General features: G+C 54.7%; 55 protein-coding genes and 2 pseudogenes (1 of these 57 cut by a window edge). 40 read left to right on the top strand and 17 right to left on the bottom strand.

The features are described 5' to 3' along the window. The 7 genes from NP590_RS08060 to NP590_RS08030 form a co-directional block, all read left to right on the top strand. Positions 1–272: the 3' portion of a secondary thiamine-phosphate synthase enzyme YjbQ gene (locus NP590_RS08060; RefSeq protein ID WP_256601812.1), read on the top strand. The gene continues 148 nt to the left of window position 1, outside the view; 272 of the gene's 420 nt are visible here — the last part of the coding sequence; its start codon lies off the left edge, out of view; its stop codon occupies positions 270–272. A 72-nt stretch (positions 273–344) separates the two neighbouring features. Beyond that, positions 345–791 (top strand): DUF411 domain-containing protein, encoded by a 447-nt coding sequence (locus NP590_RS08055; protein ID WP_256601811.1) that lies wholly within the window; start codon positions 345–347, stop codon positions 789–791. A gap of 43 nt (positions 792–834) precedes the next feature. Continuing rightward, positions 835–1,842 (top strand): anthranilate phosphoribosyltransferase, encoded by a 1,008-nt coding sequence (trpD, locus tag NP590_RS08050; RefSeq protein WP_256601810.1) that lies wholly within the window; start codon positions 835–837, stop codon positions 1,840–1,842. Between the two features lie 90 nt (positions 1,843–1,932). Beyond that, a complete protein-coding gene (locus NP590_RS08045; protein WP_256601809.1) occupies positions 1,933–2,127 on the top strand; it encodes a RelB antitoxin-like protein in 195 nt (64 codons plus the stop codon). Beyond that, positions 2,127–2,393: a type II toxin-antitoxin system RelE family toxin gene (locus NP590_RS08040; protein ID WP_256601808.1), complete on the top strand. Its 267-nt coding sequence runs from the start codon at positions 2,127–2,129 to the stop codon at positions 2,391–2,393. Before NP590_RS08045 ends, NP590_RS08040 begins: the two co-directional genes overlap by 1 nt. 967 nt (positions 2,394–3,360) lie before the next feature. Beyond that, positions 3,361–4,161 carry an indole-3-glycerol phosphate synthase TrpC gene (trpC, locus tag NP590_RS08035; RefSeq protein WP_256601807.1) on the top strand — a complete coding sequence of 267 codons (801 nt, stop codon included), beginning with the start codon at positions 3,361–3,363 and terminating at the stop codon, positions 4,159–4,161. 18 nt (positions 4,162–4,179) lie between these two features. Continuing rightward, a complete protein-coding gene (locus tag NP590_RS08030) occupies positions 4,180–5,007 on the top strand; it encodes a PP2C family protein-serine/threonine phosphatase (RefSeq protein WP_256601806.1) in 828 nt (275 codons plus the stop codon). Between the two features lie 4 nt (positions 5,008–5,011). Here NP590_RS08030 and NP590_RS08025 read toward each other — a convergent pair whose 3' ends face one another. The 4 genes from NP590_RS08025 to rsmI all read right to left on the bottom strand — a co-directional run bounded on the left by NP590_RS08025 (position 5,012) and on the right by rsmI (position 8,532). Continuing rightward, positions 5,012–5,692, bottom strand: a complete 681-nt coding sequence (locus NP590_RS08025; RefSeq protein WP_256601805.1) for an FHA domain-containing protein — start codon at positions 5,690–5,692, stop codon at positions 5,012–5,014. Positions 5,693–5,788: 96 nt separating this feature from the next. Continuing rightward, positions 5,789–6,694: a D-hexose-6-phosphate mutarotase gene (locus NP590_RS08020; RefSeq protein ID WP_256601804.1), complete on the bottom strand. Its 906-nt coding sequence runs from the start codon at positions 6,692–6,694 to the stop codon at positions 5,789–5,791. An 89-nt stretch (positions 6,695–6,783) separates the two neighbouring features. After that, positions 6,784–7,527, bottom strand: coding sequence for a methylenetetrahydrofolate reductase (locus NP590_RS08015; RefSeq protein ID WP_256601880.1), 744 nt, complete (start codon positions 7,525–7,527; stop codon positions 6,784–6,786). Positions 7,528–7,638: 111 nt separating this feature from the next. Further along, positions 7,639–8,532 carry a 16S rRNA (cytidine(1402)-2'-O)-methyltransferase gene (gene rsmI, locus NP590_RS08010; RefSeq protein ID WP_443192667.1) on the bottom strand — a complete coding sequence of 298 codons (894 nt, stop codon included), beginning with the start codon at positions 8,530–8,532 and terminating at the stop codon, positions 7,639–7,641. 1 nt (position 8,533) lies between these two features. Between rsmI and NP590_RS08005 the strand changes: the two genes are divergently transcribed. The 4 genes from NP590_RS08005 (at position 8,534) to NP590_RS07990 (ending at position 13,562) form a co-directional block, all read left to right on the top strand. Further along, complete coding sequence (locus tag NP590_RS08005) at positions 8,534–10,324, top strand: penicillin-binding protein activator (RefSeq protein ID WP_256601803.1); 1,791 nt, start codon at positions 8,534–8,536, stop codon at positions 10,322–10,324. Further along, entirely contained in the window at positions 10,324–10,692 is a 369-nt protein-coding gene (locus tag NP590_RS08000; RefSeq protein ID WP_256601802.1) for a YraN family protein, read from the top strand. Before NP590_RS08005 ends, NP590_RS08000 begins: the two co-directional genes overlap by 1 nt. A 5-nt stretch (positions 10,693–10,697) precedes the next feature. After that, entirely contained in the window at positions 10,698–11,285 is a 588-nt protein-coding gene (locus tag NP590_RS07995; protein ID WP_256601801.1) for a phosphoheptose isomerase, read from the top strand. Between the two features lie 384 nt (positions 11,286–11,669). Beyond that, entirely contained in the window at positions 11,670–13,562 is a 1,893-nt protein-coding gene (locus NP590_RS07990) for a thiamine pyrophosphate-binding protein (RefSeq protein WP_256601800.1), read from the top strand. A 388-nt stretch (positions 13,563–13,950) separates the two neighbouring features. Here the strand turns inward: NP590_RS07990 and NP590_RS07985 are convergent, their stop codons facing one another. Further along, positions 13,951–14,961 (bottom strand): asparaginase domain-containing protein, encoded by a 1,011-nt coding sequence (locus NP590_RS07985; RefSeq protein WP_256601799.1) that lies wholly within the window; start codon positions 14,959–14,961, stop codon positions 13,951–13,953. A gap of 47 nt (positions 14,962–15,008) precedes the next feature. Between NP590_RS07985 and NP590_RS07980 the strand changes: the two genes are divergently transcribed. From NP590_RS07980 to phoU, 6 genes are all read left to right on the top strand, one after another. After that, entirely contained in the window at positions 15,009–15,491 is a 483-nt protein-coding gene (locus tag NP590_RS07980; protein WP_256601798.1) for a dihydrofolate reductase, read from the top strand. A gap of 140 nt (positions 15,492–15,631) precedes the next feature. Beyond that, positions 15,632–16,621 carry a PstS family phosphate ABC transporter substrate-binding protein gene (locus NP590_RS07975; protein ID WP_256601797.1) on the top strand — a complete coding sequence of 330 codons (990 nt, stop codon included), beginning with the start codon at positions 15,632–15,634 and terminating at the stop codon, positions 16,619–16,621. Positions 16,622–16,825: 204 nt separating this feature from the next. After that, positions 16,826–19,105, top strand: a complete 2,280-nt coding sequence (locus NP590_RS07970) for an ABC transporter permease subunit (protein WP_256601796.1) — start codon at positions 16,826–16,828, stop codon at positions 19,103–19,105. Continuing rightward, positions 19,102–20,757, top strand: a complete 1,656-nt coding sequence (pstA, locus tag NP590_RS07965; RefSeq protein WP_256601795.1) for a phosphate ABC transporter permease PstA — start codon at positions 19,102–19,104, stop codon at positions 20,755–20,757. The genes NP590_RS07970 and pstA overlap by 4 nt, the downstream gene beginning before the upstream one ends. A gap of 37 nt (positions 20,758–20,794) precedes the next feature. Next, entirely contained in the window at positions 20,795–21,628 is an 834-nt protein-coding gene (gene pstB, locus NP590_RS07960) for a phosphate ABC transporter ATP-binding protein PstB (protein ID WP_256601794.1), read from the top strand. A 10-nt stretch (positions 21,629–21,638) separates the two neighbouring features. Continuing rightward, a complete protein-coding gene (gene phoU, locus NP590_RS07955) occupies positions 21,639–22,358 on the top strand; it encodes a phosphate signaling complex protein PhoU (protein WP_256601793.1) in 720 nt (239 codons plus the stop codon). 45 nt (positions 22,359–22,403) lie between these two features. Here the strand turns inward: phoU and NP590_RS07950 are convergent, their stop codons facing one another. Further along, positions 22,404–22,712, bottom strand: coding sequence for a chaperone modulator CbpM (locus NP590_RS07950; RefSeq protein ID WP_256601792.1), 309 nt, complete (start codon positions 22,710–22,712; stop codon positions 22,404–22,406). Between the two features lie 2 nt (positions 22,713–22,714). Continuing rightward, the gene (locus NP590_RS07945; RefSeq protein WP_256601791.1) at positions 22,715–23,662 is read right to left on the bottom strand and encodes a DnaJ C-terminal domain-containing protein; all 948 of its coding nucleotides are present in this window, start codon (positions 23,660–23,662) and stop codon (positions 22,715–22,717) included. A gap of 110 nt (positions 23,663–23,772) precedes the next feature. On the opposite strand from NP590_RS07945, the gene NP590_RS07940 reads away from it, so the two are divergent. After that, complete coding sequence (locus tag NP590_RS07940) at positions 23,773–24,795, top strand: hydrolase (RefSeq protein WP_256601790.1); 1,023 nt, start codon at positions 23,773–23,775, stop codon at positions 24,793–24,795. Between the two features lie 276 nt (positions 24,796–25,071). Here the strand turns inward: NP590_RS07940 and NP590_RS07935 are convergent, their stop codons facing one another. Continuing rightward, entirely contained in the window at positions 25,072–25,989 is a 918-nt protein-coding gene (locus NP590_RS07935; RefSeq protein ID WP_256601789.1) for a hypothetical protein, read from the bottom strand. 405 nt (positions 25,990–26,394) lie between these two features. Here NP590_RS07935 and NP590_RS07930 point away from each other — a divergent pair, with 405 nt between their 5' ends. From NP590_RS07930 to NP590_RS07850, 17 genes and pseudogenes are all read left to right on the top strand, one after another. After that, the gene (locus NP590_RS07930) at positions 26,395–26,739 is read left to right on the top strand and encodes a DUF2069 domain-containing protein (protein WP_256601788.1); all 345 of its coding nucleotides are present in this window, start codon (positions 26,395–26,397) and stop codon (positions 26,737–26,739) included. A gap of 11 nt (positions 26,740–26,750) precedes the next feature. Then, a complete protein-coding gene (gene hda, locus NP590_RS07925; protein WP_256601787.1) occupies positions 26,751–27,443 on the top strand; it encodes a DnaA regulatory inactivator Hda in 693 nt (230 codons plus the stop codon). Further along, positions 27,347–28,372, top strand: a pseudogene (locus NP590_RS07920) (ketopantoate reductase family protein). Before hda ends, NP590_RS07920 begins: the two are co-directional and overlap by 97 nt. Before the next feature lie 143 nt (positions 28,373–28,515). Then, positions 28,516–30,627, top strand: a complete 2,112-nt coding sequence (gene fusA, locus NP590_RS07915) for an elongation factor G (RefSeq protein ID WP_256601786.1) — start codon at positions 28,516–28,518, stop codon at positions 30,625–30,627. 147 nt (positions 30,628–30,774) lie between these two features. Continuing rightward, on the top strand, positions 30,775–31,098 hold the full coding sequence (fdxA, locus tag NP590_RS07910) for a ferredoxin FdxA (RefSeq protein WP_256601785.1): 324 nt from the start codon (positions 30,775–30,777) through the stop codon (positions 31,096–31,098). A 523-nt stretch (positions 31,099–31,621) separates the two neighbouring features. Beyond that, the gene (locus NP590_RS07905) at positions 31,622–32,041 is read left to right on the top strand and encodes a DUF2170 family protein (protein ID WP_256601784.1); all 420 of its coding nucleotides are present in this window, start codon (positions 31,622–31,624) and stop codon (positions 32,039–32,041) included. Positions 32,042–32,066: 25 nt separating this feature from the next. Then, positions 32,067–32,768, top strand: a complete 702-nt coding sequence (locus NP590_RS07900; RefSeq protein ID WP_256601783.1) for a PspA/IM30 family protein — start codon at positions 32,067–32,069, stop codon at positions 32,766–32,768. A 34-nt stretch (positions 32,769–32,802) separates the two neighbouring features. After that, positions 32,803–33,402: a hypothetical protein gene (locus tag NP590_RS07895; protein ID WP_256601781.1), complete on the top strand. Its 600-nt coding sequence runs from the start codon at positions 32,803–32,805 to the stop codon at positions 33,400–33,402. A 12-nt stretch (positions 33,403–33,414) separates the two neighbouring features. Continuing rightward, entirely contained in the window at positions 33,415–35,457 is a 2,043-nt protein-coding gene (locus NP590_RS07890; protein WP_256601780.1) for an SPFH domain-containing protein, read from the top strand. 313 nt (positions 35,458–35,770) lie between these two features. Further along, entirely contained in the window at positions 35,771–40,957 is a 5,187-nt protein-coding gene (locus tag NP590_RS07885; protein ID WP_256601779.1) for a DNA repair ATPase, read from the top strand. A gap of 239 nt (positions 40,958–41,196) precedes the next feature. Continuing rightward, positions 41,197–41,535, top strand: coding sequence for a hypothetical protein (locus NP590_RS07880; RefSeq protein ID WP_256601778.1), 339 nt, complete (start codon positions 41,197–41,199; stop codon positions 41,533–41,535). A 113-nt stretch (positions 41,536–41,648) separates the two neighbouring features. Next, the gene (locus NP590_RS07875; RefSeq protein ID WP_256601776.1) at positions 41,649–42,203 is read left to right on the top strand and encodes a metal-dependent hydrolase; all 555 of its coding nucleotides are present in this window, start codon (positions 41,649–41,651) and stop codon (positions 42,201–42,203) included. Between the two features lie 78 nt (positions 42,204–42,281). Next, positions 42,282–42,956 (top strand): phytanoyl-CoA dioxygenase family protein, encoded by a 675-nt coding sequence (locus tag NP590_RS07870; protein ID WP_371927275.1) that lies wholly within the window; start codon positions 42,282–42,284, stop codon positions 42,954–42,956. Positions 42,957–43,072: 116 nt separating this feature from the next. Beyond that, positions 43,073–43,462, top strand: coding sequence for an MAPEG family protein (locus tag NP590_RS07865; protein ID WP_256601775.1), 390 nt, complete (start codon positions 43,073–43,075; stop codon positions 43,460–43,462). Between the two features lie 55 nt (positions 43,463–43,517). Beyond that, on the top strand, positions 43,518–44,186 hold the full coding sequence (locus NP590_RS07860) for a hypothetical protein (RefSeq protein ID WP_256601774.1): 669 nt from the start codon (positions 43,518–43,520) through the stop codon (positions 44,184–44,186). Between the two features lie 13 nt (positions 44,187–44,199). Next, the gene (locus NP590_RS07855; protein ID WP_256601772.1) at positions 44,200–44,493 is read left to right on the top strand and encodes a hypothetical protein; all 294 of its coding nucleotides are present in this window, start codon (positions 44,200–44,202) and stop codon (positions 44,491–44,493) included. Between the two features lie 34 nt (positions 44,494–44,527). Continuing rightward, positions 44,528–45,535, top strand: a complete 1,008-nt coding sequence (locus tag NP590_RS07850; RefSeq protein WP_256601771.1) for a CE1 family esterase — start codon at positions 44,528–44,530, stop codon at positions 45,533–45,535. A gap of 329 nt (positions 45,536–45,864) precedes the next feature. Here the strand turns inward: NP590_RS07850 and NP590_RS07845 are convergent, their stop codons facing one another. Next, positions 45,865–46,740, bottom strand: a complete 876-nt coding sequence (locus NP590_RS07845; RefSeq protein ID WP_256601769.1) for an AraC family transcriptional regulator — start codon at positions 46,738–46,740, stop codon at positions 45,865–45,867. A 139-nt stretch (positions 46,741–46,879) separates the two neighbouring features. Between NP590_RS07845 and NP590_RS07840 the strand changes: the two genes are divergently transcribed. The 3 genes from NP590_RS07840 (at position 46,880) to NP590_RS07830 (ending at position 48,385) form a co-directional block, all read left to right on the top strand. Continuing rightward, complete coding sequence (locus tag NP590_RS07840; protein WP_256601768.1) at positions 46,880–47,461, top strand: carboxymuconolactone decarboxylase family protein; 582 nt, start codon at positions 46,880–46,882, stop codon at positions 47,459–47,461. Between the two features lie 28 nt (positions 47,462–47,489). Beyond that, positions 47,490–48,092, top strand: a complete 603-nt coding sequence (locus NP590_RS07835; protein WP_256601766.1) for a cysteine hydrolase family protein — start codon at positions 47,490–47,492, stop codon at positions 48,090–48,092. A gap of 83 nt (positions 48,093–48,175) precedes the next feature. Continuing rightward, positions 48,176–48,385, top strand: coding sequence for a tautomerase family protein (locus NP590_RS07830; protein WP_256601765.1), 210 nt, complete (start codon positions 48,176–48,178; stop codon positions 48,383–48,385). Positions 48,386–48,434: 49 nt separating this feature from the next. Here the strand turns inward: NP590_RS07830 and NP590_RS07825 are convergent, their stop codons facing one another. The 5 genes and pseudogenes from NP590_RS07825 to NP590_RS20705 all read right to left on the bottom strand — a co-directional run. Continuing rightward, positions 48,435–49,061 (bottom strand): TIGR04282 family arsenosugar biosynthesis glycosyltransferase, encoded by a 627-nt coding sequence (locus tag NP590_RS07825; RefSeq protein WP_256601764.1) that lies wholly within the window; start codon positions 49,059–49,061, stop codon positions 48,435–48,437. Positions 49,062–49,064: 3 nt separating this feature from the next. Next, on the bottom strand, positions 49,065–49,856 hold the full coding sequence (locus tag NP590_RS07820; RefSeq protein ID WP_256601763.1) for a sterol desaturase family protein: 792 nt from the start codon (positions 49,854–49,856) through the stop codon (positions 49,065–49,067). Continuing rightward, positions 49,856–50,545 carry a TIGR04283 family arsenosugar biosynthesis glycosyltransferase gene (locus NP590_RS07815; protein ID WP_371927273.1) on the bottom strand — a complete coding sequence of 230 codons (690 nt, stop codon included), beginning with the start codon at positions 50,543–50,545 and terminating at the stop codon, positions 49,856–49,858. Before NP590_RS07815 ends, NP590_RS07820 begins: the two co-directional genes overlap by 1 nt. 12 nt (positions 50,546–50,557) lie before the next feature. Then, positions 50,558–51,622, bottom strand: a complete 1,065-nt coding sequence (locus NP590_RS20710; RefSeq protein WP_504222745.1) for a dihydrolipoyl dehydrogenase family protein — start codon at positions 51,620–51,622, stop codon at positions 50,558–50,560. 166 nt (positions 51,623–51,788) lie between these two features. Beyond that, a pseudogene (locus NP590_RS20705) lies at positions 51,789–52,706 on the bottom strand (TVP38/TMEM64 family protein); the annotation flags it as partial. Between the two features lie 329 nt (positions 52,707–53,035). Between NP590_RS20705 and NP590_RS07805 the strand changes: the two are divergent. After that, entirely contained in the window at positions 53,036–53,482 is a 447-nt protein-coding gene (locus NP590_RS07805) for a MerR family transcriptional regulator (protein ID WP_256601762.1), read from the top strand. A gap of 27 nt (positions 53,483–53,509) precedes the next feature. Here NP590_RS07805 and NP590_RS07800 read toward each other — a convergent pair whose 3' ends face one another. Beyond that, positions 53,510–54,418 carry a methylenetetrahydrofolate reductase gene (locus NP590_RS07800; RefSeq protein ID WP_256601761.1) on the bottom strand — a complete coding sequence of 303 codons (909 nt, stop codon included), beginning with the start codon at positions 54,416–54,418 and terminating at the stop codon, positions 53,510–53,512. A gap of 156 nt (positions 54,419–54,574) precedes the next feature. On the opposite strand from NP590_RS07800, the gene NP590_RS07795 reads away from it, so the two are divergent. Next, positions 54,575–55,432 carry a 3-methyl-2-oxobutanoate hydroxymethyltransferase gene (locus NP590_RS07795; protein ID WP_256601760.1) on the top strand — a complete coding sequence of 286 codons (858 nt, stop codon included), beginning with the start codon at positions 54,575–54,577 and terminating at the stop codon, positions 55,430–55,432. Between the two features lie 113 nt (positions 55,433–55,545). Here the strand turns inward: NP590_RS07795 and NP590_RS07790 are convergent, their stop codons facing one another. Further along, complete coding sequence (locus tag NP590_RS07790; RefSeq protein WP_256601759.1) at positions 55,546–55,845, bottom strand: hypothetical protein; 300 nt, start codon at positions 55,843–55,845, stop codon at positions 55,546–55,548. Between the two features lie 231 nt (positions 55,846–56,076). Then, positions 56,077–56,953 (bottom strand): arsenosugar biosynthesis radical SAM (seleno)protein ArsS (gene arsS, locus NP590_RS07785; protein ID WP_256601758.1); only part of this gene is annotated, 877 nt, incomplete at its 5' end.

The raw sequence follows: 56,953 nt of genomic DNA, 5'->3' as shown, positions 1-56,953 counted from the left end.
CGCTCAACGAAAACGCCGACCCCACGGTAAGAACGGACTTCGAAAGCTTCTTCAACCGGGCCGTGCCGGAAGACCCACCTTATTACAAGCACATGGACGAAGGCAGCGACGACCTGCCGGCGCACTTGAAAAGCAGCCTGCTCGGTTGCGGCTTGACGCTGCCCATCAATAGCGGCCGCCTGAACGTGGGCATCTGGCAGGGCATTTATCTGTGCGAACATCGCAACCACGGCGGCAGCCGCAGCTTGGTGTTAACCCTGCATGGCGAATAGGCCGGCAGTGCAATGGTGGTGGTGGCAGCGTACAATACGCGGCTATTTGAAAAGCCGAATACGGGGGTATTTATGAAACGCTTGAAATGTTTACTCAGTGCGCTACTGCTAGCATCCAGTATGGCCGCGGTTGCCGAGAAGGAAATGACGGTTTACCGCAGTCCGACCTGCGGTTGCTGCGGCAAATGGATAACCCATGTCAAGCAACATCACTTTGCGGTCAAGGATATCGTCAGCGACGATATGCAGGCGATCAAACAAAAATTCGGCGTGCCGGCGGAATTGTCTTCTTGCCATACCGCCATCGTCGACGGTTATGTAATCGAAGGCCACGTGCCGGCGGCCGATATTGAAAAACTGCTGCAAACCAAACCCGCCGTGGTAGGTATTTCCGCGCCAGGCATGCCCATGGGCAGCCCCGGCATGGAAATGGGCGGCCGGCGGGACGATTATACGGTGGTTTCGTTCGATAAAGACGGCAAGGCTGAAGTGTTTTCCGAACACAAAGCTGACCAATAATCCTGTTTCACGCTCAATTTAGTTTTACCCGATTCGATACTTTATGCAGATCCAAGCCACCTTGCAGAAATTGCTCGACAAACATGACCTCACGGCCGCCGAAATGCAGACGGTGATGCGGGCCATGATGAACGGCGAACTCAGCGACGCCCAGACCGCCGGCTTTCTGATCGCCCTGCGCTGCAAGGGCGAAACCGTCGAGGAAATCGCCGCGGCCGTGTCGGTGTTGCGGGAACTGGTGCGCCCGGTACCGGTCGGCGGCGATCACGTTATCGACACCTGCGGCACCGGCGGCGACGGCGCCAACACGTTCAACATTTCCACCACGGCGGCCTTCGTCGTGGCCGCGGCCGGAGGCAAGGTCGCCAAACACGGCAACCGCTCGGTCTCCAGCAGCTGCGGCAGCGCGGACGTGCTGGAAGCCGCCGGCATCAACCTGGACATGCCGGCCGAACAAGTGGCGGACTGCGTGAACCGGATTGGCGTGGGTTTTTTGTTTGCCGCCAAACACCACAGCGCGGTGCGGCATACGGTTGGCCCGCGTAAGGAAATGGGCGTCAGAACCCTATTCAATCTGATCGGACCGATGTCCAATCCGGCCAATGCCCCGCATCAATTGATCGGCGTGTTCGACAAACAATGGCTGGTGCCGGTGGCGGAAGTGTTGAAAAAACTCGGCAGCAAGCATGTGCTGGTGGTGCACGCCCGGGACGGGCTGGATGAAATCAGCATCGCCGCAGCTACCGACGTGGCCGAATTGAAAAACGGCGAGGTCTCTAGCTATGTCGTCACTCCGGAACAATTCGGCCTGCAACGCGCCGGCCTGGACAGTCTTGCAGTCGGCAATGCCCAGGACAGCTTGGCAATTATCCGCCAGGTATTGAATAATCAAGCCAGCCCGGCGCGGGACATTGTGGCGCTGAACGCCGGCGCGGCGATTTACGCGGCGGATCTGGTAGATTCGCTAGCGGCCGGTGTGAACCGTGCGCATGAAGTGTTGGCGGATGGGAGTGCGTTGGCTAAATTTGAGGCGTTGGTCGCGTATTCTTGACGTTTTGTGCCGCACGCGCGACCGGGTGCGCTAGCCTAAATTGTTCGATTTTCGCTATCGCAGCAACTCTGCTTTTAAAGGGGAAAAATAATGGAATTTAAAAGGCAATATATCGTTAACGAAAGCAATCAAAAAATCGCCGTACAGCTTGATATCGATACTTTCGAAAAAATCGAAAATGTTTTGGAAAACTATGCGTTGGTGCAACTGATATACGCCGATGACAGCGACGCTTTAAATATCGAACAAGCCAAAAAATACTATGCCAGCCTGGATAAGGCTTGATGCAGATTGAATATCGCAAGAAATTTCTGAAACAATTGGCCGATTTGCCGGCATCGGTTCGTCCGAAGATTGAGCAATTTGTATTTGAGGATTTAACGAAAGCAACGAGTATTTTCGAATTAGGGAAATTCGAAAAAATGCAAGGATATGATGGGTTTTATAAGGCTCGGTTTGGCGATTATCGGGTGGGATTGCTGGTTAAGGATGACGTGGTGGTTGTGGCTACGGTGATGCATAGAAAGGAAATTTATAAGTTTTTTCCTTAAGTTTTTAGCTGCCCTCTCTTCAGGGTTGGTGTAAGGTATTTTTGTGTCGCTATCGCGACGGTTTTTTTGTATGTCGGGTCTCGGCCCGACAGCCGAGATACTTTTCTTTGCTTGTCCAAAGAAAAGTATCCAAAAGAAAAGACACCCCATGCCGCGTTTATCCTGCGCTCCTCGGGTTTGAGCGGGGTTTTCCGAAGGGGCTTCCCAGCCCCTGCGAAAAACGCGATGCATCCCTGCATCGCCCCTATCGGGCAAATCCACTCAAACCCTCCGGTGCTCGGCGCGGCATCAGGGGAGAAAACCCGTTGCGGGATTTGAAGTGGTTGGATAATTTGACAACGACAGGAATTTGAAGGATGTGCCGACGTTAGGAGGCGCATCATTCGCGGCCGATGCGCTTCACTTCGTTCAGCACATCCTACGTGCTTATAAAGATTAAACGAATGCCAGCAGATGTTTTCAAAAGGCCATAAGGTGTGCTTGTGAACCGCGAAGCAATTTATAGGATGCTGCTGAGCGATAGCGAGGCGCATCGGTTACGATAGATAGCGATCAATATTGCCCTATGCTTCGAGTGGGAACATTTTGAGAGAGAGGCATCGCATCCCGAATCGCAGAACGGTTCAATCGGCGCGCCGACGTCAGAGCATCGGTACGATAAGCAGTGAGAGAACATAAACTACGGCAATGGTTTTCTCCCCTTATGCCGCGCCGAGCACCGGAGGGTTTGAGCGGATTTGCCCGATAGGGGCGATGCAGGGATGCATCGCGTTTTACGTAGGGGCTGGGAAGCCCCTTCGGAAAACCCCGCTCAAACCCGAGGAGCGCAGGGAATACGCGGCATCCGGGTTGCCTTTTCTTTGGATACTTTCTTTTGGCAACGCAAAAGAAAGTATCTCGGCTGTCGGGCCGAGACCCGACTTTAAAACAACCGTCGCGATAGCGACACAATAACCAAGCAAGAATCATGACGAACACTCCCGACATTCTAAAAACCATCCTAGCCAAAAAAGCCGAAGAAGTGGCGCGCCGCAAAATCAACGCGCCGATTGCCATGCTGCGGGAAATTGCCACCGGCGTGCCCGGTCCGCGTGGCTTTTACCAGTCCCTGCGCGGCAAGGCCGATGCGAAAAAGCCGGCCATCATCGCCGAAATCAAAAAGGCCTCGCCCAGCCAAGGGGTAATACGGGAGGATTTTCAGCCGGTCAACATAGCGGCCGATTATATGATGAACGGCGCCACTTGTTTGTCGGTGCTGACCGATAAGGAGTTTTTCCAGGGTTCGGAAGCCAATCTGCAAATGATTCGGCAAAAGTGCCCGCTGCCGGTGATTCGCAAGGATTTCATGATAGACCCCTATCAAATAGAGGAATCGCGCGCGCTGGGGGCCGACTGTATATTGCTGATCGTTGCCGCGCTGGACGATGCCATGCTGAAGGAGTTGGCCGATACCGCCAGCGGCCTGGGCATGGATGCGCTGGTGGAAGTGCACGATGCCGCCGAACTGGAGCGGGCGCTGCGATTGAACACCCCGATGATAGGCATCAACAACCGCAATTTGCGCAGTTTCGAGGTTTCGCTGCAAACCACGCTGGAGCTGAAGAACAGCATTCCCGCCGACAAACTGATAGTCACCGAAAGCGGCATCCATACCCCGGCGGACGTGCAATTGATGTTGGACAACGGTATTTATACCTTCCTGGTGGGCGAAGCCTTTATGCGCGCCGAATCGCCCGGACAGAAGATGCGGGAATTGTTTTTTGCCTGAGCGGCGCCGGAGCGAAACATGTCGGTAGCACGGATTTTCAGCCGCTATTACGTGGCTGGTCTAAGCGATTGCGGTCGCTGTCGCACTCACAATGAAGACAGCATGCTGATCAATGATGCCGACGGCATCATTTTGTTGGCCGACGGCATGGGCGGACACCAATACGGCGATAAAGCCAGCCTTGAGGCTACGCAACTGGTGAACCGACTCATTCGGCAATATTTGCCGGCCGAGCTCGCCCCTCGGCGTCAAAACGGCTTTTGGCGAAAACTGGCTGGATTTTGGCGCAAGCCGGACGGAAGCCGGCAAGCACTGCCGGACACCCAGAGCCAAATCATCGGCGATATTCTGATTCAAGCCAACCAAGCCATTTACCAGCAGAATCAAACCGCCGAAGCGCTTGGCGGGCACGGCATGGGAACCACGCTGGTGGGCTGTAGATTCAGCGCCTCGGCCTCCATAATGCATGTGTTCCATGTCGGAGACAGCAGGCTTTATCGCTGGCGGGATCAGCAATTGACTCAAATCACCAAGGATCACTCGGCTTACCAGGCCTGGCTGGATAACGGGCAAGTCGGCGAAGCGCCCCGCTCTAGCATTATCCTGCGGGGCATAGGCCCGGAAGCGGAGGTGGCGCCCGACGTCAGGATACTGGACGTGGCGGCCGGCGATGGTTTTATGCTGTGTTCGGACGGGCTGACCGCCATGGTGGATGACGAGACGATAGCCGCCGTCATCAAGGGGATGGACAAAGACAATATCGAACAAAAAAACCGTCGGTTAATCGAGTTGGCTAACCTGCATGGCGGGGAGGATAATATTTCGGTTATTTTGGTCTGCCAATAAGATTTTATTCTTCCATGAATTTTAACAGTAGTTTTTTAACGGCAATGGTGTCGTCGTTGCTTAATTTGACTTGAGTATTTAGCGCTTGCCCGTTGAGTTTCACCAATCTGGATTTTCTGGGAAACAGATAATAGTTATTGCCGATACGTGAAATCTCGGCAACTAGTTTAGGCGTAAACCAGCCGCCCACCCGAATGTCGCTGTGCTTGCCGTTGCCTATGGCAAAATAATCCCTGTTCAGCAATATCTTGTTCAGATTTCTTTTTTCGCCGTGCACTAGCAGATAACAGTTGCTGGTATTTGATACCGAGGTGCTGGCGGGGTTGTTCCCCAGCATTACGGTTCTGTCGCCATCATCGCTCAGAGAGGCATTGGCGACGGGGCCGCTCCGGCTGCGCTGGCCGACAAACTTTAAATCGTGTTTGCAAATACTGATGGTATCGCCCAAGCGGATTTTCTGTTTGCCCGTCAGCTTGACGCCATTTAAATAAGTGCCGTTGGTGCTGTTTAAATCTTCAATAAACCATTCCTTGTCCTGGCGGGTAATAACGGCATGCAGCAACGACACGCCCTTATTATCGATTTGAATCGGATTATAGCCTGCCCGGCCTATGCTGGCGGAATCGCTGTCAATTTCCACCGTATGCCTTAGCGCACTATTAAAATAAATTTCAATAAAACTCATCTGCTTGTCCCACGCCCTAATTCAATTTGGTTTTTATCTTAACCCCGAATGCCGCGCTGAAAAAGCGAATCTTGCCGGCCAAGCACGGCGGGAGCACTAATCCGGCCGCAGGCTGTAATTGGCTTGCAGGCTGAACTGGCTTCCCGGTTGAATTTTGATCAGGTCGAAAGCCACATTTCCCGCTTCGACGCAAATAAACCGCCGGTAATCCAGATTGGCCAAATCCGGCATTTTTTTGGATGTTTTCGACCAGGGATTCCATACCACCGCCGTGCTGGTATCGGGCGAGTTGATATGGATACGCCGCTGCAAAACCGGGTCCACGATCACCAAATCCCTGCGGGCTTCCACATAAACCCTGTCTACTTCCTTGGTAACGGCAACCACACCCTTCTGGGTTTTTTGGGTGCCCTGTTCCAGCTTATCGAAATATTCGCAATCTTCCAGGCCGAAAATTTTTACCCGTTTGATATCGCCAACCCGGAAATAACTATGAAAGGCCTGGGTAATCGAGAAGGGTGTGTCGCCGGTATTGAATGTGGTCAACTTTAATTGCAGGCTGGGACCTATGCCGATGTCCAGCAACAACATAAACGGTTGTCGCCAGGTATTTTCCTTTTTGTAGGTTTCGTTGAACAGCAGGCTGACTTTGGTTTCGCTGGCGCTGATTGTCGTCGTGTTAGCCAGTTGCCAAAAATGATTGCGCACGAAGCCGTGATTGGGGCGCTGCAAGCCTTTCGGGTCGGGTCCGAACCACGGCCAGCACACCGGAATACCGCCGCGTATCGCCTTGCCTTCCGTGTAAGCCGATTGCTGGCTGAGAAATAACACATCCTCAGCTTGGTCCAGGGGTTGAAACGACAACACTTGCCCGCCGTAAATGGAGATCAAGGCGCTGGCGCTGTCATTGTCGATTTTAATCATGGGCAATCCACCCTGGCCCGAAATAATTTCAAGCTGGCCGGCAATGCCGAAATCCCGGTTTAATTGTTGAATATCCATCAGACTGCTAAAGAAATAACTGCTTATTTAATTGCGAATGGCGCGTGGCCATAATCCCGGCAACGATGACCGGATTGTTCGAACCAAAATTACCCACCCAACCTGATCCCGCCGAAATAGCGTTGCAAATCGATGCGGATCGGCATGAAATACACATTCAGGCCGGCGGCGGCGGCGGCGGCAATTACGCGATTGGCAAATTCGACATTCCAGTCGTAATCCGGCCGAAAGCTTTTCGGAAACTTGACCTTGTTTTTGACTTCCCAGTAATTCATCGAGGCCTGGGTGGTGATGGGGCTGATGCCGATGTAGGTTTCCAGGCCCTGCATGTGTTCGGCGTAGATTTCGATCAGGCGCTGGTCGTAGAAAGGCTGGGAGAAAAAACCGACGGCGCCGGCATCGGCCTTGCGCTGGGTGTACTCGCATTCGTCCCGCAGGCCTTGCCGGTGCGGATCGAAGCCGGCGTAAATGTTCAGGTCCGGGAAGCGCCGGCGCACCGCTCGAATCAAATCGACCACGTCGGTATTATAAAAAGCCCGTTTCAGGCCTTCGGGCGGATCGCCGGAGACTAGCAACACGCTATCCAGGTGGTAATCTTCAATGATGCGAAACAATTCGCCGCCGTCCGTCTTAAAGTCGATGGCCCTAAAATGCGGGATAAAACGGTATTTGTCGCGGTCTATGCGGTTTGCCAGTTCCCAACTGCGGGTGTCGAAGCGTTGGATATCCGGCACGTTGATGAAATTGATGCCGCCGTCCAGTTTTTGCACGAAGGCGTATTGTTCGTCAAACGCCTGCTGGGTTCTGGGTACGATTTCAAACGAGATGTTCATCCTGTAGGTGTTGCTGTCTGATGTCATGCCAAAGTCTTTGGGTTGGTATATAAAGGGCTTGAGATGTTGTCGAAAAGCCGCCCGAAATTGGCATTGTGCCAAATCGGGCGATTATTCTCCCTGCTTTATGTCCAGCGCGGCTTGATAAAGCAGCTTTTTACGTTGGCCGGTGATTTCGGTGGCTAGCGCCACGGCGGTTTTGATCGAGCATTCGCTTAACAGCAGGCGCAGGATTTTCAACTGTTCATCGGTCGGATGTTCATCGCCGGCCTCGATTTTGCAGCCGGCCACGATTACCACGAACTCGCCCCGGCGCATGTTCTCGTCGCTTTGTACTCTTTGCAGGGCTTCGGCTAGCGGCGCCTTGAGGATGGTCTCATGCAATTTGGTGATTTCGCGGGCGATGACGATTTCATGCTCGGCTGGAAAAACCGTTGCCATGTCTTCCAGCGAGGCCTGAATGCGGTGGCTGGATTCGTAAAAGGCCCAGGTGGTGGGGTCGCCTAGCTTGGCTTGAAAAAAACTTTTGCGGGCCGATGCCGTGCGGGGCGGAAATCCTTCAAAGGTGAAGCGGGTGACAGGCAGGCCGGAGACCGACAGGGCGGCAATCAGCGCACAGGCGCCTGGGATCGGTATCACATCCAATTCGGCCTGCTTGGCCAGTTTTACCAGCGGCAGGCCGGGGTCGCTGAGCAAGGGGGTGCCGGCATCGGATACCAGCGCAATAGTTTGGCCGGCTCGCATATTGTCGACCAGACCCCGTGAGGCATGCTCTTCGTTGTGTTGATGCAGGGAAACCAGCGGTTTGTTGATGCCGTAGTGCTGTAGCAGCATTTTAACGTGGCGGGTATCTTCGGCGGCGATCAGATCGACCTGTTTGAGAACCTCCAGAGCCCGAAAGCTGAAATCCGCCAGATTACCTATTGGCGTGGCAACCACGTATAATTTTCCGGACATCTGTCCCAAGCCCTCCGCAACTATGTCTGATTCAAAATGTTTTTTCATTATGCCCCGTCGCTTGCTGGCTTGCTGTATTTTTGCCGGCTTTTTTTTGGCGGCCTGCTCCACGGAGCCGGTGAAAAACCAGCCTAGGCCGGCGTTAAAACCCCAAGCTCAACGCCGGCCGCCCAACACGGAAGCGGTAAAAAGTTATGGTTTGGCGGATGACAGGGCGGACGGGCATTTATTGAGTGCCGATACCCTCATTCAAGCCGGAGACAATCTGGCGGCCCAAAAGGAACTGGATTTGATCCGTGAAGCCGGCTTGTCCGCGGAACAACGCGGAAAATTCAATGTATTGGCGGCGCAAATTGCGTTAAGCATGGGCGATGCCGAGCAGGCCATGCAGAAATTGAAAATGGTACGGCCGGCCTTGCTGGCGGGTGAGGATAAGATAGGTTATTACCAGTCGCTGGCTTTTGCCAATCTGTTGCTGGGCAACGTACTGCAAGGGGTCAGCGCCCGCATCAGCTTGGGGAATTTGTTAAAGGATACCCGGCAACAGCAAGCCAATATCATGGCCATCATCGACATGCTAGGCGTGTTGCCGGAAGAAACCCTGCAGACCCATCCGCAAATGGCGGGGGAGTTAAGCGGTTGGATGTCGCTGGCCAGGATACTCAAGCAACGCAACCGGCCGGGGGTCGACATCGGCGGTCAAATTCAGCAATGGCGGCAAAATTACCCCGGTCATGCCGCCAATGCCGAATTTTTACAGGCTTATCTGTCCGCGCCGGTTGCCTCCGCGCAAGAGAGCGCCGGCGACGAAACAGCACCGTCCGAGCCGTCGGCGGCCGGCATGATCGCGGTATTGCTGCCGTCCTCCGGCGCCTACGCCCCCGCCGGCAAGGCGATCAAGGCGGGTCTGCAAGCGGCGCATAGGTTGGCGGCCAGCGCCAGCCCCCAATTACCGTTGAAGTTTTACGACAGTGCCGAGGACGATATTGTTAGCCTGTACCAACAGGCGGTTGCCGAGGGGGCCAAGCAGGTGATTGGGCCCTTGGTCAAGGAACAGATTCAGGCCCTGGCGAATAATGTCTATCTGAGCGTGCCGGTGTTGGCCTTGAATCATGTCGAAAATGTCAGCCAAACCCATTTGTATCAGTTTGGCTTGAGTCCGCTGGACGAAGCAGAGGCCTTGGCGTTAAAAGCGCTGCGCGATGGCCGGCAAAGCGCCTTGGTATTGGTGCCCAATACCCAGCAAGGCGAACGTATCGGTCATTATTTGGCTAACGCCTGGCAGAAACATGGTGGAACGGTTGCTGGCATGCAGTCCTACGATCCGAAACAGCATGACATTGGGGCCGTGATGGGTCGGCTGTTCGGTACATCCGCATATCCCGACGGCCGGCAGCCGTCCCGCGCCTTGCTGTTGAGCGCCAATGCCGAGGCGGCCCGCGAACTGGCTCCGCAATTGAAATATCAGCAAAACACCGATTTGGCGGTCTACGCCATGCCGACCATTTACTCCGGTTCGCCCAATCCGGCGCGGGATGCCGAATTGGGTTTGTTCGGTTTTTGCGACATCCCCTGGATATTCGACGGCTATGTCGGCGGCCCGTTGAGCCAGTCCGCGCTACGGGGCGATTTGCAAGGACTGTCGGACAGTTTGAGCCGGCTGGTGGCGCTGGGCCTGGATGCCTACAATTTGCTGGGGCAGCTGGATCGCCTGGCCAGCGCGCCGCATGCCGGCGCTACCGGGCGATTGTCGCTGGATAATGAAAATCGGGTCACCCGCAAATTGGTCTGCGCCCAGTTCAAGGGTGGGGTACCGGTAGCCTCCGGATACGCCGAATAATGTTGTTCGGTAAATCCAAGCCCGCGCATTTGCTGCATGGGGATGCCGCCGAGCAACGGGCGCTGAGTTATCTGCAACAACAGGGTTTGACGCTGGTAACCCGCAATTTTCGCTGCAAGCTGGGCGAACTGGATCTGGTGATGCGCGACGGCGCGGCCTTGGTGATCGTGGAAGTACGCTATCGCAAATCCGAACGATTCGGTGGCGCCCTGGCCAGCATAGGCAGGCAAAAACAGGCGCGTATCGTCGCCGCCACGCAACACTATGTCATAATCAACAGCCTGAGCCATCATGCCATCCGCTTTGATGTGGTGGCCCTGTCCGGCGACAACCGCATCAATTGGATTAAAAACGCTTTTCAAACCTGACCCCTATGAGCTTACAAGACCGTATCATCAACCACTTTTCCGACAGCATTCAGACCAAGCAGGATGCCATGGCCAGTCTGTGCGAACTGATTGAATTCGCTTCGCAAAAAATCGTCGAGGCATTGGTGAACGACAAAAAGGTGCTGACCTGCGGCAACGGCGGCTCCGCCGGCGATGCGCAGCATTTTTCCTCGGAGATGCTGAATCGTTTCGAGCGCGAGCGGCCGGCCCTGCCGGCGATTGCCCTCAGTACCGATACCTCCACCATCACCTCGATCGCCAACGATTACCACTTCGACGAAGTATTCGCCAAGCAGATTCGCGCCCTGGGGCAGGCCGGCGACATTCTGTTGGTGTATACCAGCAGCGGGAACTCCGGTAATATCATCAAGGCGGTCAAAGTGGCGCACGACAGGGATATGACTGTAATTGCGCTCAGCGGCAAGGATGGCGGTGCCTTGGCCGGCGTGCTCAACGAAGCCGATATCGAAATTCGGGTGCCGTCCGGTTCGACCGCCCGTATTCAGGAAGTGCATCTGCTGATCTCGCATTGTCTATGCGATTTGATAGACCACCAATTGTTCGGCGGCTAGTTTTTCATCAATTTAAGCTAATGATGAACGGTCGGTGTTTCCTGGTATTCGGGCCGGGATGCGCGCCATTCGGTTTACGTTGTAAAAACGAGGTTTCCTCAAGGACTGATTGGGGAACGGCGTTAATTATTAATAATTAAAAGGTATTTTAAAAAACTTGCAAAGCCCGATTTATTGGGTGTAAGGTTCACGCAACGGCTCGGAAAAGCTAATTTAATTAGCTACTTACAAACAACTGCTTTTGCAAAAAAACATCATGTTTGTAGCTAATAAACAAATACATTATTAGCCTATCGGTGCCGTTTTAGCTTCAGCGGCGGTAATAAGGCAGTACGATTTACTATCGTCCGCCTATAACAATAATACCCTTACCAGAGATTTACTATGTCCAAATTTCCAATCGATCTCGGCGCTTATCAGCGCGTTACTTTAGACCCGAAAAACCCAACTTTGACTGACGCGCAACGCGCCAGCCTGAAAGCCAACATTCAATTGTGCCGCGACGCGATTGTCTATTTCACGGCAAATGGCGCGGCCCGTGGCGTGGGCGGCCATACCGGCGGCCCATACGATACCGTGCCGGAAGTCATGATCATGGATGCCCTGTTCCACAGCTCCAACGATTTTGTGCCTATCTTCTTCGATGAAGCCGGACACCGTGTCGCTACTCAGTATTTGATGTCCGCGCTGAACGGCGATTTGCCGGCGGAACGCTTGATAGAATACCGCGCGGCGCATTCGCATTTGCCGGGCCACCCCGAATTGGGCTTTACCCCCGGCGTCAAGTTTAGCTCCGGCCGCTTGGGCCACATGTGGCCGTATGTCAACGGCGTGGCGATCGCCAATCCCGATAAAACCTTGTTTTGCTTGGGTTCCGACGGTTCGCAACAGGAAGGCAACGATGCCGAAGCGGCACGCCTGGCCGTAGCCCAAGGCTTGAACGTTAAACTGATCATCGACGATAACAACGTCACCATCGCCGGTCATCCGTCCGAATATCTGAAAGGTTGCAGCACCGCCAAAACCCTGGCCGGTCAAGGCGTCACCGTGCTGGAAGGCGACGGTGAAGACCTGGACGATTTGTACAAACGCATCATTACCGCGATCAATACGCCGGGTCCGGTGGCGGTCATCAACCATCGGCCGATGTGTCCCGGCATTGTCGGTCTGGAAGGCTCGACGCACGGTCATGACGTGGTATCGGTGAAAGTGGCGTTGGAATATCTGGAATCGCACGGCCGACAAGCCGCCGCCGATGCACTGCGCGAAGTCAAGGCGCCAAAGAACGACGCGGTATTTTTGGGTTCCAGCGACAAATGGGATGCCAACCGCAACGTGTTCGGCGACGCCTGCGTGGAGGTCTTGGGCCGTTTGAGCGAAGCGGAGCGGATTGCCAAAGTCCGGGTGGTCGACAGCGACTTGGAAGGTTCTTGCGGTCTGTTCAAAATCCACAAGGCCTTCCCGGAAGTGTTCATCTCCTCCGGTATCATGGAGCGCGGCAATTTCTCCGCCGCCGCGGGCTTCGGCATGGAAGCTGGCAAACAAGGCATTTTCGGCACTTTCAGCGCATTCTTGGAAATGCTGATGTCGGAAATCACCATGGCCCGCTTGAATAACTCCAACGTGCTGAGCCATTTCTCGCATTCCGGCATCGACGACATGGCCGACAACACCTGCCATTTCGGTTTGAACAACATGTTTGCCGACAACGGTTTGAGCGATGCTTATGAAACCAAGCTGTATTTCCCGGCTGATCCCTTGCAAATGAAAGCTTGCGTGGAAAAGGTTTTCTTCGATCCGGGTTTGCGTTTCATCTTCTCCACCCGTTCCAAAGTGCCGACCATTCTGGATGGTAACGGCAACGAGTTCTTCGGCGGCGACTACAAATTCGTTCCCGGCAAGGACGAAGTGATTCGCGAAGGTACGGCGGGATACATCGTCAGCTTCGGTGAAGCCTTGTATCGCGCGCTGGATGCGGTCGAACGTTTGAAACAGCAAGGTGTTGATGTCGGTTTGATCAACAAACCCACACTGAATGTCATCGACGAAGACATGCTGACCAAATTGGGCAAAGCGCCGAAAGTGATGGTGGTTGAATCGTTTAACCGTAAAACCGGTTTGGGCAGCCGCATGGGTACCTGGTTGCTGGAGCGCGGTTACACACCGAAATACGCCTACATCGCCACGCACAAGGAAGGCTGCGGCGGCCTGTGGGAGCAATTCCCGCATCAAGGTATCGATCCGGCCGGCATCATGGCGAGTTTCCTGAAAAACTAAACCCTGCCTGATTTGGGGCGCGGGATGCGCTCTTTGCTCAAGAGGGTATCGTCAATATCCAATCAAGCCCTTCCCCCGCAAGGAGAAGGGCTTTTAAGACGGCGACCCCTAAAGGATGGATTTGTTATTTAATTTATTATTGGGTTTCAATTAAACATTATGTCTGCAATTATTTATGCATTAACCGTACTTTATTTTTCCTACGTGATTTACGTGGTTCTTGGCGATAGCATAGGAAGCTTTATTAAAAGTAATAATTTATTCGGCTCGTCAAAATAATCAGCCGCCTCGGGCATAACTTTTCTTATTTCCGAGGCTGTTGTTGACGGCAGTCTCAGCAACACGTCCGGTTAATTTGCGCCGGACCGCTGTTATGGGCCATGAATGTTTAAACCTGCTCCCAGGCCACATCCCGACTGATGAAGTCATCTATCATGTTCAAGTCGTCGTAATTGGCGTAGGCCAAGCCGAGTTTGGCATATGCCGACTCAATCGATGTATTCCAGATCATTTTTCCGCCGCCGGCCAGCATCCGTTGCGTCGAACTATATGCCGCATCCGATTTGAGGGCTGGCGCCATATAAAACCCAATTCCGCTTTGTCGGCAGCGTTCGCAGAAGGCCGGCAGGCTGTGGTCTTTTCCCCATTGCTCGGAGGCGCAGGCCGTGCCGGAATGATAGAGTTCGTGCAGCACCGCATCGACGTTTTCCAGGGCAAAATTTCGGTAATTCAAGCCGGGATACGGTTTGATCAGCAAAATGCCCGCGAAGCGGTTTTTTAGTTCGATGCCCGCCGTCTGTCTGGCCGGCAAGGCATGCAATTCGGTAAACAGACCGTTTTCGTAGTTTAGATAGGGTCTGGATTGCACACTGATGAAATCGCCACTGAGCGGCAGGCAATTGCTCAAGCGTGTCGCAATATGTACCTGCATGGCATGGCCGGGATTTTGATAAGGCACAAAAACGCCGGCTTGGCGGCCTTGGCGAATGTAGTCCACCGCGCAAACGAAATTATTCAAACCGTTCGCCAGCGGATAATCCAGCGGAAAATTGCTGGAAACCAGCAGCAACGGAATGTTCAAGCCGTTGAAATAAATACCCAAGGCGGCCGCGCTATAAGCCAGGGTGTCGGTGCCGTGAGTAACGATGATGCCGTCGAATCGGGATAAATCCTGGCTTTCCACGGCCTCGATAATCTGTTGCCATGCAAGCGGATGCAGATTTTCGCTGAGAATTTGCAAAGGTTGCAGGCAGGTAAACCGAATCCGCTCGTGATCGGGGTCGCGCCGCGTAAACAATTGCAGTAATTGATAGCCGGCGTCGGCATGGGTGTCGATAGTGCCGTGGCTGACTTGGGAGCCTATGGTGCCGCCCGTGAAGACTAACAGGATATGTTTCATATAAAATAAGCAGCCGAAAGTTAAGCCGCGCATAGTAATCACAATCCATGAAAATTTCACTGATCGTCGCCATGGCCAGCAATCGGGTCATCGGTTTGGACGGCAAAATGCCTTGGCATTTGTCGGCGGACTTAAAGCGCTTCAAGCAGATCACCCTGGGTTCACCGATTCTGATGGGGCGCAAAACTTTCGATGCCATAGGCAGGCCGTTGGTTGGCCGGGAAAACCTCATCGTCAGCCGTGATCCGGCCTATCAACAACCGGGTTGCCGGGTTTTTGCCGATATCGAGAGCGCATTGCGGCATGCCCAAGCCAGTCCCGAACTGTTTGTGATCGGCGGCGCCACGCTTTATGAAGCCCTGTTGCCGGCCGCGGATTATCTTTATTTAACCTTGATACACAGAGAGTTTTCCGGCGATACCCGGTTTCCGGGGCTGGATTATTCGGTCTGGCAAACCTTGGAACGGGTCGATGTGGACGATGATGCCAACGTGGATTTTTCCTACAGTTTCTTAAAGTTGACGAGGTGAAAGCGGCTTTAGCGATGGCAAAACGGCGTATGGAGGCTTACAATTACGCGTTGTCATAAAACTGTCATATTTGCTTCATACTATTGTCACTCTTAAAAGGCAGTATAGCTTCCGGTTTCTAACATTGATTGAGAAATAATATGAAAAAAACATTTCAGCTGAAGTCGCTTGTTCTAGGTTTTGGCTTGGCGTCCAGCGCATTTTTGCCGGCTGGCGTGGCGGCGGCTCCCGCGTCCCTCGATCCCGCGCTACCTGAATATGCGGCGGCCAGCGGCGTATCGGGGAATATTTCCAGCGTCGGTTCCGATACCCTGGCCAACCTGATGACTTTGTGGGCTGAAGAGTTCGGCAAGTTGTATCCCAACGTCAACATTCAAATTCAGGCGGCCGGTTCTTCGACCGCCCCGCCGGCGCTGACCGAGGGTACTTCCAACCTGGGTCCGATGAGCCGTAAAATGAAGGACAACGAAATCGACGATTTCGAAAGCAAATACGGTTACAAGCCGACCGCGATTCCCGTGGCTATCGATGCCTTGGCGGTGTTTGTCAACAAGGATAACCCCGTTAAAGGCTTGAGCATTCCGCAAGTGGACGCCATCATGTCATCGACCCGTAAATGCGGTTACGCCACGGATATTACCACCTGGGGCGAAGCCGGTTTGACCGGCGGCTGGGCAAGCAAGCCCATCCAATTGTATGGCCGTAACTCGGTTTCCGGCACCTACGGTTTCTTCAAGGACGAAGGGCTGTGCAAGGGCGATTTCAAAAGCAATGTCAACGAACAGCCGGGCTCTGCTTCCGTGGTGCAGGCAGTGACTACATCCAATAACGGTATAGGTTATTCCGGCATCGGCTACTCCACTTCCGGCGTAAGAGCGATTCCCTTGTCGACCAAGGAAGGCGCGCCTTTCGTCGAGCCCACGCCCGAGAACGCCACTTCCGGAGCCTATCCGCTGTCCCGTTTCCTGTATGTTTACGTCAACAAAAAGCCTAACGAAGCGTTGGCGCCGCTGGAAAAAGAGTTTATCAAAATGGTGCTGTCCAAAACCGGCCAACAAGTGGTGGTCAAGGACGGTTATATCCCGATGCCGGCCAAGGTAGTGGAAAAGGCCCTGACGTTGATCGAATAAGCATCATTTACGGATGAGTGATACAGGAAAGCAATGGCAAGGATGCTCAAGGGAATTAAAGTGAAATCGATCCTTGGTTAATGCGGGTCGATTTTACGCCCCTCGCAAAGCCGATAAGTTACCCTGGTGATTTGTCGGCTTTTTTATACTTAATAGCCTTGTGTTGTGATACAAGGACGCCACGTATACTACTTATGTTTTGTTATGTCTGAACCTCAATCTCCCGCGGCAAAATCGACGCTGTTGCAGTTGTCTTCAAGCGATGCATACCAGCGTTGGCGATTGTTAAAAGATAAAATCGTGGCGAAAGCCGTTGTTATCGGCGGCTTGAGCATCATTCTGGCGATAGTGTTGATTTTTTTCTATCTGCTTTATGTGGTGTTTCCGCTGTTGTTATCGTCGAGCGCGGAAGCGGTCAGCCGTTACGATGCACCGGAGCCGGCCATGGGCAGTACGGTGTTTTTGTCCATGGAGGAACAAAACGAGATAGGCGTGCGTTTTACCGATACCGGCAAGGCCATATTTTTTGCAGTGGCGGACGGCCAGGTAAACCGGGTGGTCGATTTGCCGATACCGGAAGGCGCGCGGATTACCAGTCATGCGCATGGCGGCGTGGACAAGGGTATTATCGTTTACGGCCTGTCGGATGGCCGGGCCCTGGTGGTCAGGCACGAATACAAATTATCGTATCCCGGCGGCAAGCGGCTGATCACGCCCAGCATATCTTATCCGCTGGGCACTGAGCCGACCCTTGTCGATAATAATGGACAGGCTCTTGACAAGATTACCGTTAAAGTCGGCGACAAAAACAGCAGCTTTTTGGCCAAAACAGCAGACAACCGCCTGCTGTTTCTAACCCTGGTCAAAAAAGAGTCCCTGTTCGACGACGAAGTCAGCTGGGAGCGCAACGATGCCGTGGTGGACATGACGGCCGGCGATGTGGACTTCATGTTGCTAGATAAAGAGTTTCGTAACCTGTATCTGGCCGGCCGCGGCGGCGATTTGACCGTGGTGGATGTGTCCGATAAGGCCAACCCCGTCATCAAGCACAAAATCAACGTCATGCAACAGGGTGGCGAAATCACCAGCATGGAATTTCTGAACGGCGACATTTCGTTGTTGATCGGTGATAGTCGTGGCGGGTTGGCGCAATGGACTATCGTGCGCGACAAACAAAATCATTACAGCGTGCGGAAATTGCGCGGCTTCAAAGTGTCGGATGCGCCCATCGTTACCATCAATCCCGAACAACGCCGCAAGGGTTTGTTGGCGGTTGATGCCAATGGCACAATGGGAATTTATAACACCACGGCCGAACGCGAAGTGATCCGGGAAAAAGTGGTGGATGCCAAGCCGCTTGCCGTGACTTTATCGCCGCGCGCCAATGCTTTTTTGCTGCAAAGCGAAAACGGCAAAATCGAACACTGGCAAGTGGAGAATCCGCATCCGGAAGTGTCCTGGTCCTCCCTTTGGCAAAAAGTCTGGTACGAGAGTTACGCCGAGCCGGACTACATCTGGCAGTCTTCGGCCGCCAGTAACGACTTCGAACCGAAAATGAGCCTGACGCCGCTGGTGTTCGGCACCTTGAAAGCCTCTTTTTATGCCATGCTGGTGGCCATTCCGCTGGCGTTGTTCGGGGCGATTTATACCGGTTATTTCATGGCGCCGGGCATGCGCCAGTACGTCAAACCCGGCATAGAAATCATGGGGGCGCTGCCCACGGTGATTCTGGGTTTTCTGGCCGGTCTCTGGCTGGCGCCCTTCGTGGAAATGCATTTGACCGGCATTTTTGCATTGCTGATGGTGGTGCCTCTGGGGGTAATGATTTTCGCCTACATCTGGCAGCATTTGCCAAAAACCATTCGCAACAAAGTTCCCGACGGCTGGGATGCCATCGTACTGATTCCGGTCATCATCCTGTGCGGTTGGTTGGCGTTTGCGGCGAGTCCGTTTATCGAAGAGTTGTGTTTCGGCGGCGATTTGCGGGCCTGGATGCGTAACGAGTTCGGCATCGGCTACGACCAGCGCAACACCCTGGTGGTGGGTTTGGCGATGGGCTTTGCCGTGATTCCCATGGTGTTCTCGATTGCCGAAGATGCCATCTTCAGCGTACCCAAACATTTGACGACCGGCTCGCTGGCTTTGGGTGCCACGCCTTGGCAAACCTTGGCCAAGGTGGTGATTCTGACCGCCAGTCCGGGTATTTTTTCGGCGGTAATGATTGGCCTGGGCCGCGCGGTCGGTGAAACCATGATCGTCTTGATGGCAACCGGCAATACGCCGGTGATGGACATCAGCATCTTTCAGGGCTTGCGAACCTTGTCGGCCAATATTGCCGTGGAGATGCCGGAGGCCGAAGTGAACAGCACCCATTACCGGGTACTGTTTTTAGCAGCCCTGGTGCTGTTCATGTTCACATTCATCGTCAATTCGCTGGCTGAGTTGGTGCGTCAGAATTTGAGACAAAAATACAGTTCGTTATGATTAAAGCATGGTTTAAGAGCGGTTCGCCGTGGATATGGATGACCGCCGGCGCGGTCAGCATCAATTTGCTGCTGGTCGTCGGTTTGTTGTTGCTGATCGCCATACGCGGCCTGGGGCATTTTTGGCCGGCGGACATTCTGGAATATCAATACCGTGATCAAGACGGCCGGAATTCCGTCATTATCGGCGAGGAAGTGGACGAATCCCTGCTGCACGAAGCCCAGGCCAGGGAGGCGGGATTCGAGGTATTGAACGGCGCCGAGTACCTGCATAAGTATCTGGTAAAAACCGGTAACCGCGATATCCTGGGCAGCGATTTCCGCTGGATTCTGGATCAATATATCCGCGAAAAATCCACCCCGGACGACTTGATTGCGGTGGAGCGCAGAGAGTGGGGCAATTTTTACGGCCGCTTGCTGGCCGTCAAGCAGAACGGCGAAACGATCGCCACTGGCGAGCAAGCCTGGCCGGTGGCGGGGGAAAAGCTGGCCAAGGCCTTGGACTTGTTCGATGAAATCGACCGTCTGCAAAACAAAGACGTGGGGGCGGTCAATTACAATCTGGAACGGCTGCGCCTGAAACAGCGCGCGCTGGAATTGAAAAACCAATGGGACGACGCCAAAAGCCGGGAATTCGCCGCGCAAAAACAGGCTTACGAGGAGCAGTACAAAGTTATCCAGACGCAACTGAGCCAACTGAACCGGGAAATCAAGACTTACAGCATAGTGGTCTCCGAAGCGGGCGGACGGGAAATCAACATACCCTTGAATCGGGTGGTGAAACTGACCCGTCCCAATGCGATGAGCGTGTTGGACAAAGCTGTGGAGTACGTGAAAAACTTCAAGGCCTTTATTACCGAAGACCCGCGCGAGGCCAATACCGAGGGCGGCATTTTTCCGGCCATATTCGGTACGGTGTTGATGGTGATGTTGATGGCCGTGGTGGTGACGCCGTTCGGCGTCATTGCGGCAGTCTACCTGAGGGAGTACGCCAAGCAGGGTTTTATCACCCGCATCATACGCATAGCGGTGAATAACCTGGCCGGGGTGCCTTCCATCGTTTACGGCGTGTTCGGTCTGGGTTTTTTCGTTTACATCATAGGCGGCAACATTGACCGGATTTTTTTTCCGGAAGCGGCGCCCGCCCCTGTGTTCGGCACGCCGGGTTTGCTGTGGGCATCCCTGACCCTGGCTTTATTGACCTTGCCGGTGGTGATCGTCGCCACCGAAGAAGGCCTGTCCCGCATACCCAAATCGATACGCGAAGGCAGTCTGGCCCTGGGGGCCACCAAGGCTGAAACCTTGTGGCGCACCGTGTTGCCGATGGCCAGTCCGGCCATCATGACCGGCCTGATTCTGGCTGTGGCGCGCGCGGCGGGCGAAGTGGCGCCCTTGATGCTGGTCGGCGTGGTCAAACTGGCCCCCACCCTGCCGTTGGACGGCAACTTTCCCTACCTGCATCTGGACAGAAAATTCATGCACCTGGGTTTTCATATTTACGACGTGGGTTTCCAAAGCCCCAACGTGGAAGCGGCGCGGCCCTTGGTTTATGCCACGTCCTTGCTGCTGGTGATGGTGATTGTCGGTTTGAACATGTTCGCCATCGCCGTCCGCAACAATTTAAGAGAAAAGTACCGCGCACTGGAAAATTAACGTTGTTCATCAACAAGACAGGTTTGGATTACACATAATGACAACTGAAGCAAGAAAACCCCACGCCATCGATATCAATGTGCTGAACCGGGCGGAGAAACCCGGCCGCGACAAGTTCGATACCTGCATTTCGGTGCGGGATTTGAATTTGTTTTACGGCAGCAAACAGGCGTTGCACAATGTCAGCATGGAAATGCCGCGCAAAAAGGTTACCGCTTATATCGGCCCTAGCGGCTGCGGCAAATCGACCTTGTTGCGCTGCATCAACCGCATGAACGATCTGGTCGACGGGGTCAGTATTCAAGGCAAGCTGTTGCTGGACGGCGAAGATATTTACGATAAAAACGTCAACGTGGCCGCCCTGCGCCGCCGCGTCGGCATGGTGTTTCAAAAGCCCAACCCTTTTCCGAAAAGCATCTACGAAAACGTGGCTTACGGTTTGCGCATTCAGGGCATCAACGACAGGCGGGTGCTGGATGAAATCGTCGAAAAATCCCTGCGCGGAGCGGCATTGTGGGACGAAGCCAAGGACAGGCTGAACGATAATGCCCTGGGCATGTCGGGCGGTCAGCAACAACGGCTGGTAATAGCCCGCGCCATAGCCATCGAGCCCGAGGTCATTTTGCTCGACGAACCGGCTTCGGCACTGGACCCGATTTCAACCCTGAAAATCGAGGAATTGATAGACGAGCTGAAGGAAAAATATACAATTGTGATTGTTACTCATAATATGCAACAAGCGGCCCGAGTCTCCGATTACACCGCGTTCATGTATATGGGCGAGCTGATCGAGTTTGGTGAAACCAGCGAGCTGTTTACCAATCCGGCAAAAAAACAAACCGAAGATTACATTACCGGGCGTTACGGTTAGGAGCGTATTCATGGATAACAGCATCATCAATCAACACATTTCCCGCCAGTTCAACAAGGAAATGGAAGACATCCGCAACAAGGTGTTGACCATGGGCGGCTTGGTCGAGCAACAGGTCGATCTGGCCACCAATGCCTTCATGAGTTACGACATGGAAAGCGCCGAAAAAGTTATACAGCAGGATCAGCTGATCAATGCGCTGGAAAAAGACATAGACCACGAATGCACCGAAATCATGGCCAAGCGCCAGCCCGCCGCCTTCGATTTACGCATGCTGATCGCCACCATCAAGATCATTACCGATCTGGAGCGTATCGGCGACGAAGCCGCCCGCATCGCCAAAATGACCATGCGCATCGAAGCGGCCGATTATTATCAAGACAAATACTACGAAATCGAGCATTTGCTGGAGATGGTCAAGGACATGCTCAACGGCGCGCTGGACGCCTATGCCCGCACCGATACCGAGGAAGTGATTGCCATTACCGCTCAGGACCACAAGGTGGACCGAGAATACACCAGTATTACCCGCCAGTTGATCACCCAAATGATGGAAGACCCGCGCAATATCACCCGCGCCCTGGACATGCTGTGGACCGCCCGCGCCCTGGAGCGGATAGGCGACCATTCCTGCAACGTCTGCGAACATGTGATTTACATGGTCAAGGGCAAGGACGTGCGCCACCTCAGTCACGAAGAGCTGGAAAAGACCGTCAACGAAGTGCGTTGAAGCTTCCGGCCTGAAAAAAGCCGGCTACTGCCGGCTTTGCCTTCGTCAGGGTTGGCCGAGGCGCAGCAACTGACGGCGCAGACTGTCCAGTTCTTCCTGCATATCCGCCACCAGGGCGGCCAGCTCCGGCTCCGCGTCGAAATTTCGTTCTATCGATAGCATGCGTTTGGCCCGGGTCAATTGCATGGCGGTAAAGCAATGCTGGTCCGGCTCACGGGAAGCGGCGGACAACAGGCCCTCCTCCAGGCGTTGCACTACCCAGGTGGGTTCGACCGCGCACAGTGTGGCCAATTGCTCCAGCGTCAAATAAGTCTCCTCTACAACCGAAGTCAGCATAATTTCAGTGTGTGGCATATTCAACTCCTTGTTGCGCGCGGGTCGAAAGCCAGTTCCCGCGCCATGGTCTGATAAAATTGCCGGGCTTTTTCCGTATTGGCGGGCGGCAATACCACCTGTACGGTCAGCAGCAGATCGCCGGGCGGTTGGCCGGGAATGCCCTTGCCGACCAGCCGCAGCTGTTTGCCGCTTTGGGTGCCTTCGGGAATGCGTACTTTCAACTGGCTGTCGATAAGATTGACCGTCACCATCGCGCCCAATGCCGCCTCCCAGGGCGCCACCGGCAGAGTCAGATGCAGATTACGGCCATCGATTTTAAACCTGGGGTGTGGGTTGAAACAGACTTCCAACAACAAATCGCCGGCTTTGCCGTCGCCCAGTCCCGGCGAACCCTGGCCGGCCAAGCGCACGATCCGGCCTTCGTAAACTCCTTGCGGTATTTTGATGTTCAGCAGCCGGTTTTCCAATACCATTCGGCCCTGCCGATCCATGCGCGGCACCCGCAGACCGATTTGCCTGGAAGCGCCCTTGAAGCTGTCTTCCAGATCCAGCATGACCTTGGCGTGATGATCTTCGCCGCGGGCACTGAAGTTACCGCGCGCGTGCTCCCCGCTCTGTCCTCCGCGCATTTTTCCGAACAGTTCGGCAAAAAAATCGCTGAATTCGGCGGCTTCGCCGGCATTGAAGCCGCGTCCGGAAAACTCGAACCCGGCATCCCAGTTGGGCGGCGGGTTAAATTCCTGGCCGGGTCGGTAGCCCCTTCCCAGCTGATCGTAAGCGGCGCGCTTTTCGACGTCGGACAGCACGGTATAGGCCTCGTTGACCTCCTTCATCTTGGCTTCCGCGTCGGCCTCCTTGGATACGTCCGGATGATATTTACGGGCCAGCTTGCGGAAGGCCTTTTTAATATCGGCCAGTGCGGCGTCCTTCTTGACGCCCAAGATTTGATAATAATCCTTATATTGCAATGATCCCCCTTGTGATTGTCGTCACGCCAGGTATGCTGAGTGGCTAATACCGAATGAATATGAAAACAGCATACAACATCAGACGAAAATTTTGGCCAGGTTAAGTAGGCATGCCTATCACCCGACATGTTTTTCGGCCCGCATGGTGGTTGCGCAGTCCGCATCTGCAAACCCTATATCCGGCCTTGTTACGCAAAATCAAGCCCCTGCCGCGCACCCGCGAGCGCCTGATAACGCCGGACGACGATTTTATTGACCTGGATTGGTACGGCGAAAATGCCGGAGTAATCGTGATTTTGCTGCACGGATTGTCCGGCAGTTCGGAATCCGGCTACATTCTGGGGCTTCAAAAAGCTTTGCTGCAAGCCGGCATGGCCAGTGTGGCGATGAACTTTCGCGGTTGTAGCGGCGAATCCAATCGCGCGGCGCGTTGTTATCATTCCGGCGAGACGGAAGACATTGACTTCGTCTATAGGTGTGTACGGCAACGTTACCCGGACTCCGTTATCGCCGCGGTCGGCTTTTCGTTGGGCGGTAATGTGTTGTTGAAATGGTTGGGCGAACAGGCCGATAAAGCCACTATTGCGGCGGCCGTGGCGGTCTGCGTGCCGTTGCTGCTGCATGAATGCGCCAGCAAATTGGACAAGGGATTTTCCAGGATTTACCGCAAGTATTTGTTGGACGAATTAAAGCGCTATATGGATATCAAGCGGCGGTCTCTGCGACAAAACGGCTTTCAAACGGAAGCGGACAAATTGAACCGCTTGGGCGAATGGTCGGGCATCAAATCGTTCTGGCAATACGATGACCGGGTGGTGGCCAAACTACACGGCTTCATCGATGTGCACGATTATTACCGTCGTTCCAGTTCCAGGCAGTTTTTGTCGGCAATTCGGGTGCCGACACTGGTGATCCAGGCCGCCGACGATCCTTTCATGACGCCGGCGGTGCTGCCGGAAGCCGCCGAATTGTCGCGCCAAGTCGAGCTGGAAATTTATAGCGGCGGCGGTCACGTGGGCTTTGTAGGTGCCGGCAAGCTTCTTAAAGCCGAGTATTGGCTGGAGAGCCGCATACCTCAATATTTGCTGGCACGGCTGGACAAGCAGGAATTACGGACAGGCGCGGCGGATTGACGCAGACCGCCGCGGAGTATGCCCTGTTCGCCACCTTCAGTGCCTGAATGACCTTGCCTTGGCAGGCTGCGGCGGTTTGCTGAAACTGCTTGTAAGTAACGTTCATGAAGGCCGGGCGATCGCCCCGGCAAATGAAAGTAGTGCAGCTGGGCACGGTTCCTCGCCGGACAGGACGCCGTAAATACGTCCGTGTAGGCTCGACGGCAGCATCCTTGCTGCCGACGCCTGTCCAACAAGCAACCACCCGCTCGATTTTTTACTTTCAGAGTAAATGGTTCAATACCGGTAACAGTCCGCCAGACTTTGCCGGCTGGCGGCGGCCGCGTTTTTAAGCGATAAAACACCGTAACTCATGCCATTCAGCGAGATTTGTGCATATTCGTCGCCTTCCAGCAGCTTTTTGGGAAAGGCCGACTGCTTTAGGTTCACCATGCGAATGCCGCCGGCATTCGGTTGATGGGCTAATACAAATGGATAAATCATGTTGCCGATCTGTATTTCAAGACGCACCGGATTGGGTTGCGCGGCATTAAACGTCACGGCAAAAACAGGGATGTTCCCTTCGCAAAACAGATTCAACGCTTGAATGCCCGGCGCCCCGTTCAATACGCCGGCAATTTTTTTGCCGCGAACGACTTTGAATTCCCATGGAGCGGAATTGATCGGCGGCGATATGGAGGCCGATGGCGCTAATCCAGGTGCTTGAGAATTCGGAGCGTCTGCCTTGACCAGCTTTTCCGGACCGGTCCAGTGAAATGCGGCGGATTGCACGATTGAGGCGCCGCGCTCGATTGCCGTTGTTTCAATCTGTAAAACGCCGTTACTGATTTGCAGGGATTTCACCTTGTCCAGCAGGCCCACGTTGTAGAGGTTGATAAAGTCCACCCGCTCATAGCCCTGGCCCCTGTCCTGGAAAATATCCACCAGGTCGTATGAGCCGACGCCCATGAAATACACGCCGCGCGCGGCGATTTCGGGCTTGCCGTCGCCGTCCAGATCGCCCGTGGCAACCATGAGTTCCTTGGTGCCGTAAGTGTAGTAGGAATACCCTTTGCCTTCGCCAAGTTCTGTCGTCATCCTGTCGGCGGTCAGGTTAAGCAGTATTTCCAAGCCGGCCGCATCGGGTAGTGCCGCTCGCGCGGGTTGAATAAACAATCCCAGCATAAGCGCCGCCCGGGCAATCATTTTCAACATAGGTTTCTCCTTCTCGATGCCCGGATGAGGGGCTTTGCTTATTTGGCCTCGGTCGTCATGCGATTCAGACGGCGGTGCGAGCCGTGGCTGAATCGCGCAGGGTCAATAGTAGACCGATACTCGTCCGGCGGTCCAGCTTGAGCCTACCGACCTCGGGCCTGTATGCCGTCCCTTGATAATCCTCGCAATTTAAGTTTGTTGTAATCCATCGGCGCAAGCGCGCCTTACACGTAGGGCGTGACCGCGGCGCAGGCTGGGCAAGTTGATGTCCGTCATTTTCGCGGTATCGGGCTTTTATAGAGGTTTATAAGCTGGCCGTAGCCATCCGGTGCAACATTCTTTTGCGGACTTTGTGATAATAAGGCTTTGTTTCGCTGATCAACCGCACCGCTCAGACTGCCCATCATGCAACGTATCCATTTTTATTACGCCGGTTTGACCGGATTTTTTTGTTTGTTTTTGTTGTTGATGGCTTGGCATACCGTCTTATTGCCCTCGCCCCGCTGGCCGACGGCTTTGTTGCTGATTGTCGGTGTCGGCCCGTTATTACTGCCTTTTAAGGGCTTTTTGGACCGCAATCTGAAAAGCTGCACCTGGATGAGCTACCTGAGCCTGCCTTACTTCGCGCACGGCGTGATCGAAGCTTATGTGGATCAAGACGCGCGGCCCTACGCTCTGCTGGAAGTTCTGTTCAGTCTACTGCTGTGTTTCGGGGCCGGCTTTTATGTCTACAAGGCCGAAAAAGCCTAAGCGATTCGGTTATGCAGGTTCCGCTACAGTTCGAGTTTCAGACCAATCCGAGCTTTGCCGGTTTTTTTGCCGGCCATAATGGTGAAATCATCACCAGTCTGCGGGCGATGGCGGGCGACGGCGCGGAGCAACAGCTGTACATCTGGGGAGAAAGCGGCAGCGGCAAAAGCCATTTATTACAAGCCTGTTGCCAACAAGCCAAGGCCGGCGGTAAGGATCCGTTCTATCTTAAGTTCATTCCCGATCGGCTGCCTTCGCCGAAGTTGTTGGAGGGCTTGGAGGACATGGAATTGGTCTGTTTCGACGATTTGCGGCATATCGCCGGCCATGCCGATTGGGAATCCGCCCTGTTTGCCTTCTATAACAGCCATCGCCAGAACAACCATAAGCTGCTGCTGGCCGCCGATTGTCCGCCCAAATATCTGCCGTTTGATTTGCCGGACCTGAAAACCCGCATGGGCTGGGGTCTGACGCTTAAAATTCAGCCCTTGCGGGACGATCAGATCATCGATGCGTTGACTTTTAAGGCGCATTTTTTGGGCTTCGATATTCCGCCCAAGGTCGGCCGCTTTCTGCTAAACCACTATGTACACGATCTGCCGGCTTTATGGCGGTTATTGGAAAAAATCGACAAGGCCACATTGGCGGCGCAACGCAAACTGACCATTCCGTTCTTAAAGCAGATTCTGGCGGAGCAGTCATGAGCGACAAAATACTGGTTGTCGGAGCCGGAGCTATCGGCGGATTTTACGGCGGTTTGCTGGCCAGGGCCGGTGCCGAAGTCTCGGTGGTGTGCCGGTCCGATTACGACTTGGTCAAACAACAGGGCTACCTTATCGATAGCTGCGATTTGGGGTAATGGCGGTTTACGCCTGAACAGGTATTGCGGCAAGCCGGCGACTATGCGGGGGATGTCGATTATCTGATCCTGTGCACTAAAGTCACCGGGGATGTCGATCGCGTAGGCCTGATAAAGGGCGCCGTTCGTCCCGGTACCGCGATTGTTTTCATCCAAAACGGGGTAGAAATCGAAGCCGAGTTGCAACAGGCCTTTCCGGATAATCAACTGATCAGCGGTCTGGCCTTTGTCTGTTGCAACCGTTTGCAGGCCGGCGAGATCCGCCATCTGGCATACGGCAGACTGATGCTGGGCAACCTGCCCGCCGGTATATCGGCCAAGACTCGCCATTTGCAGCAGCTGTTTACCCAGGCCGGCATCGAATGTGTCGTCAGCGAGGATATCGTGGCCGGCCGTTGGCAAAAATGCGTCTGGAATGCGGCGTTCAATCCCTTGTCGGTGCTATCGGGCGGCTTGCCGACCCTGGCCATTTTGCGGCAACAGGAAGCCCTGGTTCGCCGCATCATGCGGGAAGTTTGCGATATCGCCGCCGCTTGCGGGCATCCGCTCGACGATGAGCTTATTGAAACCAACATACGCAACACGTATGAGATGCCGCCCTACAAAACCAGCATGTTGCTGGATTTTGAGCGCGGACACGCCATGGAAACCGAAGTCATTTTGGGTAATGCCGTTCGAGCCGCCCACCGCCAATTCGCTCCCTGCCCGACCCTGGAAACCCTCTACGCATTAATGAAGTTAAGAGAGCTGCAAGTCCTCGATCAAGGCCTATAAAAATCCTGAAACATAATTGACATTCTGCTTTTTTTGATTTTTCGGTTAGAATAGGCGGATTTTTCATTGACCCTGTTCTTGAAGAAACCGAGGCAATGGTGCCAAGGGTAAAAACGTTTTCATCTCCTTAATAGAGTACAACCATGACTGATCTATCGCTTTATAGAAACATCGGTATCTTCGCGCACGTCGATGCCGGTAAAACCACCACCACCGAACGGATTTTGAAGCTGACCGGCAAAATCCACAAAATCGGCGAAGTACACGATGGTGCGGCGACCACAGACTTCATGGTGCAAGAACAAGAACGCGGCATCACCATTCAATCGGCGGCGACCACCTGCATGTGGCCGGGTAGCACCAATCAATTTCCAGCCCACCGCTTCAATATCATCGACACCCCGGGCCACGTCGACTTTACCATCGAAGTGTATCGTTCGCTGAAAGTATTGGACGGCGGTATCGGCGTATTTTGCGGCTCCGGCGGCGTTGAACCGCAATCCGAAACCAACTGGCGTTACGCGAACGACTCCAAAGTCTCCCGCGTCATCTATGTCAATAAACTGGACCGTCTGGGCGCCAATTTTTATCGCGTCGTCAAACAAGTCGAAGACGTGCTGGGTGCGAAGCCGGTTGTTATGACCCTGCCGATCGGTGAAGAAGAAAACTTTGTCGGCGTGGTCGATCTGTTGACCCGTAAAGCCTGGGTCTGGGACAACTCCGGCGACCCGTTGAAATATGAAATTCAAGACGTACCGGCCGACATGGTCGAGCAAGTCGAAGAATGGCGCGCGAAGTTGATCGATTCGGTTGCCGACCAAGATGACGACATCATGGAGAAATACCTGGAAGGCGAAGAGCCGAGTATCGAGGAAATCAAAAAATGTATCCGCAAGGGTACGATTGCAATGGATTTCTTCCCGACCTATTGCGGTTCTTCATTCAAAAACAAGGGCGTGCAACTGGTGCTGGATGGCGTTATCGAATACCTGCCGAACCCGACCGAAGTCAATCCACAGCCTGAAACCGACATCGAAGGCGTACCCACCGGCGAACACGCCATTGTCGATCCCGAGCGTCCGTTCCGCGGCTTGGTCTTCAAAATCATGGACGACCGTTTCGGCGCGCTGAACTTTGTGCGAATTTATTCCGGTAAATTGAAAAAAGGCGACACCGTATTGAACACCTACACCGGCAAAACCGAACGGGTGGGCCGGATGGTGGAAATGCACGCCGATGACCGCAACGAAATCGAAACCGCTCAAGCCGGCGATATCGTGGCCTTGATCGGTTTGAAAAACGTGCAAACCGGCCATACCTTGTGCGATCCGGACCAGCCGGCTACTTTGGAGCCCATGGTATTCCCCGACCCCGTCATCTCTATCGCCATTTCGCCGAAAGACAAGGGCAGCAACGAAAAAATGGGTATCGCGATCGGCAAAATGGTTGCCGAAGATCCGTCATTCCGCGTGGAAACAGACCAGGAATCCGGCGAAACCATCATCAAGGGCATGGGCGAGTTGCACTTGGATATTAAAGTGGACATCCTGAAACGGACCCATGGTGTAGAGGTAAATGTCGGTAAACCGCAGGTTGCTTACCGCGAAACCATCACCAAGCGCATCGAAGACGAATACGTCCATAAAAAACAATCCGGCGGTTCAGGTCAGTACGCCAAAATCAACTACATCATCGAACCAGGCGAACCCGGCAGCGGTTTCCAGTTCGAATCCAGCGTGGTGGGCGGTAACGTGCCGCGGGAATACTGGCCGGCCGTGGAAAAAGGCTTCAAAGCCAGTATCGAAAAAGGTGTGTTGGCCGGCTTCCCATGCTTGGACTTCAAGGTCAATCTGACCGACGGGGCTTTCCACGCGGTTGACTCATCATCCATCGCCTTCGAAATCGCCGCCCGCGCCGCCTATCGTCAATCGATTCCGAAAGCCGGCCCGCAATTGCTGGAACCGATCATGAAAGTGGACGTATTTACACCGGAAGCGCACGTGGGTGACGTAATCGGTGACTTGAACCGTCGGCGCGGCATGATCAAATCGCAAGATCCGGGCGTCACCGGTGTGCGTATCAAAGCCGACGTGCCGCTGAGCGATATGTTCGGTTATATCGGCGACTTGCGCACCATGACTTCCGGCCGTGGCCAGTTCTCCATGGAGTTCTCCCACTATATCGCCTGCCCGAAAAACGTGGCTGACGAGGTCATCAAAGAAGTCAACGAACGCAACAAAAACAAGGACAAGTAAACTGTCTGGAACCGGCGGCGTCTGCCTCCGGTTCCATTTGGCATTTCGGCTCTCGAACCGATTGCCGGATGAACAGGCTTATTTTTAACCATAAAGTTTCCGCAACGCACGGAAACTTGTTCCAGTACCTAACCTAGGAAGAACATTATGGCTTTTGTAATTACCGAAAACTGCATTAAATGCAAATTCACCGACTGCGTCGACGTTTGTCCGGTCGATTGCTTTCACGAAGGACCCAATTTCCTGGTCATCGACCCCGACGAGTGCATAGACTGCACCCTGTGCGAACCCGAATGCCCCGCCAATGCCATTCACGCCGAAGACGAAGTGCCCGAAGGTCAGGAGCATTTCATCGCGTTGAATGCCGAACTGGCCAAGGTATGGCCCACTATTACCGAAGTGAAGGATGCGTTGCCGGACGCCGAAGAATGGAACGGTAAAGCGGGCAAATTCGACTTGTTGGAAAGATAATTGTTCGACCGAAAATCTTTACTGGCAAGTTGAGATTTTCGTTACCCGCCAGCGCTAAGTTCTGGCGGGTTCCCGCCTCGCTCCGCCAAATTGACAGGCAATCCCGGTCAACCGACTGGGTTGACAGCAAAAACGGCTCAAAATGTTGTTCAGGCTTGCGATGCTCCCATCAGCGAGCGGCTTGAGTTCGTCAATCTACATTCAGTCGGTATGAGTAACATCCACTCTCGTCCAGCCCTTTAGTTTCACCCCGATAGTTTTGTCAAGACGAGTACCGTTTTTATCCCAGGCCCGCTGGGTGACGGGATGGACTTCTTTCAATTCTTTCGCGGCGACGGCAATCAATAAAGGTCTGCCTTCCGGCTCAATCTGTTCGGTTATCAGCTACCGCTTGCATCGATAAACCTGAAAAACCGACTATCCTGTTGTGAAACGCAGTTCACAAAAGCCCCCCATAATATGTCTTGACATGTTATGGGGTTCGGACTAAATTGGACGCGCACTCACGACGGGAGTTAACTTGATGAACGGCAAATTGACGGTAAGCCAATTGGCGGAGAGCCTGGGCCGCACTACGCTGGATAACGGTGCTATGTTGTCGCCCGAGATCATCGAGGTTGAATTGCAGGTGCTGCAGGTTCTGATTCAGGACAGGGAGGAATTTCCGGTTTATGTGACCATAGACGACAGTCAAATCCTTTGCGTATCCTACCTTTGGCGTGAACAGGAAATCATCCCCGAGCGGCGCGAAGCCCTGCTGGAAGCCTTGTTGACCCTGAATATTCCCATGCCCTTGTCCTCTTTTTCCAAGATAGGTCAGCAATACATCATTTTCGGCGCGCTGAGCACCCGCTCCGATATCGACGCCATCCGGCATGAGATTGCGACGCTGAGTGACAACACCCTGGAAGCCATCGAATTGATGGCCGACTATCTGCAATGACGTCTCACTAAAGGAGGCAGGCATCATGAACTTACTGAATAAATTAATGACCGCGTTACGCGGCGTGGCTAACGAAGCCGGCGAAAGCATAGTCGATGCCCAAGGCATACGCATCCTGGAGCAGGAGGTCAGGGATGCCAAGGCGCATCTGGAACAGGCCAAGGAAAGCCTGACGGAAGTGATAGCCGAACAAATGGCTGTACAGCGCAGAGTCGGCGGCCTGCGCACATCCGTCGAGGAACACGAGCATTACGCGGTGCGGGCCTTGGCTAAAAACGACGAAAATCTGGCGCTGGAGGTGGCGGAAAAAGTCGCCAAACTCAGCAACGAGCTGGATACCCAGACCGCGATACTGGAGGGTTTGAACGCCAACGTCGGCATCTTGAAACAGTCCATCGCGGTGACGGAGCGCAATATCCAGGGCATGGAGCGGGAGCTGGCCTTGGTCAAGACCACCGAAAGCGTCAATAGAGCCAACGAAGCCGTGGCCAGCCGTTTTTCCGGCAGTCGCTCCGCGCTGCGCAGCGCAACCGAATCCCTGGAGCGGATCAAGGCCAAACAGCAAAAAAAGGCCGACCAAATGCAGGCGGCGCTGGATTTGCAGCAGGAGGAAAACGGCGAAAAACTGCATAACAAATTGCAGGAGGCCGGCATCGTCACCAAGAAAGCCACTGCGGCGAGTGTTCTGGAACGCTTGAAGGCTCAACAGCCTCAAGAGGGCGTTTAGTCATCGCATCCGAAATCGGCGCCCGGAGGATACTATGGAAACGGTGTTTACGCTGATAGGCAGTTTCCCAACCGTCGTTTACACGATACCGCTGGGAATTTGCCTGGTGTTCTGGTTGTTCAGTTTGCTGGGCGTCTTCGATGTCATAGAGGTGGACATCGACAGCGAAACCGGTTTGGCGGGACTGATGGCTACCTTCGGTCTGGCCGGCGTGCCCATCACGCTGTCGTTCAGCCTGCTGTTCTTGTTTGCCTGGAGCCTGAGCCTGTGTAGCGATGCCTGGTTGTTGTCGCTATTGCCGGCAGGCATGCTCCACCATCTGGCGGGCGTGGCGGTGTTGATATTAAGCTTGGTCCTGGCGGTATATCTGACCGGCAAGATTACCCGTCCCTTGAGCAAATTGTTCGTGACCCACGAAGCGCGCAGTAACCGCTCGCTGTTGGCTAAATCCTGCCAAATCACCTCGATGAGCGTGGACGAAAATTTCGGTCAGGCCAAGGTCGAAGACGGTGGGGCCGGGCTGATCATCTCGGTGCGGGCGACGACGCCTAACGACTTCACGCAAGGAGACAGTGCCTTGATCTACGATTACGACGCGGATAAGAACCTTTATTTCATCAGCAAACTCGACTGAGCTGGAGCAGCCATGGAAATCATCATAACCATTACCGCAGTCGCTTCGGTCATCCTGATCGGCGCGCTGATCGTCTTCGCCTCGATGTACCGCAAGGTCGATCAGGGGCAGGCGATGATAGTCAATACCTTGAGCAGCGAGCCCAAGGTCACCTTTACCGGCAGCCTGGTCATTCCGGTGCTGCACCGGGTCGAAAAAATGGCCATTTCGCTGAAAACGGTGGAAATCAACCGCCGTGGCGGCGAAGGTCTGATATGTAAGGACAATATCCGTGCCGACATCGTCGTGACCTTCTTCGTCAGGGTCAACAAGACCCGTGAAGACGTGCTGAAAGTCGCCCAGGCCATAGGCTGCGAGCGCGCTTCCGATCAGAAGACCATAGAAGAACTGTTCAACGCCAAATTTTCCGAAGCCCTGAAAACGGTCGGCAAGCGCATGGACTTCGAGGATTTGTACCGTGAACGCAACCATTTCCGCGATCAAATCATTCAGGTCATAGGTCAGGATCTGAACGGTTACGTGTTGGAAGACGCCGCGATCGATTATCTGGAACAAACCCCGATGAATCAGTTGGATGCCAATAACATCCTCGATGCCCAGGGCATACGCAAGATCACCGAATTGACGGCGATACAACACGTCCGCACCAACGAGCTGCAACGCGACGAGCAAATGCAGATCAAGAAAAAAGACGTCGAAACCCAGGAAAAGCTGCTGGAGCTGGAACGCCAACAAGCCGACGCCGAGTCCAAACAAAAACGCGAAATCGCCACCGTGCAAGCCCGCGAGAAAGCCGAGACCGAAAAAGTCGTCGCCGAGGAACATACCAAGGAGCAACGCGCCCGTATCGTGGCCGAACAAACCATAGGCATAGACAACGAGAACAAGCAACGCGAAATCGAAGTCGCCGAAAAAAACCGGGAACGGGCCATTGCGATCGAAACCGAGAAAGTCGAGCGCGTGCGCCAACTGGAAATCATAGACCGGGAAAAAGAAGTCGAATTGCAACGCATCGCCAAGGAAAAGGCCCTGGAGGAACAAAAAAAGGAAATCGCCGAAGTGATACGCGCGCGTATCGCCGTCGAAAAACATGTGGCCGAAGAGGAAGAGCGAATCAAGGAATTACGCGAAGTCTCGGAGGCCGACCGCAAGCGCCAAGCGATCGTGATTGCCGCCGAAGCCGAAGCGCAGGAAAGCCTGGTTAAAGACATCAAGGCCGCCGAGGCGGCTGAACAAAGCGCCCAATTCAAGGCAAAGGAAACCCTGGTGCTGGCCGGCGCCGAATTCGAAGCGGCGGAAAAACAGGCGCAAGCCAAAATCCGTCTGGCCGAAGGCATACAGGCCGAACAAGCCGCGCAAGGCCTGGCCGAAGCCAAAGTGCTGCGCGAGCGCATGGCGGCTCAGGCCCAAGGCGACGAGGCGGTCGGCATGGCGCAGGTGCGGATCAAAAACGCCGATGCCGATTCGGAAGAAAAGCAAGCCATGGTGGCCGTCAAAGTCAAGATTGCCGAGGCCGAAGCGATAGAGCGCCGGGGCCAGGCCGAAGCGGAAGCCGTGCGTCAGCATTACCAAGCCGAGGCCGACGGCTTGAAAAGCAAATTCGCCGCGATGGCCAGCATGGACGAAAAAACCCGCAGCCACGAAGAATTCCGCTTGCGCGTCGATACCGCCCACAGCGAAACCATGGCCGGCATAGAAGCCGCCCGCGAAGCGGCCACGCTGAATGCCGGCGTGTTCGGCGAGGCGGTCAAGCAGGCCAACATCGACATCGTCGGCGGCGACGGCGAATTTTTCGACCGCTATATGAAAGCCTTGTCGGTCGGCAAGGCGATAGACGGCGCGGTTTATAAAAGCGATTTGCTCAAAGCTACCTTCGAAGACCATTTGAGCGGCAAGGCCAATTTGTTGGACGACGTCAAGCAAATCGCCGCCAATCTCGGCAGCGACGACTTGCAAAACCTGTCCGTCTCGGCCTTTTTGAACAAACTGATGCAGCAAGGCAGCAGCGAAGACAAGGCCAAGATCAGGGCTTTGTTGGAGCAACTGAGCCGTTGATGGTCGTTCAAAAACCTAACGATCATGAATGTTGGGCATCGCCCCCGCAAATGAAAGGCCGTCTGGTAGGAGCGACGCATAGTCGTGATGATGGCTTTCGAATCGCGACTATGCATCGCTCCTACCATGACTTTCAGAGTAAATTGCAGTCTGTCCACGAAAAGCACGAAAGACACGAAATAAATCGGCTTGTTGGTTCTGCCAGCGCCGTTTGGATGATGATTCGGTGTCGGCAACTATTCGAAAATTTTCGTGATTTTCGTGCCTTTCGTGGACAAAACGATTTCCTCAGGATTAACCCGCCCATAAGCCGATGACTGAAGAAGCTTTGACAGACACCGAACAAGCCGTCTCCGAAGGCGAGGCCTTCGAGGTCATACGCAAGCGCCTGGAGCAACAGGGCCAGGCCTTGCAGGCCAAGATAGATGGTCTGAACGCCTCGCGCGCCGCGGAGTTCGGTCAAACCGAGCTGAAGATCATAGGCAGGGTCAGGGTGCGCACCGAAAACAACTGCGTGCCGCGCGACATGGTCCGGGTCGGCCAGCATTTAATGCTGTTCGGCTACAACGTGTTTTTGGGGCTGAAGCAGGAAACCCAGGTCGAGGACGTATTCAGTTTATATAAGCTGGTCGAAACCGAAGACGGTCTGGACGTCGAGCCGCAAAATCCGCAACACGGCTTTTTGCACGAGGCAAGCTTCGTCGCCGACTTCCAGGAACTTTACAGATACTATAAAAATACCCGCTTATTGTCGCTGCACGTCAGCGCCGAAAGGCTGTTGGCGGTATTTCAGATCGGCCTGAAACTGGAAGACATCCGGGTATTTCGCTGGCAAATCGACGACGACAAGATCAGCTATATCGACAACCGCGGCGAGCGCGACCTGCCGCGCCATCCGGCCCACGATTTCGAATGGACGCCGACCCGCCGGGAAGACCATGTGGCCGGCAAACATCCGCATGTCAGCATACTGGATCAGGTCTTCGTCGAGACCGTCGGCGGCGATTTGACCGTCAAGGTCGAGAACAACACCGAAGACGGTTTGGGCATTTACCGGGAGCCGGTCGAGGATCAACATCAATCCCTGGCCGATGCCGACATTGCCTACGCCAAATTGGGCACGGTGATCTTGTTGAAAATCCGCCCGTACCGGGAGAACGATTACCGCTTTCTGGTGTTCAATACCCTGACCCAATCGGTCGAACGCATCGATGCCATCGGCTTTTCCTGCGTGCAACTGCCGGAAGACCATGGCTTGATCTTTCCGGGCGGATATTATTTACAAAACGGCGAAACCAAAGTCTTCGAAAACCTGCCGTCCGGCCTGAGTTTCGCCGGCGCGCGCCGCTCGCCGAACGGCGAAGACGTGCTGTACCGCTTTTACGGAGCGGAAGCCGGCGTCAGCGTGTTGTTTTCCTACAATTTAATCGGCAAGAGCCTGCAAAATCCCATCGTCGCCCATGGTGTTTGCCTGTTCAACGACGGCCGTTTACTGGTGTTCCGCGACGACAACAAGGAAGCCGGCCGCATCCATGCCATGCAGATTTGGGAAACCCCGTATTTTCACGAAGAATATCTGCGGCAACAATCCGCCCGCCAGTCGTTCTTCGGCAAGATAGGCAATGCCGAACTGGTCAGAGGCATTTCCGACGGCTACAGTCTGATTCGAGCGATACAGGAAAAACGCCCGAATGTCGCGCATTACGAAGCCATGATAGCGGCCGGCCAACGCCTGTTCGATGCTTACCACTGGCTGGAAGCCGACGAAGTCGGTGCCATCGGCGGCGATATTCGCCAGATCGTCGCCACCGCCGAATTGGTGCTGGACGAGTTCGAAAAGGTCGAAAGCATACGCCAGCAAGCCAACCAGGCCTTGGCCGAAGCCGAGAGCCGCCAACTCAACCTGCTGCAAAATCTTTATGTAGACAGCTGGAAGACGCCGCAGGAATTCGTCCAAGCCCTGGGTGCGATGCACCAGCAACAAGGACGGCTGGCGACGATCAAGGAATTACGCCATATCGATCAAGCCAGGGTGCAAGCTCTGCAGGACAAACTGGCTGCGGAGCTGGAAAGCCTGGGCCGGGCTACCGTGGTTTTTTTGAGCAGCGCGGCCGCCTTGCAGCCATTCCACGCCAGTCTGGCCGAGCAACAAACCCGCCTGGAAAAATGCCAAAGCAGCGCCGACATCCAGCCCTTGCTCGACGAACTGGAAAAGATGGGGCAAAACCTGGATTTGCTGAACGGCACGCTGGCCGGTCTCGAAGTCGAAGACCCGCAAGTTCGCACCGGCATACTGGAAGCCCTGTCCGAAATCTACGCCAACCTGAATCAACTGAAAGCCGAAGCCCGCCACAAGCGCAAAAGCTTTCGTTCCGGAGAGGCGGTCGCCGAATTCGCCGCCCAATTCAAACTGTTTGCGCAAAGCATAGGCAGCGCGCTGGAATCGGTGGAAAGTCCGCAACAATGCGACGATCAACTGGCCCGCTTGTTGACGCAACTGGAAGATCTGGAAAGCCGCTTCGCCGATTTCGATGAGTTTCTGGCCGACATCGTCCAGCAACGCGAGCAATTGTTCGAGGCCTTTCAATCGCGCAAGCAGGTGTTGCTGGATGAAATCCAGCGCCGCGTGCAAAACATCGTCGCGGCGGCCGACCGCCTGTTCGGCAGTATAGAGCGCAGGCTGCAAAGTTTCGATCAGGCCGATGCGCTGAACAGCTTCCTGGCCGCCGACCCCATGGTGCTGAAACTGAGGCAGTTGATTGCTCAGTTACAGGCATTGGAAGCCTCGGTACAGGCCGACGAGGCTCAGTCTCGCTTGAAGGCCATGCAGGATCAGGCCATGCGCGCCTTGCGCGACCGGCAGGACATCTTCGAGGAAGGCGGCACGCTGATCAAGCTGGGTAAGCATAAATTCAGCGTCAACACCCAGCCTCTGGACCTGACCTTGATCAAGCGCCAGGAACAGCTGGTCTGGCATCTGGTCGGTACCGATTACTATGCGCCGGCCGACTATCCGCAACTCGTGGCGCTCAAGGATTATTGGAGTCAGGCGCTGGTTTCCGAAACCGCCGAGGTCTACCGGGGCGAATATTTGGCGGCCTCGCTGTTGCATGCCGCCGAGCAAGGGCTGGAAGAGTTGAGTCTGGATGGTTTGCATGCGGCGCTACTGCAACAGGACGAACTGACTGGAATCGTGCGCCGGTACGCCGGCCCCCGCTATCAGGAAGGTTACGACAAAGGCATACACGACGCCGATGCCTGCAAGATACTGGAGCGCCTATTGCCGGCCCATCGAAGCGCCGGGCCGCTGCGTTATACCCCCGATACCCGCGCGCTGGCCTTGGTTTTTTGGCGTTTCGGCGCCGGCCCGCAAACGCAAACCCTGCAAAAACTGGCGCAAAGCGCGGCCCTGTTGCAAAAAACCCTGGGTAGCCGCAAGGCGCATCACGACTTGATAGACCAACTTGCGCCGAAAATCGCCGAATTCAACAATCTGGCCGGCCTGACGGCCGCCGATCCCACCGTGGCCGCCGACTATCTGTTGGCGGAATTGGCCGCCACCGTGGCGGAATTCGTCGCCAGCCAGGCCGCCGAGACGCTGGTCAAGGCCTTGTATCAGCATCTGGATACCATAGGCCACCGGGCCGATTTCGAGCTGGCCCTGCAACAAACCCGTGGCGCGGTGGAAGGCCAGTGGCAACTGTGCTACAGCTGGCTCAGCGGCATAAGCGAACAAAACCCATATGCGGCGTACCGGCGTTTCGTGCCGGAAGCGGTCATGTTGATCCTGGGCGGCGATTTTCAACGCAAAATCAGTCCGGCCGGCCTGGATATCGTGGTCGAGAACCTGATGGGCGAACATCCCCGCATCCAGGACAGGCGCTTGGTATTCGGTCTGGACGAATTCGGCCAGCGCCTGCAACGACATCGCCGCTGTGTCGTGCCCGGCTTTCAGCAATTTCAGGCCTTGCGGCAGGATTTGATAGCCGCGGAGCGCGAGCTGCTGCGTCTGGAGCGCTATCGGGCCAAACCCTTGACCTCATTCGTCCGCAACCGCTTGATAGACGAGGTTTATCTGCCGCTGGTCGGCGACAATCTGGCCAAACAGATGGGCGCGGCCGGCAGCGCCAAACGCACCGATTTGATGGGTTTATTGTTGTTGATTTCACCGCCCGGCTACGGCAAAACCACGCTGATGGAATATATCGGCAACCGCCTGGGGCTGGTGTTCATGAAAATCGACTGTCCGGCGCTGGGCCATGGCGTGCACTCCCTGGATCCCGGTCAGGCGGCCAACGCCACGGCCGCCAAGGAGTTGGAAAAACTCAATCTGGCTCTGGAAATGGGCAACAACGTCATGCTGTATCTGGACGACATCCAGCACACCCATGCCGAATTTCTGCAAAAATTCATATCGCTGTGCGACGGCTCCAGGCGCATTGAAGGCGTCTGGCGGGGCAAGACCAAGAGCTACGACATGCGCGGCAAGAAATTCTGCGTGGTGATGGCCGGCAACCCCTATACCGAATCCGGCGAGGTTTTCAAGATTCCCGATATGTTGGCCAATCGCGCCGATATCTACAATCTGGGCGACGTATTGAGCGGCAACGAAGCCGTGTTCGCGCTGAGCTTCATCGAAAATGCCCTGACCTCCAACCCGGTTTTGCAAGGTTTGGCCATGCGCGGCATGGCCGACGTCTACCGCTTCATCCGCCGGGCACAGGGCGAAAGCGTATCCGACAACGAATTCGAACATCGCTACGCCGCCGCCGAGAGCCGGGAAATTGCCGCGACGCTGGAAAAAATGTTGAAGATTCGCGACGTGGTATTGGCGGTCAATCGGCAATACATCTATTCGGCGGCCCAGGACGACCGCTACCGCAGCGAGCCGCCTTTCAAGTTGCAGGGCAGTTACCGCAACATGAACAAGATGGCCGAAAAAGTCACGGCGGTGATGAACGACGAGGAATTGCAAAACCTGATAGGCGACCACTACGCCGGCGAAGCCCAAACCCTGACCCGCGGCACCGAGGAAAATCTGCTAAAACTCAAGGAAATACGCGGGGTGTTGACGGCCGAGGAAACGGCGCGCTGGCGGGCCATCAAGGATGAATACAGCCGCTTGCGCAAACTCGGCGACGATAACGACCCGGCACGCCTGCTGGCGAACCAGCTGTCGCAAATAGGCGAACAACTGGCTCTGGTTGCCCGCCAGTTGCAAAGCCCTTCGCCGCTGTTGGCGCTGAACGAGCAAATTGCCCGCTTGCGCGGCCAGATCGCCGAATCCGAAACCCACGTACAAGTCGTCAACCAACCGGTGCCGGGCGTGGACGAAGTGCTGCGCAAGCTGGCGGACTTGTACGAACTGTCTTTCCTGCCGGTGTTTTCGGCCATGCAGCATAAGATCAGCATGGAACAGGATACCTGGGAGCGCGTGAAATGGCTGGCCGAGGAGTTCGCCAAGTTGAAACCGGGCGGCAAGATCGGGAAGCCGACTTGAATCGAGAGCGCGCAGATTTATTTCGCGGATGGAAAGATCTTTGTAGGATAGCGTAACGATCATGAAGGCCGGGCGATCGCCCCGGCAAATGAAAGTAGTGCAGTTGGGCACGGTTCCTCGCCGGACAGGACGCCGTAAATTCGTCCGTGTAGGCTCGACGGCAGCATCCTTGCCGCCGACGCCTGTCCAACAAGCAACCGTACCCGCCCGATTTTTTACTTTCAGATTAACATAACGATATGAGCAAAAAAGACCTGCCGGAAAACTGGAAAATCTCCGAGCGCAGCATACGGGCCATTCAGGTGGCCTTCGAGTTCGGCACCGGCGTATCGGAAGCCATCAGGCGCGAAGCCAACAAAAACGGCCTGAGCACCTCCGATCAAATTCGCAAACTAGTGCAATTGGACGTCAAGACGCCGAAACGTCCCCGGCTAACGGTATCGCTAAACGAGGACGACTATCGCAAACTGGCCCAACGCTACGGCCTGGACGCCTTGGACAAGGCCGCGATTCGGGAGGCGATAAGGCAGGAATTGATAGCCTTCGGCCGCGGGCGGGTAGAAGAATCGTCCGGATGACTACAGCGGCGAGGGCTTTAAATAGACTCGTTGAAAAGAGTTGTGACTTGGTCCGGGGAAAAGTGTAAAAATCCGTCCAAGCAAACAAGTAAGGCCTTAGCTCAGGTTGTGCCATGCCCACCGTCTTCACCCATCCCGCTGTGCCCATCGCCTTGGCTTTCGGCTTGGGACGTAAAAAGGTTTCCGGCAGATTGTTGTGCGCCGGCGTCGTCGCGTCCGCCGCGCCCGATCTGGATGTGATCGCTTTTAGCCTTGGCATTCCCTATGCCGCCGAACTCGGCCATCGAGGTTTTAGCCATTCGCTATTGTTCGCTTTTGCCCTGGCCCTCCTCGGCGCGAGCTTGTTTCGTTGGCTGCACTCCACGTTCCGGCGCTCGTTCTGGTTTTTGTTCATCGCTGCGGTTTCTCACGGCATTCTCGACGCCTTTACCAATGGCGGCCTCGGTATCGCCTTCCTTTGGCCTTGGTCCGGCGAACGATATTTCGCGCCGACTCGGGTAATAGAAGTCTCGCCGCTCGGCGTATCGCGTTTTTTTTCGCCTAAAGGCGTTGAGGTGCTGCGGTCCGAATGCATTTGGATCTGGCTGCCGTTTATGGGGCTGGCTATCATTTTGGCTGTTTTACGCAGGATCAGCCTGTTGTTTGCAAGAGGCGATAAAGTCCGGTAGGTCGGCTGCCGGCAATGCATCATTCGGCGCTACGCTACTTAACCTGCATGCATTTACGAATTTAACGGAAACGGATTCATGAAGGCTGAATACGAAAATCGCGGCTTTTATCTAATGGCTAAACTCCTTGCCGGAAGCGAGGTTGATTCGCTCATTAACGAGTTATCCGCCTTCGAAGGCCGGACGAATAACCATGGGGTGCGGGATCTGATGAGTAAAGTTCCCAGCGTCCGCCGTCTCGCCGATTCCGTTCCCTTGATGGCAATCGCCAAGGAAATACTGGGCGACAACGCCAAGCCCGTTAGATCGGTGTTTTTCGATAAAGTACCGACAGCCAACTGGAATGTAGCTTGGCACCAGGATACATCGATAGCGGTCAAGTCTAAGCACGAGGTTGCGGGTTTCGGCCCGTGGAGCGAAAAGCAAGGCATAGTCCACGTCGAACCCCCCGTGGCCTATTTGGCCAACATATTATCGTTAAGGCTGCACCTCGATATAGCCAATAAAGTATCCGGCGTGCTGAGAGTAGTCGCTGGAACGCATCGGAACGGCAGAGTGGCGGCGCAAGACATTATCGAGATAGTTGGCAACTCGCGCATCGTTGAATGTAATGCAAACCGAGGCGACGTACTGCTGATGAACCCGCTGTTGTTTCACTCATCGAGAAAGGCCGTTAGCCCCAGCCACAGGAGAGTTGTTCACATTGAATATTCGGCCATGGCGCTACCGGAACCGCTCGCGTGGTACGAATAGTCCGGTAAGTCGTGGGTTCGAATGAGGTAACCCGAGGTGTACGGAATTATTGTCCCCTGCTTTGAGCGGGGGAGAAAGATATTGCTAGCGAATTCCTTATTTGATCTGGAGTGTCTATGATTAGCGCGGTTTATGCGGCTTTATCGGCATTATTGATTGTCTGGCTGTCTTTACGGGTGATACGCTTGCGGCGGGCCGAAAAGGTCAAACTGGGCGACGGCGGCCTTGCCGCGTTGCAAAATGCCATTCGGGCCCAGGGCAATGCCACGGAATATGTGCCTATTTCGCTGATTTTACTGTTTTTGCTGGAATACGACGGCGGAGCACCGTGGCTGATTCACCTGGGCGGCAGCGCGATATTGGCGGGCCGCTTGCTGCATGCCAAGGGATTGTTGAGCGACAATATGCCTTACCGGGTTCTGGGCATGCAGTTTACTATTTTCAGCTTGATCGGGCTGGCCATCGCCAATCTGGCGTATCTGGCTTTCCAGCGCTTCTGGCCCTAGCCGCCGACAGTATTGTCCGCTTTGACGGGCGGCCGAATTCGAACGGGAGAAGGATATGTCGGAATTTATTTGCGAGGAATCGAACGATTCTCCGGTCTGGGGACTGGTCGATCTGTTTGCCTGGAAAACCCTGCCGCAGCAACTCGGCGGCGGCAAGCAGTATATACAGGCCTTTAAGGATAACTGGGTCAAACACAATAAAACCACCATCCTGGCCGCTGCGGCGCGCTACAACATCCCGCCGTTGTTGCTGGCCGGAGTCTGCTGGATAGAGGTGGGCGGCGATCCGAATTTCATAGACGGAGTGGCGTTTGAAGTGCGTTCCTTCGACTGGAGCGGCCCGGACTGGGTGGACAGGAATCTGACCATCACCCGGCATCCGGCCAAAACCTCCTTCGGCGCGGTCAGCATACAATTGCGCACCGCCGCGGAAACCCTGGGCCTGGATCCCGGCAAAATGTCCACCGACCAACTCCGCGATTTGGCCGACTGTCTGCAGCGGGATGTGTTTAACGTCGATGTGGTGGCCCGCCATCTCAGACAGTTGATCGAACATGACAAATTGCACGGCAGCCTGCCGGAGTTGAGCATGGATCAAGTGCGTATCGTCGGCGCTCGTTATAACCGGGGAGTAGGCTTGTCCATGGAAGAACTGCTGAAAAATACCAGTTACGGTGACTTCATCGTCAAATTCTGGCCGCGTTTTACCGAACTGCTCAAATGAGGCCCGCAGCCCTATGAAACCGCTATTCAGGCTGTTTGCGCATCTGTTGTTCGCGGTAGGAATGCTGGCCTTATATCTGCTGCCCGCCAAGCCCTACGAATGGATGGCGGAATTCGACCCGGTCCTGGCCGCCGCTCCGGAAGACCTCTCGGGCGATAATCGGGTATTCGCCTTTTTATGCCTGCTGGTCATTGCCGCAACGCAAGCCGGCTTGATGGCAACTAGCCGGGGCCGGCTGGAAAGGCGGGTTTGCATGGGTTTGATCCTTACGGCGGCGGTTTTCTGGGCGGCGAAGTTCTGCTTCTGATCCGCGCCGGCAAAATCGGCCAAGGGGAGTTTCTGTGAAAAAGCATCGGATCGTTTCATGCCTGACCTGCCTGCTGATTGCGGCCGCTATCTTGTTGCCGACGCTTGGCGATGCCCGGGAAACCTCGTTGCGGCAAAAGCTGAAAGAGCGCCGGTCGGCCCGTCAATCCGCCGCCGCCGACAACCGCGAAAGCCCGATCGATCAAGCAGGCGATTACACATTCGATCTGCTACATAACGGATTGACCCGCCAGTACCGGCTGCATGTGCCGGCCGGCTATCGGCCGGATAAACCGCTGGCCATGGTGTTGTCCCTGCACGGCGGCGGCGGGAATATGTCCGTGCAGGCCGACGACAGCTATTACGGTTTGATTTCCAAATCGGACAGCGCGGGCTTTGCGGCCGTGTTTCCCAACGGTTACAGCCGCCTGCGCTCCGGTAAGCTGGCTACCTGGAATGCCGGCATCTGCTGCGGGGCGGCTCGCGACCGGGGCGTGGACGACGTCGGCTTTCTGCGCGCCGTGGTCAAGGATGTGCAATCCAAGCTGAATATCGATCCGGGTAGGATTTTCGCCAGCGGTATGTCCAACGGCGGCATGATGAGCTACCGGCTGGCCTGCGAAATGGCCGACACCTTCAAAGCCATCGCCGCCGTGGCCGGTACCGACGGCACTCGGGCTTGCACCCCCTCCCGGCCGGTATCCGTTTTGCACATCCATGCCAGGAACGATGACAGAGTGCTTTTCAACGGTGGCTCGGGCAGCGCTTCGGCCAGTCATGCCGATTTCGTTTCGGTGCCCGATACCGTCGCCAAATGGGTCAAACTCAACGCCTGTAATATACCGCCAACCCGGGTTTTAGAGGTGGCCGGCGCTTACTGCGAAGTCTATTCGCCCTGTCGGGAGCAGGCTAAAGTCGAGTTATGCGTTACCGAAACCGGCGGTCACTCCTGGCCGGGCGGCCGTAAAGTTCGCGGCGGAGAGCCGGGTTCTACGGCCATTTCGGCAACCGACCTGATGTGGGATTTTTTTGCTGCTCCATGATTGCGGCAGGGATTGAATAATTGCCAAGGCTTCCGCCGGCAATAACTTCCGCATTCCGTTCCCTCTCAGGAGGGAAAGGGTTAGGGTGCATATTCCAGTCCAAATCAACCACCCATTCCGATTGAAAACCACCACCTGTTCCAATCCAAAGTCGGCCAGAGACTCCAATTACAAAACCGCCACTGGCGCCGACGGATTTTTACTGGGTTGAAGGCTCGGTATCGGCCATAACCAGACATCCAGAATTATGAAGAATCAATCTGTTGAAGGGCCGCTTGTGATCTAAGTTCGGACTTTCAAGAATTTACCCTCCCATATCAGACAAATTTCTAAACGCGTCTAAAGGCACCAGGTGCTACCCCAATATGGCGTTTGAAGGCTTTGCTAAACGCCGGCACCGACTCATACCCGCTTCTTTCCGCCACGCGTTCCACGGTCATGTTCGGCTCCATCAACCAATGTGCGGCGATTTGCAAGCGCCATAGCGTTAGGTATTCAATGGGCGAATGGCCGATCAAGGCGGCAAATTTCTCAGACAACACCGACTTGGACACGCCGGCTTTGGCGCATAATTCGCCGAGCGTCCAGGCATGCCAGGGAGATTCATGGATCAGGGTCAGCGCATTGGCCAGGCGCTTGTCCTGCATGGCGGCAAACACGCCCTCGCGCACCAGGTCTTCCTCGATGCAATGACGAATCGCCAACACGAACAAACTATCGCACAAACGTTCCACGACCGATTCGCTGCCGAAACGCGGCGTTGAAGTTTCGCCAATCACCAGTTCGAGCACGCGTGCCAGGATAGTCCCGGCCTGGTTTTCCCGGATCACGATTTCAGCCGGCAGCGCCTGCCACAACAGGGATTTTGGCGCGGCCAGTTGAATTTCGCCGCAGACGAAACCCACCTCTCCCTCTGCCCAAGGCGTCATGCGGGTGTCGCATTCGTCATCCGGTAAATCCTCGGCGCTATACGACAAAAAATGCCGGGCCGCATGCGGCAAAAACAGAATCAAATCGCCGGCTTCCAGCGCCAAAGGTGTAGTCCAACGTGGCGAATGGACAAAGCCGCGTCCCTTGCTGACCAAGTGAAACCAGACCGAGGTTTCCGAATTATGGTCCATCAACCAACGCCCGCAGACGCCGCCGGAGTAGACCAATTTGGCGTGCAGATTCAAACCGTTGATCAACGGGGTCAAGGCATCCATCGTTTACTCCCGGAATATCGGACAAGGACGCCGGAAGCGCGCACATGGGATGGCAAGTCCATTCTTCTTAATCTATGTCCGTCGAAACGATTTCGCATCGGCATTACACCTCATGTTTTTAAATTAAAGGAGAGACAGCATGTCCCAATTTCAAATTCATTCCATCCTCACCGCCAATGCCACGGCGAAACCTTTATTGGAAGGCTCGTTGAAAAAATACGGCTTCGTGCCCAATTTGCACGGCGGTTTGGCCGAAGCGCCGGCGGCTCTGAAAGCTTACATCGAGTTGACGGCCTTGTTCGATCAAACGTCGTTTAGTCCGACCGAACAGCAAGTCATTTTGCTGGCCATCAGCGCCGAGAATCATTGCACTTATTGTGTCTCCGCGCATTCGATGATCGCCAAACAGATGGTCAAAGCCGATCCGGCTATCGTCGAAGCCCTGCGCAACGGTAAACCGCTGCCTGACAGCAAATTGGATGCATTGGCCGGATTTGCCCGTGCAGTGGTGAAAAACCGTGGCGTAGTTTGCGGTCAAACCTTGGACAAATTTATCACGGCAGGCTATAGCCGGGCGCAGGTTTTGGAAGTGGTGTTGGGCGTGGCATTTAAAACCCTCAGCAATTACACAAACCATATCCTTCATGTGCCGCTGGATCCCGCTTTTCAGGCCGAAGCCTGGGAAGAGCCCGCGCTATGCAGCAATCGGCAGTGTGCTTGATCGTTTGACTCATCAACAGGTAAACATCATGAAAGCAAAACAAACCGCAGTGGTTTTATTGGAACTGCAAAACGACTTTCTCGCAGAAGGCGGCAAACTATACCCGTTATTGAAGCCGGTATTGGAAACCTACGACGTCAAAGCCAACCAAAACGAGTTGATTCGGGCGGCAAGGGCTAACGGTATGCTGATCGTGCATGTGCCTATCGGCTTCTCGGCCGATTACCGGGAAATGGGCGACGCTCCATACGGCATTCTGCAAGCGGTAAAAAATGCCAGTGCGTTAATCAAAGGTACCTGGGGCAGTGCCCTTGCCGAAGGCATCGATGTTCAAGCCGGCGATATTGTCGTTGAGGGTAAATCAGGCATCGATGCCTTCGCCGGCACTCATCTGGATTTTGTTTTGCGATCACATGGCATCACCACCATTGCCCTGGCAGGACAACTAACCAATATTTGTATCGAATCCACGATGCGCGCCGCTTACGACAAAGGCTATCGCGTGTTCGGGATTACCGATGCCAGTGCCACTATCGGTTTGGAGCAGTACGACGCTTCGATCGAACACAACTGGCCGATGTTCAGCGAGCCCATGACCCATAACGTATTCCTGGATCGAGCGGCAGCATAAGCGGATACCAGGGGATGCGTCACTTCTTTCGAGTTGGCGCATCGTAGTTTTTTATACTCAATCATTAAATCAGGAGTAACACCATGCCACTTGTACAAATCAAAGGCATCAGCGGCTATTTGTCGCTAGAACAAAAACAGGAAATCATCAGCAAAGTCACCGATGCCGTCGTCTCGGTGGAAGGTGAAGGCCTGCGCCCGGTCACCTGGGTATTGATAGAAGATGTCGCATCGGGCGAATGGGGCGTTGGCGGACAACCCGTGACCACCGACGCCCTAAGATCGATGAGTTGAGGTAATCCATGAGTTAATGGAGCAGGGTGCGGCAGAAGGTTCTGCCGCATCAGCTGTTTGCCAACTCTAAATAACGCTGCCAGTCCTGATAGTTATCCACGCCCCATTGACTATCCAGCTCGTAAACCTTCAAGCCCAAGTCCTTGGCTCGGCGGCGGGTGGCGGCCATCACTTGGTCGTGGCTCCAGGTCATGTCGCTGAACAGGCTTGGTTGTGCCTGGTTTAAGCCGATCATGACGTAACCGCCGTCGTCGGCTGGTGCGATGACCGCGTCATGACCCGCTAGTAACTTTAGCAATGCCCGATGCAAATCGTCGGCGGAAAGACTGGGGCAATCGCAACCCATCAGCACAGCGTGCCGGTATCGGCTCAAGGCATCGGCGAAGGCGTGCTGCATGCGTTCGCCCAAATCGGCGCCGCGCTGCGGCTTGAGCACGAGCGGATAGCGGCTTACACAATCCTGAAAGAAATCATCGTGGGTATCCGGCGCGCAGTGGAGTTCGACCGGGCACAAGGCGCGCTGAAAAGCCCGTTGCAAGGTCATGCGGGTCAGTTGCCGATGGGCTTCGGCGGCCTGTGCGGCGTTCAAGGCCGGTTGTAACCGGGTTTTGACCTGGCCGGGAATCGGTGCTTTGCAAAATATCAGCAGCACGCTATCGGGAAAGGGATAAGCCATGGCTCAACGCTTGCGTAAAGCTCGAAACGGCATGGCCAATAACGGCAAGAAACCCAGCGCTTGCGGCTCGCGAAACCCGTGCAAACCAATCGTCATTTCGGTTTGCGCTTGCCGTGCTTGATGACAATAAGTCTTGAACAGACGGTCCCAGCACGACAGCGAAAAGCCATAATTGCTGTCGGTTTCCTGTTGCCGGGCGGAATGATGAATCCGGTGCATGTCCGGCGTGACCAATAGATAACGGAGTATCCGCTCGGCCGGCGGTGGCAGGCTGACATTGCCGTGATTGAACAGCGCGCAGCCATTCAGGATGATTTCGAAAGCGATGACGGCCAACGGCTCGGCGCCCAGCGCAATCACCAGCAGCACTTTGTAAGCCATGGACAGCATGATCTCCAAGGGATGAAAGCGCACGGCGGTGGTGGCGTCGAAATCCAGGTCGCTGTGATGCACTTGATGCAGACGCCAGAACCATTGCCAACGATGGGCCGCGACGTGTTGCGCGTAAATCGCCAGATCCAGCAATAGCAGGCTTAGCAAGATGTTGAGCCAAACCGGTACGGGCAAGTTGTTGAACAGCCCAAGCTGTTGTTCGATAGCCCAGTTCGCCGCCAGCCAGGCCGCCGCGCCGATGCTGAGACGCATCGCACCAGCATTCAACGCCGCCAAACCGAGATTGATGCTCCAGCGCTGGCGGCGTGGGCTGCGCAAACGCCGGGCAGGACTTAGCGCTTCCCAAATCGCCATCAACGACAAAATGCCAAAAAACACGCCGAAGCGCAGCAGGGCTTCCATCAGCTTCTCCCATAATACTGTTTGGCCAGATCGTCGGGATCGGCACCGCAAAAATACGCCCAGCGTAGCCGCCACATCAAGCCAATGGTTTTGCAAACGCAGTGTTGTTGCCAACGCCGCGCCGAGGTGACGACTTTATTGGGTAAACAGGCTGGTTTGCCGACGGCTTTTAAACGTTTGCTGATGGCTATGTCTTCCATCAACGCGATTTCGGGAAAGCCGCCGATGCCTAAAAAAACCTCGCGGGTGACGAACAGCGTCTGATCGCCGGTCATGATGCCGGTCAGCCGTGAACGATGGTTCATCATAAACGCAATTAGTTTGAAAATGGGTTTGGCCGAATCGAACGCGACGTCGAAACGCCCCCAGACATGGCCTTGGGCGACGGCGTTTTCAATTGCGGCGAGCGCATCGACGGGCAAGCGGGTATCGGCATGCAAAAACAACAGCACCGGCGCCACAGCCTGCGCGGCACCGACATTCATTTGCCGGGCCCGGCCGCGCGGGCCGGTCAATACCTGATCCACCCAAGCCGCTGCGACGGCGGCGCTGTCATCGCTACTGCCACCGTCCACCACCAGCAATTGGCAGCGGTCTCGCAAGGGCTGCAAGGCTTGCAGACCGCCCGCCAGTTGCCCGGCTTCGTTAAGCACCGAGATGATGATGCTGAGGTCGTATTCCATGTCCATTGTTTTATCGTATCAAGTGCCTCGTCGCCAGGCGTGATAACGCCCCAGCCATGTCAGCACCCGCTGCGGCGCGTGATTACGCTTCCACACCCCGGCGGCGTATTTGTTGGCTTCGGCCAGCGTTGGATAGGTGTGAATGGTGCCGAGGATTTTGTTTAAGCCCAGGCCGTGTTTCATCGCCAGCACGAATTCCGCCAGTAAGTCGCCGGCATGTTCGCCGACGATGGTCACACCGAGGATTTTGTCCTTGCCGGGTACGGTCAATACCTTGACGAAGCCGTGCGCCTCGCCGTCGGCGATGGCGCGGTCCAGGTCGTCTATACCGTAGGTCGAAACTTCGTACGCGATGCCCTGGGCTTGCGCGTCCTGTTCGTTGAGGCCGACGCGGGCCACTTCCGGATCGACGAAGGTCGACCAGGGGATTACGGAATAATCGGTACGGAACTTTTTGAACTGGCCGAACAAGGCATTGACCGCGGCGTACCAGGCCTGATACGCGGCAGTGTGGGTGAACTGATAGGGCCCGGCCACGTCGCCGACCGCGTAGATGTTGGGATAATTGGTTTGCTGGAATGGGTTGGTGTCCAGGGTTTTGCGCGGCGATAGCGCGATGCCTAGTTCTTCCACGCCATACCCCTGCACGTTGGCGGCGCGGCCTATCGCCACCAGCACTTGGTCGAAGGCAATTCTGACCGTCTGGCCGTCGTGTTCGGCCAGCAGTATTTTTTCGCCGTTTTCGATGACAAATTGTTTGGCGGTATGATTGACTTTGACATCCACACCTTCCTGATTAAACCGCGCTTGTACCAGCGCCGATACTTCAGCGTCTTCCCGCGCCATGATGCGCGATGCCATTTCCACTTGGGTGACCTGGCACCCCAGGCGGTTGAAAGTTTGCGCCAGTTCGCAGCCGATTGGGCCGCCGCCCAGCACCAGCAAGCGCGCCGGTTTTTCCCGCAGGTTCCAGATCGTGTCCGAGGTCAGATAGTCGATGTCGGCCAATCCCGGAATCGGCGGCACGAACGGCCGGGCACCGGCGGCAATGACGATGGCGGCTGGTGAGAGTTTGCACGCCATCAGCCGTGGTCACTTCCACCGCCCAGGGCGAAATGATTTTGGCTGTGCCTTGAATGACCTCGACCCCCAGCTCGGTATAGCGTTCCACCGAGTCGTGCGGTTCGACGGTTTTGATAACGCTTTGCACGCGCTCCATCACCTCGGCGAAGTCGAATTCCGCTTCCGCCTTGGCGATGCCGAACTCCTTGGCGCGGCGGATATGCGACAACAGCTTGGCCGAGCGGATCAGCGCCTTGGACGGCACGCACCCGGTGTTGAGGCAATCGCCGCCCATTTTATGCTTTTCGATCAAGGTGACCTTGGCGTTGACGGCGGCGGCGATATAAGCCGACACCAAACCGCCGGCACCGGCGCCGATCACCAGCAGGTTATTGTCGAAATGTTTGGGTTTTTGCCAGCCAGCATAGATTTTGCGGGCTTGCCAAGCCGCCAGAATTTTCTTGGTCAACAGCGGAAACAGTCCCAACAAGGCAAACGACGCCAGCAGGCCCGGTGACAGAATGCCGGACAGCGAATCGATTTTCGCCAACTGGGTGCCGGCGTTGACATACACCACGGTGCCGGCCAGCATGCCGATTTGGCTGACCCAGTAAAAAGTCCAGGCCCGTATCGGCGTCAACCCCATCGCCAGATTGATCAGAAAAAACGGAAACACCGGCACCAGACGCAAGGTGAATAAATAATAAGCGCCGTCTTTTTCCAGCCCGGCTTCGATGGCTTTGAGGCGCGCGCCGAATTTGGCCCGTACCCAGTCGCGCAGCAAAAAGCGCGCGGCCAAGAATGCCAAAGTCGCGCCGATGCTGGAAGCGAACGACACCAGCAGCGTGCTCCACAACAAACCGAAAATCGCCCCGCCCGCCAGCGTCAATATCGTCGCCCCCGGTAACGACAACGCTGTGACCGCGATATACAACGCGGCATACAATGTCGCCGCCAGCAATGGGTGAACCTGGCGGTAATAAGCGATGCCGGTCTGCTGCACTTTTAAATTTTCCAGTGTCAAATAATGCTGCAAATCCAGGGCAAAAAACGTTGCCACCAATGCGGCAATACCCAGCAATAACAAGATTCTGGACGTTTTCATGCCGACCTACCGATTCCGAGTGAGCAAGGCTGCAATGGGTGTTTGCATGTTGTCTGGCTAAACATCTGCGTTCCTTAAAAAACTATTGGGTTTGCCTGTTAGTCGTGTTTGCCGGTCATTCCTGACAACAATCTCAGAAAATCTAATTTCTCAGGCTGAATAAACATCGTCGCCTTTTAGAAGATAAGGTATCGGCTAGGCAGTGTTGGAAGGCAGAATTTGTATTCGGTTATTGCAATACCTACACTATGTGACGTCTACCTTATATTTTGTAACTCATTATGCGCCTTCCGCCTAAACACCAGCGCGATGTTCTTAAAATCGGTGAATTGGCCGATGAACTCGGCACTACGCCGAGAACCATTCGCCTGTACGAGGAACTCGGACTGATCGCCCCCGACCGTACCGAGGGCGGCACGCGTCTTTATGCCCGGAAAGATTTGAAACGCATGGCTATCGCTTTGCAGCTTGGCCGTGTCGGCATCGAACTGGAATCGGTGCAAAAGCTCGCCCAAACGCGGCAGCAATGTACTTCAGGCAGCGAAGCATCAGCCGCGATGCAGCCGCTCCTGCAAGATTTGCGCACCAGGATACGAGGATTGCTGGAGGATTTGGAGGAGCTGGATCGTGACCTGGAGCGGGCGGATATGCTGATCCGCCAATGCGGCAATTGCCAAAACCGTCCCAATCGCAAGGATTGCCCGGATTGTCCGGTCAACAAAAACGTTGATTTGACCAGCATTGGTCGATTGGTTTGGGATCCGAGTTGTCCCTGACCTCGTTGCCGGGTTTCTTCAAATCTTTTAGCAAAGTGCTATATCACCGCCCGCTATCGCGGACACCCATTCGGCCGTCTTCTCAAAGTTGCCTAATGGGAAAAAATGGCAGCCGGCGAAAAGTGTTTTCTCGGATGCTAGAGTGTGTTTTGCAAATGAATTGATTAGCCGCTCCGGGCAACGTGAAGAAGCGGTTTTAAGCATTTTTGCAGGCTGTTTTGCCAAAACCTCGATAGAAGCCCCGACGCCACAATAGCGCGCTTGTCGAATTAGACTCGATAGGCTGGCAATACCATGAAATCCAACACGAATTGGCATGTGGACGCCGGATCGTATTAATTGCCTTTCCCATTCGCGCACGGCGACAAAATCGAAGAAGAACTGTGTGACCAAGGAAGTGGTAAACCGTTTTTGTGCGCAGTAGCTTTGTTTCTCCAACAAAACATTCATGAGCCGAGGATTATCAACTACCGGATGCCCTTCAGGATGTCCGGCAAAACGTAAATCTGCGATCCCATTGCCTTCCAAAACACCGCTCTTAACAAGATCCATGGACGAAGCCAAGGAACCCACCGGATTGTCGTAATTTCCACCGGCAATGATTAACGCAGCAGTGACATTGGCCTCCAAACTTAATCTCCGCAGCCACCGATCCAGTATTTCAATGCTGGGAATTGCGCGTGCGGCGATGTGAGGAACCGGAATCATTTCTTCGTCACGTAAGCGCTTGGCGAGATCAACGACATCATTAGGTTTGGTGCTTGGGGTCGCGACGATGTAGACCTCCGTGCCAATAGGCAAAAGGTCGCCAAAGTTGTCGATCCTCGTGGCTTCCTTGGTGGTGATCTCGATACTGAATCCGGATAGCAGTGCTTGAAGTTGTGTCTTTTCATCGATTTTATTGGTATCAGCGGCGGTATCAATAGTGTCGGACATCGTCATTTCCCAGTGTTTGCTTGTGCATGTTGTATCGATTAGAAGCAGCAAGGAACAGGTGTGGTCATTACTTGCAAAATCTAACGTCAACGTAATATTATTATTGCGGCGTTCAGAACGCAATAACAACAATTACAACTTGCAGAGGATTCCGCTATGAAGGCACAACGAAAAAAAGTCACTATCAAGACACTGGGCGAAAAAATTGCCAGAGGTGAAAAAATCATTGGCATGGAATGCCATGACACGCCGAGCGCGATGATGGGAGAGGAATTAGGCATGGATTTGTTGTGCGTCGGGAGCCCAGGACCGATGGCTTTATTCGGACATAAAAGCATGAATACCGTGGAATTCCAGGAACAGCTCTATTTTCTGGAAGCCGTGCTTCGCGGTGCCAGTACACCGTTCATTTGCTGTAACATGCCCAACACCACGGCCTGTGTTTCCAAAGCCGATGCAGTCCGCAATGCCTCGGAAATTCAGCGTCGCGGTGCGGATGGTGTGCATATTGAGCCTCACCATAAAACCGTAAAAATGGTTGAAGCGATTGTCGCCGCCGGAATTCCTGTCGTTGGGCACTTTGGGGTTCAAGGCGAACGCTGGTCGCAAGTGGGCAGCTATCTACCCAGAGGACGGACGGCAAAAGACGCCGCCGATATTGTCAAACTCATCAAGAGTTGCATCGATGCCGGCATCAGCACGGTTTTACTCGAACACGCGTCGGAAGAGTTGACAAAGTGGTGTTATGAAAACCTGTCGGTTCCGGTCGCCAGTTTAGGCTCAGGGCCTCATGCGCATGGGATTTTCCATGTCTCGTCTGACATCATCGGCTGCTCGGTTTTTCCCACGCCGCCAAAACGCATTCCATTCGGTAACGTTTGGCAAAACATGATGGATGCCTACACCGCTTATTACCGAGCCGCGCAATCCGGAGCATATCCGCGTGCAGAAGAATCTCATCATATGCATGATGGGGAGTTTGAGAAGTTTCTGGATTTGGTTGGTAAGCCTTAAGGATGCGGGCCTGTGCCAGCTATCTTCGATGGAGACTGATTGGCACAGGCTTTCATAAAAAGCAACACAATGCTGGTTTTTCGTAAAGGCTAAGGACAAGGGAATGGCCGGCTTTACGAGTCTGTCTGCTTATGAACAACCGCGGTTAAAGCGCCGTAAGAAGCCACCAGAAAAGGCACGCTATAGGTTAATAGCGCCTTGACGACATCGAGTCTCTGTATTGCCGGGTAATCCAAAGACAGCAGGCCGAGCACTGCTTGTGGTTGATTGATCAAATTCAACAGGGTGCCGACGACTAAGGCGGCCTTGCCGGAGCGGCTGTAGATGCCGAGTCGGATGGCGGTGCGATGCAGATCAAGTACTTTTGCAAAGCAATTACCAGCGGCGGCTTTGAAGCCAATCGATTTACACATCCAGGATAACCTCTAACAAATATACAGATTTTGAGCACGCTGTATGGCAAAAATAAATGCAGATAAATCCATGCAATTAAGCGCTGGCGATAGAAATGATAAGTCACGCTCTTTGTTCAAAATATACCATTAAGGTTATATTTGGTAAAATTCGCACGTTTCATTCAATGCATGAAACCCTCCAAGCAAGTGCTTTCACATTGCTTGCTTAAGCGCGGATAAGGGACAAAGTTAGGCCAAGGCGCCGCCGCAACTGCTGCCTTGGCCGGCTGTGCAACCGTAACAATGGGCGGCGGTGGCAATCGGTGCGTCTTGCAGTTGTTCCAGCAGCAACTCGCTGATATGGTGTTTGGGCTTGGCTACGGCGCCCAATGGCAAATCCAGCATCTGATTGAAATCGCAGTCGTAGACATAGCCTTGCCAGTCGATGCTCAGCGTGTTCAGGCACATCAGGTTGTCCAGGTTACTGGCGCGAAAACTGTGTTTCAGCAGGTTCAGATATTCATCGAAGCGGCTCTGGCTGACCAGGGTGCTGCCGAAGCGTTGAATGGGCATATTGGCAATGGCAAACAGCCGGTTGAAGACGATGCCGTAATGTTGCTGCAAGTGCTGTTTGTAAGCCAGTTCCAGTTGCTGTTGATTGGGCGGTAACACCGCGTCTTGCGGGTTGAACACCAAATTCAACTCCAGTCCGCTGTCCGGTTGACCATAACCCAAGCGGTTCAGGCGCTGCAAGGCCGACAAGCTGTCTTTGAACACGCCTTTGCCGCGTTGTTTGTCGACATTTTCTTCCAGATAACACGGCAGGGAGGCGACGATGTTGACCTGCTGCGCGGCCAGAAACTCCGCAAGATCGGCGTATTCCCGTTCTTCCAAGATAGTCAGATTGCAACGGTCGATCACTTCGATGCCACGATCGCGTGCGGCTCGTACCAGATAACGAAAATCGGCATGCATTTCCGGCGCGCCGCCGGTTAAGTCCAGCGTATGAATGTTCGCGGCGTCGGCCAACGCCAGTACCTGATCGATAGTCTCGCGGCTCATCATCTCGGTGCGTTTGGGGCCGGCACTGACATGACAATGCACACAACTCAAGTTGCACAGATAG

The sequence above is a fragment of the Methylomonas subterranea genome (assembly GCF_024505185.1).
Taxonomy (GTDB): Bacteria; Pseudomonadota; Gammaproteobacteria; order Methylococcales; family Methylomonadaceae; genus Methylomonas; species Methylomonas subterranea.
Note: the sequence above shows the minus strand (reverse complement) of the source record. Positions and strands in the feature narration are given on the sequence as shown.

What these genes read in the sequence shown, in the direction of transcription:
- NP590_RS08055 (WP_256601811.1), top strand. Translation starts at nt 345, where the DNA reads ATGAAACGCTTGAAATGTTTACTCAGTGCGCTACTGCTAGCATCCAGT.
- trpD (WP_256601810.1), top strand. Translation starts at nt 835, where the DNA reads ATGCAGATCCAAGCCACCTTGCAGAAATTGCTCGACAAACATGACCTC.
- NP590_RS08045 (WP_256601809.1), top strand. Translation starts at nt 1,933, where the DNA reads ATGGAATTTAAAAGGCAATATATCGTTAACGAAAGCAATCAAAAAATC.
- NP590_RS08040 (WP_256601808.1), top strand. Translation starts at nt 2,127, where the DNA reads ATGCAGATTGAATATCGCAAGAAATTTCTGAAACAATTGGCCGATTTG.
- trpC (WP_256601807.1), top strand. Translation starts at nt 3,361, where the DNA reads ATGACGAACACTCCCGACATTCTAAAAACCATCCTAGCCAAAAAAGCC.
- NP590_RS08030 (WP_256601806.1), top strand. Translation starts at nt 4,180, where the DNA reads ATGTCGGTAGCACGGATTTTCAGCCGCTATTACGTGGCTGGTCTAAGC.
- NP590_RS08025 (WP_256601805.1), bottom strand. Translation starts at nt 5,692, where the DNA reads ATGAGTTTTATTGAAATTTATTTTAATAGTGCGCTAAGGCATACGGTG.
- NP590_RS08020 (WP_256601804.1), bottom strand. Translation starts at nt 6,694, where the DNA reads ATGGATATTCAACAATTAAACCGGGATTTCGGCATTGCCGGCCAGCTT.
- NP590_RS08015 (WP_256601880.1), bottom strand. Translation starts at nt 7,527, where the DNA reads ATGAACATCTCGTTTGAAATCGTACCCAGAACCCAGCAGGCGTTTGAC.
- rsmI (WP_443192667.1), bottom strand. Translation starts at nt 8,532, where the DNA reads ATGAAAAAACATTTTGAATCAGACATAGTTGCGGAGGGCTTGGGACAG.
- NP590_RS08005 (WP_256601803.1), top strand. Translation starts at nt 8,534, where the DNA reads ATGCCCCGTCGCTTGCTGGCTTGCTGTATTTTTGCCGGCTTTTTTTTG.
- NP590_RS08000 (WP_256601802.1), top strand. Translation starts at nt 10,324, where the DNA reads ATGTTGTTCGGTAAATCCAAGCCCGCGCATTTGCTGCATGGGGATGCC.
- NP590_RS07995 (WP_256601801.1), top strand. Translation starts at nt 10,698, where the DNA reads ATGAGCTTACAAGACCGTATCATCAACCACTTTTCCGACAGCATTCAG.
- NP590_RS07990 (WP_256601800.1), top strand. Translation starts at nt 11,670, where the DNA reads ATGTCCAAATTTCCAATCGATCTCGGCGCTTATCAGCGCGTTACTTTA.
- NP590_RS07985 (WP_256601799.1), bottom strand. Translation starts at nt 14,961, where the DNA reads ATGAAACATATCCTGTTAGTCTTCACGGGCGGCACCATAGGCTCCCAA.
- NP590_RS07980 (WP_256601798.1), top strand. Translation starts at nt 15,009, where the DNA reads ATGAAAATTTCACTGATCGTCGCCATGGCCAGCAATCGGGTCATCGGT.
- NP590_RS07975 (WP_256601797.1), top strand. Translation starts at nt 15,632, where the DNA reads ATGAAAAAAACATTTCAGCTGAAGTCGCTTGTTCTAGGTTTTGGCTTG.
- NP590_RS07970 (WP_256601796.1), top strand. Translation starts at nt 16,826, where the DNA reads ATGTCTGAACCTCAATCTCCCGCGGCAAAATCGACGCTGTTGCAGTTG.
- pstA (WP_256601795.1), top strand. Translation starts at nt 19,102, where the DNA reads ATGATTAAAGCATGGTTTAAGAGCGGTTCGCCGTGGATATGGATGACC.
- pstB (WP_256601794.1), top strand. Translation starts at nt 20,795, where the DNA reads ATGACAACTGAAGCAAGAAAACCCCACGCCATCGATATCAATGTGCTG.
- phoU (WP_256601793.1), top strand. Translation starts at nt 21,639, where the DNA reads ATGGATAACAGCATCATCAATCAACACATTTCCCGCCAGTTCAACAAG.
- NP590_RS07950 (WP_256601792.1), bottom strand. Translation starts at nt 22,712, where the DNA reads ATGCCACACACTGAAATTATGCTGACTTCGGTTGTAGAGGAGACTTAT.
- NP590_RS07940 (WP_256601790.1), top strand. Translation starts at nt 23,773, where the DNA reads ATGCCTATCACCCGACATGTTTTTCGGCCCGCATGGTGGTTGCGCAGT.
- NP590_RS07935 (WP_256601789.1), bottom strand. Translation starts at nt 25,989, where the DNA reads ATGTTGAAAATGATTGCCCGGGCGGCGCTTATGCTGGGATTGTTTATT.
- NP590_RS07930 (WP_256601788.1), top strand. Translation starts at nt 26,395, where the DNA reads ATGCAACGTATCCATTTTTATTACGCCGGTTTGACCGGATTTTTTTGT.
- hda (WP_256601787.1), top strand. Translation starts at nt 26,751, where the DNA reads ATGCAGGTTCCGCTACAGTTCGAGTTTCAGACCAATCCGAGCTTTGCC.
- fusA (WP_256601786.1), top strand. Translation starts at nt 28,516, where the DNA reads ATGACTGATCTATCGCTTTATAGAAACATCGGTATCTTCGCGCACGTC.
- fdxA (WP_256601785.1), top strand. Translation starts at nt 30,775, where the DNA reads ATGGCTTTTGTAATTACCGAAAACTGCATTAAATGCAAATTCACCGAC.
- NP590_RS07905 (WP_256601784.1), top strand. Translation starts at nt 31,622, where the DNA reads ATGAACGGCAAATTGACGGTAAGCCAATTGGCGGAGAGCCTGGGCCGC.
- NP590_RS07900 (WP_256601783.1), top strand. Translation starts at nt 32,067, where the DNA reads ATGAACTTACTGAATAAATTAATGACCGCGTTACGCGGCGTGGCTAAC.
- NP590_RS07895 (WP_256601781.1), top strand. Translation starts at nt 32,803, where the DNA reads ATGGAAACGGTGTTTACGCTGATAGGCAGTTTCCCAACCGTCGTTTAC.
- NP590_RS07890 (WP_256601780.1), top strand. Translation starts at nt 33,415, where the DNA reads ATGGAAATCATCATAACCATTACCGCAGTCGCTTCGGTCATCCTGATC.
- NP590_RS07885 (WP_256601779.1), top strand. Translation starts at nt 35,771, where the DNA reads ATGACTGAAGAAGCTTTGACAGACACCGAACAAGCCGTCTCCGAAGGC.
- NP590_RS07880 (WP_256601778.1), top strand. Translation starts at nt 41,197, where the DNA reads ATGAGCAAAAAAGACCTGCCGGAAAACTGGAAAATCTCCGAGCGCAGC.
- NP590_RS07875 (WP_256601776.1), top strand. Translation starts at nt 41,649, where the DNA reads ATGCCCACCGTCTTCACCCATCCCGCTGTGCCCATCGCCTTGGCTTTC.
- NP590_RS07870 (WP_371927275.1), top strand. Translation starts at nt 42,282, where the DNA reads ATGAAGGCTGAATACGAAAATCGCGGCTTTTATCTAATGGCTAAACTC.
- NP590_RS07865 (WP_256601775.1), top strand. Translation starts at nt 43,073, where the DNA reads ATGATTAGCGCGGTTTATGCGGCTTTATCGGCATTATTGATTGTCTGG.
- NP590_RS07860 (WP_256601774.1), top strand. Translation starts at nt 43,518, where the DNA reads ATGTCGGAATTTATTTGCGAGGAATCGAACGATTCTCCGGTCTGGGGA.
- NP590_RS07855 (WP_256601772.1), top strand. Translation starts at nt 44,200, where the DNA reads ATGAAACCGCTATTCAGGCTGTTTGCGCATCTGTTGTTCGCGGTAGGA.
- NP590_RS07845 (WP_256601769.1), bottom strand. Translation starts at nt 46,740, where the DNA reads ATGGATGCCTTGACCCCGTTGATCAACGGTTTGAATCTGCACGCCAAA.
- NP590_RS07840 (WP_256601768.1), top strand. Translation starts at nt 46,880, where the DNA reads ATGTCCCAATTTCAAATTCATTCCATCCTCACCGCCAATGCCACGGCG.
- NP590_RS07835 (WP_256601766.1), top strand. Translation starts at nt 47,490, where the DNA reads ATGAAAGCAAAACAAACCGCAGTGGTTTTATTGGAACTGCAAAACGAC.
- NP590_RS07830 (WP_256601765.1), top strand. Translation starts at nt 48,176, where the DNA reads ATGCCACTTGTACAAATCAAAGGCATCAGCGGCTATTTGTCGCTAGAA.
- NP590_RS07825 (WP_256601764.1), bottom strand. Translation starts at nt 49,061, where the DNA reads ATGGCTTATCCCTTTCCCGATAGCGTGCTGCTGATATTTTGCAAAGCA.
- NP590_RS07820 (WP_256601763.1), bottom strand. Translation starts at nt 49,856, where the DNA reads ATGGAAGCCCTGCTGCGCTTCGGCGTGTTTTTTGGCATTTTGTCGTTG.
- NP590_RS07815 (WP_371927273.1), bottom strand. Translation starts at nt 50,545, where the DNA reads ATGGACATGGAATACGACCTCAGCATCATCATCTCGGTGCTTAACGAA.
- NP590_RS20710 (WP_504222745.1), bottom strand. Translation starts at nt 51,622, where the DNA reads ATGGCGTGCAAACTCTCACCAGCCGCCATCGTCATTGCCGCCGGTGCC.
- NP590_RS07800 (WP_256601761.1), bottom strand. Translation starts at nt 54,418, where the DNA reads ATGTCCGACACTATTGATACCGCCGCTGATACCAATAAAATCGATGAA.
- NP590_RS07795 (WP_256601760.1), top strand. Translation starts at nt 54,575, where the DNA reads ATGAAGGCACAACGAAAAAAAGTCACTATCAAGACACTGGGCGAAAAA.
- NP590_RS07790 (WP_256601759.1), bottom strand. Translation starts at nt 55,845, where the DNA reads ATGTGTAAATCGATTGGCTTCAAAGCCGCCGCTGGTAATTGCTTTGCA.